Raw genomic sequence first — 56,418 nt, 5'->3', positions numbered from 1 at the left:
CTTGTGTTTGAGCACGAAGAACTGGCGGATGAGGGCGCCGGCCAGCATCATCAGCACCAGCACGACCCAGTTGTTCTTCGCGTCGTAGACGAAGCTGTAGTGGTTCGACAGCATGGCGAACACCACCGGCAAGGTGAAGTAGGTGTTGTGCACGCTGCGCTGTTTGCCGCGCTTGCCGTCCATCGGGTCGGGTGTCTGCCCGGCACGCATCGCCGCGACGACGCGGCGCTGGCCGGGGATGATCCAGAAGAACACATTGGCGCTCATCATCGTCGCCATCATGGCGCCGGTGATAAGAAAGGCGACGCGACCGGCAAACAGATGGCAGGCCGCCCAGGCGGCGATCACCATATACACCGCAACCAGGATGCCGACGGTGCGGTCACCGTTCCTGCCTTGACCGAACAGGCGGCAGATCCCGTCGTAGACCAGCCAGCCGACCACCAGAAAGCCCAGCAGCGCCGCCCCGGCCCAGACCGGCTGCGACCAGGCGTACACATGCGGATCGACGATGAAAATCCCGGCGTGATAGAGGTAGAGCACCGACAGCAGGGCGAAGCCCGACAGCCAGGTGGTGTAGCTCTCCCAGTAGAACCAATGCAAATGCTGCGGCAGATCCTTGGGCGCCACCCTGTATTTCTGCGGGTTGTAGAAGCCGCCGCCGTGCACCGCCCACAACTCGCCGTCCACGCCCTTGGCCTTGAGGTCCGGGGCTTGGGGCGGCTCCAGGCTGTTGTCCAGCCAGACGAAGTAAAAGGACGAGCCGATCCAGGCGATGGCCGCGATCACGTGCAGCCAGCGCAACAGCAGATCGGCCCAGTTCATCGCGTAGGGCGTGAGCGTGGCGAGCAAGTCGTTCATCATGGTTCCTTCCAACAATCACATGAAAACGACTTTCGCCACGGCAGGCTCTGCAAAAGTCTTCAAGCTCGCGTGCCGTGGGTGTCAGCGGCGGTCATGCTCTGCTGCGAGCTGAGTTCAGGTCGGTGCAATGATTGCTGCGCCGGCCTGGGTGTCTTGGCTTGTTCCCGATCTCTGCNCACCTGGCCGAGTTCGAGGTTCACCCATTCGAGCTGCGGCTGCCAGCGCAACCACTCCGTCTCGGGCATGCAGGCCAGCAGCCCATTTGTTTTCGGTGGCATGGAGAGGGCGGGCATGGGCTGGACTCCTCCATGGCGATGTGTGCAGGGGCAGCCGGTGGCCGTTTCGATTCTTCAAGTTTAGGTGGCGAAATCCAGCAACTCTGTGCGATAGCGCACAGAGTTGCACGAGAAAACAACATTGAGCATGAAGGCCGTTCCAGCCCGGCGGGCGGCGGCTTCACGCCAGCCGCCCGAGCCGCTTCAGAAGTGATATTCCACCCGCACCATGGGCGTGGAGGCCTTGGCGCCTGGGGTGGTGCCGGAGGGGTTGCCGAACTTGTTGCGCCAGTACTGGTACTGCAGGCCGGCCCACAGCTTGTTGGGCGCGCCAGACAGCGCCCGTCCCACGTCGTACATCACCTCGGTGGACAGCAGGGTCTCCGGCACGGTGCCAAAGCCCTTGGCGCCGATGTGGTCGACATAGCCGCTCCACTTCCATTGGCCGCCCGCCAGGGGAATGCCCCAGTCGGCCGCCAGCACATAGGTGGTGTTGAAGGTCACGTCACCGCCTTGCGGGTAGGGGGTGAAGCCGTTGTGGTTGCTCTCCTTGTACAGCTCCAGCCCCACCTCGGCGAATCCCGGCACGTTCAGGCCCACCATGGGGCCGAGGCGCAGCTTACGCACCCGCGGGCCGAAGGTGGTGTTCTTGGCGGAGTAGTCCACCCCCATGGCCAGCTTCACGTCGTTGATCGGGCCCCACTGGATGGTGTTGCCGCTGATCTGGTCGTACGACCAGGTGCGGCGGTACACGGCGTACAGCTCCTGCGCCCCGGCGGCGGCGCAGGAGGGGGAGTTGGCGCCGGCGGCGCAGGCCTCGGGGTCGCCGGCGTCGGACATGAGCACGTCGAGGTTGAAGAAGTTGGTGCCCCAGCCGTCGCCCCCGGCATAGGAGAAGCCGACGATGCGCTTGGCGATGCTTTGCCTATAGCCCGGCTCGGCAAACTGGGTGCCGTAGGCAAAGTGCACCCAGGCGTCGCTCCAGGTGGCGGCTTGCGCGGCAGGGATGCTGCCAGGCCACCGCCGATCCATATGGCGGCCGCCAGTACGGCCTTGCCCTTGTTGCTGCAATTTTTCAACTTCGATCTCCTGCTGTTCAAGTTCAAGGCATCGCGGACGACAGTAGCCGCCCGCACCTCCCTTGGCGCCCCCCCAAGGATTCCCGCTCCACCCGCCTAACTGCCACGGTAGGTTGCATAACTCCAGGGTGTGACGAGCAGGGGCACGTGATAGTGGCCGGCTGCATCGGCAGCACCGAATTCGATGGGAACGTCCTCCAGAAAAGCGGGGAACGCCGTTGCGAGGCCTTGCGCCTCGAAGTAAGGGCCGACATGAAACACCAGCCGATAACGCCCGGCCGCGAAGGCGGCATCCTGCAGCAGCGGGGCATCGCAGCGCCCGTCGGCGTTGGTGATCGCCGTGCTCAGTTGAACCCAGGCGCCGGAACGTTCGGCCAGAACGGTGATGTGCACGCCGGCGGCCGGTTTGCCACGGGCGGTGTCGAGGATGTGCGTGGTCAGCTTACCCATATTTTTGCATACACTTTAAAAGTTTTATGTATGCTATTTCAAGCGGAAGCGAAATACAATGGAAATCAGGCATTCTCGTTTTCCCGAATCCATCGACAATCCGGGCCAGGCGAAGCGGGGGCGTCTGACAATACCGAGAAAGACCGAGAGCGCTCCACGGCAGGCGTGGTTTCAGACACCCGCCCAGGAGGGCGAACCTTTCCAACGCACCGCGCCTCAAGCATGGAGGAAGCAAAATGAATGCCAAAGCTCCGACCCCGAACCGCGCCCGGCAAGCGTCCGAGCCCAAGCCGTCAAACGCGGCACCTGCCGCCCCCGAGCAGGACTCGACCCAGACCATCGCTGCCGCCATCACTTCCGCCATCATCGAGCACCGCCTGGCACCGGGGGCCAAGCTCACCGAACAGAAAATCGCCGCCATTTACGGCGTCTCGCGCACCATCGTGCGACAGGCCCTGTTCCAGTTGGCACGCGATCACCTCGTCACCCTGGAGCCGGCACGCGGGGCCTTTGTGTCGCAGCCCTCCGTCGAGGAAGCGCAGCAGGTGTTCGCCGTGCGGCGCATGCTGGAACAGCATCTGGTGGAGGAGTTTTGCGACAAGGCCACCCCGGCTGATTTCCGCGCCATGCGTGCTCACCTCAAGCAGGAACAGGCGGTGGTCGGGCGGGTGGACGTGACCGGCCGCACCCGGCTGCTGGGCGACTTTCATGTGCTGATGGCCGAGCGCATCGGCAACATCGTGCTGGCGCAGATTTTGTCGGAGCTGATTTCGCGCTGCGCCCTCATCACCTTGATGTACCAGTCGTCGCGCGCCGCGCAGCATTCCTCCGACGAGCATGTCGCCATCCTCAGGGCGCTCGAATCGCGCGACGTGAAACTGGCCAAGACCTTGATGGAAGCGCACCTGCGCGAAACCGAAAACAGCCTGCTCTACCACCCGCGCACTTCCAGCGCCGACCTCACGCTGGCGCTCGCCGCCTACGCCGCCTGAACGCAACGCAACACGACACCGCCCATCGCAACACCATGCAAGGCCGCGCCAAAAAGGGCTGCGCCGCACATCATGTCTGTTCTCACGACCCACTACCCCCGCGACCTCATCGGCTACGGCCGCAACCCACCCCACGCGCAATGGCTGGGGCAAGCCCGCATCGCGGTGCAGTTCGTGCTCAATATCGAAGAAGGCGGCGAGAACTGCGTGCTGCATGGCGACGCGGGCAGCGAACAGTTCCTCTCCGAGATGTCCAACCCGCCGAGCTTCGCGGCACGCCACCTCAGCATGGAGAGCATTTACGAATACGGCTCGCGCGCTGGGGTCTGGCGCCTGCTGCGCGAGTTCGAGCGCCGCGATCTGCCACTCACGGTGTTCGGCGTCGGCATGGCGCTGCAGCGCACGCCCGACATCGCCCGCGCCTGCGTTGAACTGGGCCATGAAATCGCCTGTCACGGCTGGCGCTGGATTCACTATCAAACCGTGGACGAAGCCACCGAACGCGAACACATGCGCTTGGGGCTGCAGGCCATCGAGGCCGTGTGCGGCGTGCGCCCGCTGGGCTGGTACACCGGGCGCGACAGCCCCAACACCCGCCGCCTGGTGGCCGATGACGGCGGCTTCCGTTACGACAGCGACTACTACGGCGACGACCTGCCCTTCTGGCTGCAAGTGCGCAAGACCGACGGCACGCTGGCGCCGCATCTGGTGGTGCCGTACACCCTGGACAGCAACGACATGCGCTTCGGCCTGCCGCAAGGCTTTGCGCAGGCGGACGACTTCTACTGCTACCTGCGCGACAGCTTCGACGTGCTCTACGCCGAAGGCGAGACCGCGCCGAAGATGTTGAGCGTGGGCATGCATGCGCGCATGCTCGGGCGGCCCGGGCGCATGCGCGCGCTGCAACGCTTTCTCGACCACATCGCGCGGCACGACCGGGTGTGGGTGGCGCGGCGCATCGACATCGCGCGACATTGGGCGCAGACGCATCCCTTCAACCCCGCCACCGCTTTTGTCTGGGAATGACCATGTTGCAACTCGCCACCCTCAACGCCGCATCGCCAGCCGAGTTCACCGCCCTGCTCGACGGCGTGTATGAGCACTCCCCCTGGATCGCCACACGCGCGTGGAGTCTGCGGCCCTTCGCCACACTCGCGGCGCTCAAGCACGCCCTGGTGCAGACCGTGCGCGACGCTGGCAACGAGGAACAACTCGGCCTGATGCGCGCCCACCCGGAACTGGCGGGCAAGGCGGCCGTGGCGGGAACGCTCACGGCGGAATCCGCCAGCGAGCAAAGCCGCGCCGGGCTGGCGCACTGCACGCCCGAGGAGTTTGCGCGCCTCACCCAACTCAACGCCACCTACACCGAGCGCTTCGGCTGGCCCTTCATCCTGGCCGTGCGCGGCCCGCGCGGAGTGGGCCTGAGCCGCGCGCAGATTCTCGCCACCATGCAACGCCGTGTGGACCATCCGGCGGACGTCGAGTTCGCGGAAAACCTGCGGCAGATCCACCGCATCGCCGAACTGCGCCTGAACGACAAATTCGGTTTCGAACCCGAACTCGGCAACACGGTCTGGGACTGGTGCGAGCAACTCGCCGCGCACAGCGAACCCGCCTGGGCGGAGAAAGGCGAGCTCACCACGACCTATCTGACCGATGCGCATCGCGCCTGCGCCGCCGACATCGCAGCGTGGATGCGCGACTGCGGCTTCGACAGCGTGGAGATCGACGCCGTGGGCAATGTGGTCGGCGTCTATCACGGCCCCGACCCGCATGCCCCGCGTCTGCTCACCGGCTCGCATTACGACACCGTGCGCAACGCCGGCAAGTACGATGGCCGCATCGGCGCCTTCATCCCCATGGCCTGCGTGCGCGCACTGCACCGCGCCGGCAAGCGACTTCCCTTCGGCCTCGAAGTCGTCGCCTTCGCCGAAGAAGAGGGCCAGCGCTACAAGGCCACCTTCCTCGGCTCGGGCGCGCTGGTGGGCGGCTTCAATCCGCAATGGCTGGAGCAGCGCGACAAGGACGGCATCTCCATGCGCGAGGCCATGCGCCATGCCGGCCTGCCTGCCGAGCTGTCCGCCATCGCCGCGCTGCGCCGCGACCCGGCGCAGTACCTCGGCTTCGTCGAAGTGCATATCGAACAAGGCCCGGTGCTGAACGCGCTCGACCTGCCGCTGGGCATCGTCACCTCCATCAACGCCAGCATCCGATTTGTCGGCGAGATCATCGGCATGGCCAGCCACGCGGGCACCACGCCGATGGCCACGCGCCGCGACGCCGCCTGTGCCGCCGCTGAACTCGCGCTGTTCCTCGAGCGCCGGGCCGCTGCCGACGGTGATTCCGTGGGAACGATGGGACTGCTCGAAGTGCCCGGCGGCTCGATCAACGTGGTGCCGGGACGCTGCCGTTTCAGCCTCGACCTGCGCGCCCCCACCAATGCGCAGCGCGACCGGCTGCGCGACGACGTGCTGACTGAGCTCGCCGCCGTCTGCCAGCGCCGCGGCCTGCGCTACACGGTGGAAGAAACCATGCGCGAGGCCGCCGCCCCCGGCGCCCCCGACTGGCAACGGCGCTGGGAAGCCGCGGTTGCCGCGCTCGGCCTGCCGCTGCACCGCCTGCCCAGCGGGGCCGGGCACGACGCCATGAAGCTGCACACCGCCCTGCCCCAGGCCATGCTGTTCGTGCGCGGCGAAAACGCCGGTATCAGCCACAACCCGCTGGAGTCCAGCACCGCCGACGATCTCGACCTCGCCTGCGCCGCGTTCAACCATCTGCTCGATCAACTCGCCACATCATGACCGACACCGTACATGCCACTGTTGCGGCCAACTATGCCGCGCTCGACCGCTGGATCGACGCGCACTTCGACACCCAGGTGCGCTTCCTGCAAGAGCTGGTGCGCGTGCCCACCGACACCCCGCCCGGCAACAATGCCCCGCACGCCGAACGCACCGCCGAGCTGCTGGCCGGCTTCGGCATGGAAGCGGAAAAAATCGCCATTCCCGCCGACATCGTGCAGGCCCACGGACTGCAGTCCATCATCAACCTCATCGTGCGCCGCCGCTACGCGCAAGGTGGCCCGACCATCGCCCTCAACGCCCACGGCGACGTGGTGCCGCCGGGAGAAGGCTGGAGCCACGACCCCTACGGCGGCGAGGTCGTGGACGGCAAGCTCTACGGCCGCGCGAGCGCCGTGAGCAAGTGCGATTTCTCCACCTACACCTTCGCCGTGCGCGCGCTCGAAGCCCTGGGCGCCCCCCTCCAGGGTGGCGTGGAACTGCACTTCACCTATGACGAAGAATTCGGCGGCGAACTCGGCCCCGGCTGGCTGCTCGACAAGGGCTTGACGCAACCCGACCTGGAAATTGCCGCGGGCTTCAGCTACCAGGTCGTCACCGCGCACAACGGCTGCCTGCAGCTCGAAGTCACGGTGCATGGCGTCATGGCGCACGCGGCCATTCCCCATACCGGCGTCGACGCCCTGCAGGGAGCCGTGGCCATCCTGGGCGCGCTGTACCGCGAGAACACGCGCTATCAGCGCATCCGCTCCAAGGTGCCGGGGATCGATCACCCCTATCTGAACGTCGGCTGGATCGAGGGCGGCACCAACACCAATGTCGTGCCGGGCAAGGTCAGGTTCAAACTCGATCGCCGCATGATTCCGGAAGAAGATCCGGCCGAGGTCGAAGCCACGCTGCGTCGGGTGATCGAAGATACAGCGGCCACCTTCCCCGGCATCACGCTGGACATCCGTCGCATGCTGCTGGCCCGTGCGCTCACGCCCCTGCCCGGCAACAAGCCGCTGGTGCTGGCGCTGCAGCGCCATGCGCAAGAGGTGTTCAACGCGCCGATCCCCGTCACGGGCTCGCCGCTCTACACCGATGTGCGGCTCTACAGCGAACGCGGCATCCCGGCGGTGATTTACGGCGCCGGGCCGCGAACGGTGCGCGAGTCCAACGCCAAGCGTGCCGACGAACACATAGTGCTCGATGACCTGCGCCGCGCCACCAAGGTGGTGGCACGCACCCTGCTGGACCTGCTGGCGGTCCAGCAGGCGCGAGGTTGAACGCGGAGTTGGACGTTCTGCTCGACGCGGGCGCAAGACTTGCGCAAGCTCAACGCAGTTCGCCGCGGATGTAGAGCGGGCCTTTGAGGCTGGCCACATAGGCGGCGATGTCGTGCAACTGCTGCGCGTCGTACTGCGCCACGATGCCACCCATGATGGGGTTGTTGCGGCCATACAGCGGGGTCTGGTGCTTGGCCTGGTATTGCTGCAGCGCGTGGAACAGGTAAGACGCGTACTGGCCAGCAATGATGGGGTAGTTGGGGGCGATGGGCTTGTCGAGACCGGCGCCATGGCAGGCGATGCAACCGCCCTTGTTGACCAGCTCTTCGCCCTTCTTGAGGTCCGCCGCGTGCGCGGCGCCGACAAATGCCAGGGCCGTGGCGGCCAGGGACAGTTTTGCGAACATGCGGTTCATCTGGGCGTTCCTCACTTGACGCTCACGCCCTTGGGCAGGGCGTAATAGGCGGCGATGTCGGCCATTTCCTTGTCGGTCAGGGAACTGGCGATGGCTTTCATGGTCGGATTGCGGCGCGCACCGCTGCGGTAATCCTGCAGGGCCTGCACGATGTAGCCCGCGCTTTGGCCATTCAGCATGGGCACGTAGTACACCTCGGGAAAGTTGGCTTTGTAGCCGCCACCCACGTTGTGGCAGCCTTCGCACATGAAGATCTTGCTTTTGCCGGCAGCAGCAGCAGCACCCGTGACGGTTTGGGCTTGTGCGCCAGCAGCAAGCAAGAGCGAAACCGCAAATATCAGCTTTTTCATCGCAGGCTTGGAGGTCATTGAAGGGAAAGGAACAGTCAAGGTGGACGATTATAGGGAGCCAGGCCTCCTCATTCGGCCCTGGAGCGTTGCCGAATTGACGATCTGCACGCAATTTGATCGCGCTCAGTGTGGCATGGTGAACAAACGGATGAAACTGCAACGAAACGCGACCCACCTCCACCAAGCCTGCACAAAACTCCTGCGCCGCCGCGGTGTCACATCGTTGTGAGAAATTCCTCACACTTCGATGCGTTGCTGCAAGAATGCGGTGCCATCACAAACCAGAATTCTCACCGCACACAGGAGCAAGCATGGGTTCATCGCTGTATTTGCTGGCCTTGGCCGCGCTGCAAGGCGTGACCGAGCTCTTTCCCATTTCCAGCCTGGGTCACAGCATCCTGGTTCCCGCGCTGCTGCATTGGCCCATCGACCGCGAAGCCGACTGGTTCCTGCCTTTCGTCGTGGTGCTGCACCTGGGCACGGCCACTGCGCTGCTGCTGTATTTCTGGCGCGACTGGGTCGATCTCATCGGCGGCTGGCTCCGCGCCGGTGGCCGCGCCAGCAACCCGCAGGCCCGCACCTTGTGGCTGCTGGTGGTGGGCACGATTCCCGCGGGCCTGCTGGGCCTGCTGCTGGCACACAAGATCAAGGCGCTGTTTGGCGGCTTCACTTTTGCCGCCGTGGCGCTGATGCTCAACGGCGTGCTGTTGATCGCGGGCGACTTCGTCAAGAAGCGCCGCGCGACCCAGGAGCTGTCCACCTTAAGCTTCCCGCGTGCGCTGCTGGTGGGCGCCGCCCAGGCGCTGGCGCTGATTCCGGGTTTCTCGCGCTCCGGCGCGACCTTGGTGACGGGCCTGGGCACAGGGTTGAACTACGAGGCCTCGGCCCGTTTCTCCTTCCTGCTGGCCACGCCCATCATCGCCGCTGCCGGTCTGCTGGAAGTTCCCAAGCTGCTGCATGCGAGCATGCCCCAGGGCTTGCTGGGCGTCATCCTCATGGCCGGTGTGCTGTCGGGCATCTGCGCCTGGCTGTCCACCTGGTTTTTGATGCGCTGGTTCCACGGCCATGAGGTCAAGGCGCTGCGTCCTTTCGGCATCTATTGCCTGGCCTTTGGGGCGTTGGCGCTGCTCATTGGCTGAGGCGGCCACGCCGTTCCATCGTGCCGTCCGGCCAAGCCAGGCCCTAGCCCTGGCGTAACAAGCCGCGCAGGACCGGCAGTTGACGGCGGCTGATGGGCAAGGTTTCCGTCAGGCCGCGCATCCTCACCACCCAGTCGGCGTTGTCGTCGGCCGCGCCCGCTGCCGGCGCGACCACACGGTCCAGCCCGGCGATGGCCTCCACCGCGACCAGGACGCTGCGGTGGGTGCGCACGAAGCGCGCGGCGTGGCGCTGCTCCAGCTCGCCGAGCGGCGTGTCGATGAGGTGATGCCGCGCGGCGGTACGCACCAGGGTGTATTTGTTGTCGGAGCGAAAGTACAGCACCTCGGCCAGGGGCACGCGCAGCACGGCACCGCGCTCGACCACGGCCAGGCTGGGCGTTTCATCCACGGCGTGAGCCGGGTCGGCGTTCGGCATGCCGCCGCGCAACAAAGGCCGCACGCGCTCCAGGGCCTGGGCCAGGCGCTCGCGCCGCACCGGTTTGGTCAGGTAGTCCACCGCCGCATGGTCGAACGCGGCGAGCGCGTGCTCGTCGTGCGCGGTGACGAACACCACGGCCGGCAGCGCCGCCGCGCGTGGGCGGCGGCGCACCAGATCGGCGGCCAAGTCCAGACCGCTGGCGCCGGGCATCTGGATGTCGAGCAGCAGCAACTGGTAGCTGCCGTGCTGCATCAGTTGCCGCGCGCAGGCGACGTCGGCCGCCTCGTCCACCCGGCAGCCGGCGCACTCGGGCAGTTCGTCCAGCAGACGGCGCAGGCGGGTGCGCGCGAGGGGTTCGTCGTCGACGATGAGAATGTTCATAGCGGCAGGCGAATGCGCACGCGGTAGCGCGGTGGATCGAGCCCGTCGACCCGGCCGTGGCGCAGCTCGGCGGTGATGTCGTAGAGCAGGCGCAGGCGCTGGGTGATGTTGGACAGCGCCACGCGCGTGCCATTGCCGGATCGGCCTTCGCGCGGCACATAGTCGTTGACCACGCCGATTTCCAGCATGCCCGCGCGCGGCGTCGCCCACACGTCGATGAGGCAGGGCCCGGCGCAGGATTCAACCCCGTGGCGCACCGCGTTTTCCACCAGCGGCTGCAGGGTCAGCGCCGGTATGCGCAAGCCTTCCAGCCCGGGCTCGACGGCCCAGCGCACCTGCATGCGGTCACCAAAGCGCACCGCCTCGATGCCGAGATAGCGCCGCGCCAGATCCACCTCTTCCGCGACCGTGCTCAACGTTCCGGGGCGGCTGACAGTGGCGCGAAACAGCTCGGCCAAGTCGTCCAGCACCTGCTCGGCCTGTTGCGGCCGCTCGCGCACGAGCGCGCTGGCGGCATTGAGCGCATTGAACAGGAAGTGCGGCCGGATGCGTGCCTGCAACTCGTCCAGCCGCGCCTGCACCGTGGCGGGCGTGAGCGCCTGGGCGCGCAAGCCGAGGTAATGCAGGAACACGGCCGCCAGCGCGGCTCCGACCAAAGCACTGCGCCAATCGGGCAAGCCACCGCCCTCGCCCAGCGTGAGCACGGAACCCACCAGGGCCTGCGCCATCCAGCCCGAAGCCGCGCCGGCCACGACGCCCACGGCCAAGCGCCAGAGGGTTCCCAGGCGGCGCCAACTGCGGCGCGACAGGCACATGAAACTGAGCCAGATGGCCGCTGCCGGCTCGGCCACCGCCACGCCTTGCAGCAATGGCCCCCACCATTGCTCGGGCCGGGGGCCAGCAGCCAGCGCCAGCAGAATGACCACGGCATTCACCAGGATGTAGGCGCGAATGGCGGTGCCGGCATTGCAGGCATCGGGCAGCAGTGGCGCCGGCATGGGCTGGGGCATCGGGTTGGAACCACCTGCGCTCTCAAGGAAATGCCGGGCCGCTCCCAAGTTTTCTTGACCCCCACGGGGGGTGGGGCGGTGTGCCGTCCCTGGGGCGCTCAATACAATCCCCAGTCGTTCGTCTTTGTCGCCATGCCATCCCCCATGAGTTCATCCCTCGACCGCAAGCAGCAGGCCTGGTCGGCCCTCTTTTCCGAGCCGGTCGACGCGCTGGTGCAACGTTACACGGCTTCGGTCGGATTTGACCAGCGTCTGGCACGTTTTGACATCCAGGCGTCCCTCGCCCACGCCCGCATGTTGGCTGCGCAACACATCATCGGCGCGCAAGACCTGGCGGACATCGAGCGCGGCATGGCCGAGATCGACGCTGACATCGCCGCCGGCCGCTTCGACTGGAAGCTGGAACTGGAGGACGTGCATCTGAACATCGAGGCGCGCCTGACGCAACTCGTGGGTGACGCTGGCAAACGCCTGCACACCGGCCGCAGTCGCAACGACCAGGTGGCAACCGACATCCGGCTGTGGCTGCGCGACGCCATCGACCGCATCCAGACTGCGCTCAAGCGTCTGCGCACCAGCCTGGTGGATGTCGCCGAGACGCATGCAGACACCCTCATGCCCGGCTTCACCCATTTGCAAGTGGCCCAACCCGTGACCTTCGGCCACCACTTGCTGGCCTATGTCGAGATGTTCGGACGCGACGCCGAACGCCTGGTCGATTGCCGCCGCCGCGTCAACCGCCTGCCGCTGGGCGCCGCCGCGCTGGCCGGCACCAGCTATCCGTTGGACCGGGCGATGGTGGCGGGCGAACTCGGCTTCGAAGGCATCGCGCAGAACTCGCTCGACGCCGTGAGCGACCGCGACTTCGCCATCGAGTTCTGCGCCGCCGCAGCGCTGGTGATGGTGCATGTCTCGCGCCTGAGCGAAGAGCTGGTGCTGTGGATGTCGCCGGCCTTCGGTTTCATCGATCTGCCCGACCGTTACTGCACCGGTTCGAGCATCATGCCGCAGAAAAAAAATCCCGACGTGCCCGAGCTCGCACGCGGCAAAACCGGTCGCGTGGTCGGCCACCTCACCGCGCTGCTGGTCTTGATGAAGGGCCAGCCCCTGGCTTACAACAAGGACAACCAGGAAGACAAGGAACCGTTGTTCGACACCGCCGACACCCTGCACGACACCCTCACGGTGTTTGCCGACATGGTGCACGGCATCCGTGTGAATGCCGCGGCCATGCAAGGCGCCGCGCTCAAGGGCTACGCCACGGCCACCGATCTTGCGGACTATCTGGTGAAGAAGGGTCTGGCTTTTCGCGATGCCCACGAGGTGGTGGCGCATGCCGTGCGCGCCTGCATCCAAGCCGGACGCGACCTCGGCGCGATGAGCCTGGCCGAACTGCAAGCACTGCACCCCGCCGTGCAGGCCGACGTTGCCGAAGTGCTGACGCTGCAAGGCTCGGTGCAATCGCGCGACATCACCGGTGCCACATCGCCTCGCCAGGTGCGGGCGCAGATTGCACGGCTGCGAGCGGAATTGACGGCGTGAATTGGGCCGCCTGAGCAGCGCCGTCGCCAACTGCCGCAGCGCGTGCTGCAGGCTCAGGTCTTGGGCAGCGTCACGCCCTGCTGCCCCTGGTATTTGCCGCCACGGTCCTTGTAGCTGGTCTCGCACACTTCGTCGCTCTCGAAGAACAGCACCTGGGCGCAACCCTCGCCAGCGTAGATCTTGGCCGGCAGCGGCGTGGTGTTGGAGAACTCCAGGGTCACATAGCCCTCCCATTCAGGCTCGAAGGGCGTGACGTTGACGATGATGCCGCAGCGCGCATAGGTGCTCTTGCCCAGGCAGATGGTGAGCACGTTGCGCGGGATGCGGAAGTACTCCAGCGTGCGCGCCAGGGCGAAACTGTTCGGCGGGATGATGCAGACCTCGGCCTCGATGTCGACGAAGCTGCGTTCATCGAAATTCTTCGGGTCCACCACCGTGCTGTGCACATTGGTGAAAACCTTGAACTCGGGCGCGCAGCGGATGTCGTAGCCGTAGCTGCTGGTGCCGTAGCTGACGATGCGCTGGCCGGCCGCGTTCTCGCGCACCTGGCCGGGCTCGAACGGCTCGATCATGCCGTGCTCCTGCGCCATGCGGCGGATCCAGCGGTCGGATTTGATGCTCATGCTTTGGGCCTTTGCCTTCCAGTAGGAGAAAAACATTGCACGCGGCGGCTGCCTAGCTCGCATCCGCAGCCCTCATTGGAACAGGTGTTCCGCGCGACGCACATCACAGCCTGGCGGATGGATCAATCGGACACACGCTGCGCTTGCGCCTGCTCCAGCAGAGGTCTCAGAAAGGCCAGCGCCTGAGCTGCCGGCATCCGCACGGCCACCTGTTTACGGCGCGACTTTTCGCCGCGCTCGATCCACACGTCCCGGCGCGCCACATGCAGGGCATCGGCCAGCCAAGCGCACAGTGCGGCATTGCCGCGACCGTCCAATGCAGGAGCGGCGATGCGTATGCGCAAAGCACCATCGTGCAGGCCAACCAAAGCGGTTGTTTTGGCCCCCGGTTGCGCTGCGACCAGCAAGGTCGCCCCATGTCGGCCCTCGCGCAACCAAGCCCAGTGGATCGCGTCCATCCATAAAAAAACCTGGGCACAAGGCCCAGGTTTTCATGCTTGCTGAAAGCTCAGGGCTTGTCACCGGTAGGGAATGGCCACGCAGCTTGGGGGCTGAGCGCGGTTTTCGCCGCAGGCGCAGGTTCCTTCTTCGCCGGAGCGGCCTTCTTCGCCGGAGCGGCCTTCTTCGCCGGAGCGGCCTTCTTCGCCGGAGCGGCCTTCTTCGCCGGAGCGGCCTTCTTCGCCGGAGCGGCCTTCTTCGCCGGAGCGGCCTTCTTCGCCGGAGCGGCCTTCTTCGCCGGAGCGGCCTTCTTCGCCGGAGCGGCCTTCTTCGCCGGAGCGGCCTTCTTCGCCGGAGCGGCCTTCTTCGCCGGAGCGGCCTTCTTCGCCGGAGCGGCCTTCTTCGCCGGAGCGGCCTTCTTCGCCGGAGCGGCCTTCTTCGCCGGAGCGGCCTTCTTCGCCGGAGCGGCCTTCTTCGCCGGAGCGGCCTTCTTCGCCGGAGCGGCCTTCTTCGCCGGAGCGGCCTTCTTCGCCGGAGCGGCCTTCTTCGCCGGAGCGGCCTTCTTCGCCGGAGCGGCCTTCTTCGCCGGAGCGGCCTTCTTCGCCGGAGCGGCCTTCTTCGCCGGAGCGGCCTTCTTCGCCGGAGCGGCCTTCTTCGCCGGAGCGGCCTTCTTCGCCGGAGCGGCCTTCTTCGCCGGAGCGGCCTTCTTCGCCGGAGCGGCCTTCTTCGCCGGAGCGGCCTTCTTCGCCGGAGCGGCCTTCTTCGCCGGAGCGGCCTTCTTCGCCGGAGCGGCCTTCTTCGCCGGAGCGGCCTTCTTCGCCGGAGCGGCCTTCTTCGCCGGAGCGGCCTTCTTCGCCGGAGCGGCCTTCTTCGCCGGAGCGGCCTTCTTCGCCGGAACGGCCTTCTTCGCCGGAACGGCCTTCTTCGCCGGAACGGCCTTCTTCGCCGGAGCAGCCTTCTTCGCAGCAGGTTTCTTCATTGCAGTTGCCATAACAATTCTCCTTGATCAAGTGTTATTGAAATTGAACCTCATCCACGACATCCAAAGCTCCTCAAGGCCCCGCCTCCCGGCGGTTTCCGATACGGGACATTTGAAAATGCGCAAATGGGCAAAACCCCCAGGATGCCAGCGCTGGCATCCTGGGGGCCATTCACAAAGCGTCGCATGACGTTGAGCGGCGCCTCGATGAATCTCGGAAAACCTCTGAAATGGTGCGCGAAAGACGTTATTTCAGGGTTGCATGGGACAGCAAAACCGATTTTCAAGTGAAATCGGTTTTGAAAAACAAGGAGTTTTGCGAGGAAAGGGGGCGCCTGTAACAAGGCTGCGTCCATCTCAAACCGGCTGATGGCAGGCATCACCTGAAAACGAGGTGCCAGTCGCTGTGACACAGCCAGGGCTCTACCGCGCTTCAAGTGCGCATCCCGGGTGAGGCCTGGTGATGGTCGCCACTGTTTCTGGCTTCATGGTGTCATTATTCCCAGGACAGTGCTCCACCCGACTGATACTCGATCACGCGGGTTTCAAAGAAATTACGTTCCTTTTTCAGATCGATCATTTCGCTCATCCAGGGGAATGGATTTTCCTCGTTCGGGAACATCGGCTCCAAGCCAATTTGCTGTGCACGACGATTGGCGATGAATCGCAAATAACCTTTGAACATGGAAGCATTCAAACCCAGAACACCACGCGGCATCGTGTCTTCGGCATAGGCATACTCAAGCTCGACGGCCTGGTGGAAGAGCGCCATGATTTCGTCCTTGAAAGCGCGCGTCCAGAGATGGGGATTCTCGAGCTTGATCTGATTGACCACATCGATGCCAAAATTGCAATGCATCGACTCATCCCGCAAGATGTACTGATACTGCTCAGCAGCACCCGTCATTTTGTTCTGACGGCCCATGGACAGAATCTGGGCAAATCCGACATAGAAAAACAGCCCTTCCATCAGACAGGCAAAAACGATGATGGAGCGCAGCAGCTCCTGGTCGTTGCGCTCGGAGCCGCCGAAAGCCGAGGTACGGAACTCGGGATTGGTGAGGGTGTCGATGAAAGGAATGAGAAATTCATCCTTGTTGCGAATGGACGCAATTTCATGATAGGCATTGAAAATTTCGCCTTCCTCAAGCCCCAGGGATTCAACGATGTACTGATAGGCGTGGGTGTGGATGGCCTCTTCGAAGCCTTGGCGCAGCAGGAATTGCCGGCATTCCGGGTTGGTGATGTGCCGGTAAGTGCCAAGCACGATATTGTTGGCTGCCAGGGAATCCGCCGTGACGAAAAAACCGAGATTGCGCTTGACGATGCGGCGCTCATCTTCGGTCAGGCCATTCGGGTCTTTCCAGAGGGCGATGTCGCGGGACATATTGATCTCTTGCGGCATCCAGTGGTTGGCGCAAGAAGCCAGGTATTTGTCCCATGCCCATTTGTATTTGAAAGGGACGAGTTGATTGACGTCGGCTCGGCAATTGATGATGCTTTTGTCTTCGGCCTGAACGCGACCCGTGGATGCCGCGCGCTGGGTATAGACAACCGGAGCAGCAGGAATAGCGCCTTGGCTGCGGCTTGACGCGACTGCTGGGATGGAAATTGGACCCGAAACTGAACCGCCCTCGGAACGACTAATGGAGCCCAAAACCCCATGCATGGGTGCGGCTTGCGGCTCAGATGAAAAGGAGAGGGGCCCGTGCAATGACGGGGCGCTGGGGTTCGCAGTATTTTCTTCCCAACTCAGCATGGCTTTTCCTTCGTGTAATTATCGTGTGTTTATGGAGCACATTCAATATGGTGTGCCCCATTCTTTTGCAGATAAAGCGTTTGTTACGGCATTCCTGATGCGCAAAACCAACGGCCGGCAACATGAGTTGCGAGGTGGCGTCGACCCGTGAGCTTCGTTCATGCTCGCCGACTGGTCGCGGCTGCGCCGATCGGTGGGATTATTGGCAGGCCTCGCAAGCTGGATCGTCAATGGCGCAGAACTTGATGTCGCTGCCAGCAGTCGGCGGTACCGGCACTTGTGCAGCGGCCGGCGCATGGCTTTGCGTCGTTGTTGCCGCTTGGGGCACGGCGTTGAGTTTGCTGGATTTGACGGTGGATTTTTCTGCGTGGGTGGCGCTCATGGTGCGCAGGTAATACGTGGTTTTCAGCCCACGCAGCCAGGCGAGTTTGTAGGTATCGTCGAGCTTCTTACCCGAGGCGCCAGCCATATAGATATTGAGCGATTGCGCCTGGTCGATCCACTTGCTGCGCCGGGCAGCGGCCTCGATGACCCATTGGGTATCGATCTCGAAGGCGGTGGCGTAGAGTGCCTTGAGATCGGCCGGAATGCGGTCGATGGGTTGCACGCTGCCGTCGAAATACTTGAGGTCGGCCACCATCACCTGGTCCCACAGGCCACGCGCCTTGAGGTCGCGCACCAGATATTGGTTGACCACGGTGAACTCGCCCGACAGATTGGATTTGACGTAGAGATTCTGGAAGGTGGGTTCGATGCAGGCGTCCACGCCGATGATGTTGGAGATGGTGGCAGTGGGCGCGATGGCGACACAGTTGGAATTGCGCATGCCGTGGGTGCGAACGCGCTCACGCAGCGCGTCCCAGTCGAGACTGGTGGACGCGTCGATCTCGACATAGCCGCCGCGCTGCCCGGCCAGCAGTTTGAGCGTGTCGTGCGGCAGGATGCCCCGATCCCAGAGCGATCCGGGGTAGCTGCTGTAGCGCCCGCGTTCCTGCGCCAGTTCGGTGGACGCCCAGTAAGCCTGGTAGCACACGGCTTCCATCGAGCGGTCGGCAAACTCCACGGCCTCTTGCGAACCGTAGGGAATGCGCGCCTGATGCAGGCAGTCCTGAAAACCCATGATGCCCAAGCCCACGGGCCGGTGCTTGAGGTTGGAGTTGCGCGCCTTGGCCACGGCGTAGTAGTTGATGTCGATGACGTTGTCGAGCATGCGCATGGCCACCGACACGGTGCGCTTGAGCTTGTCGTGATCGAGCGCGTAGCTGCCATCGGCCTGCTGCTTCAAATGGGCAACGAGGTTGACGGAGCCCAGATTGCACACGGCGATTTCGCTGGGGCCGGTATTGAGGGTGATTTCGGTGCAGAGATTGCTCGAATGCACCACGCCGACATGCTGCTGCGGGCTGCGCACATTGCAGGCGTCCTTGAACGTGATCCAGGGATGGCCGGTTTCGAACAGCATGGTCAGCATCTTGCGCCACAGCTGCGCCGCGGGGATGGTGCGGTACAGCTTGAGCTCGCCATGGGCGGCCTTCTCTTCATAATGCACATAAGCCTGTTCGAACGCGAGGCCGAACTTGTCGTGCAAATCGGGCACATCGGCGGGGGAGAACAGCGTCCAGTTGCCGCCTTCCATCACGCGCTTCATGAACAGGTCGGGCACCCAGTTGGCGGTGTTCATGTCGTGGGTGCGGCGGCGGTCGTCGCCGGTGTTCTTGCGCAACTCCAGGAACTCTTCGATGTCGAGGTGCCAGGTTTCCAGGTAAGCGCAGACCGCGCCCTTGCGCTTGCCGCCCTGGTTCACGGCCACCGCGGTGTCGTTCACCACCTTGAGAAAGGGCACGACGCCCTGGCTCTTGCCGTTGGTCCCCTTGATATGGCTGCCCAGGGCGCGCACCTGGGTCCAGTCGTTGCCCAGGCCGCCGGCAAACTTGCTCAGCAGCGCGTTTTCCTTGATGGCTTCGTAGATGCCGTCGAGATCGTCGGCCACGGTGGTGAGGTAGCAACTGGAGAGCTGCGAGCGCCGCGTGCCCGCATTGAACAGCGTGGGCGTACTGGACATGAAGTCGAAGCTGGACAGCACTTCGTAGAACTGGATGGCACGGGCTTCGCGCTCGACTTCATTGAGCGCCAGGCCCATGGCCACGCGCATGAAGAAGGCTTGCGGCAGTTCGATGCGGCGGCCGTCCTTGTTGTGGCGGGTGTCGGCACGGTTGGCCAGGAAGTAGCGGTCATACAGCGTCTGCAGACCAAGGTAATCGAACTGCAGATCGCGCTCAGGCTTGAGCGCCGCACCCAGGCGGGCGAGGTCATATTGACCCAGCCGCTCGTCGAGCAACTCCAGGGAGATGCCTTCCTTGATGAATTGCGGGAAATATTCGGGATAGCGTGCCGTCATCTGCTCATGCACCACTTCTTCGCCGAGCACGTCTCTGCGGATGGTGTGCAGCAGCAGGCGCGCGGTGGCCTTGGCATAGCCGGGATCGCTCTCGATCAGGGTGCGCGCGGCGAGGATGGCGGCCTTGTAGACCTCGATCAGCGGTACGCCGTCATACAGGTTGCGCTCGGTCTCGCTCAGAATGGGCTCGGCTTTGACGTCGGCGCCGAGATTGGCACAGGCCGAGCGCACCAGCGCGCCCAGCGCGGCTTGGTCGAGCGGGCGGCGCACGCCGTCGTCGGTGACATGCAGGACCTGCGCCGCCGGTGCGGCGGCTTCCAGCTTCTGCTTGGCCCGCTCCTGGGCACGGCGCTCACGGTAGAGCACATAGGCACGCGCGACCTCGTGATGACCCGCGCGCATCAGCGCGAGTTCGGCGTGGTCCTGAATGTCTTCGATGTGGAAGGTGCCGCCGCTTGGCCTGCTGCGCAGCAGGCCGCGCACCACCGCCTGGGTCAGTTCCTCGACCTGCTGGCGCATGCTCGCCGACACGGCGCTCTGCCCACCTTGCACGGCCAGAAAAGCCTTGGTCATGGCGACGTGAATCTTGGCCGGCTCGAACGCAACCACTGCGCCATTGCGGCGGATGATCTTGTAGTCGGCATAGGCTTGCTGCTCGGGAGCTTCGGTGCCGCCCGTCTGCCGAAGCATGGTGGCAAGTGAGTCGGCGGCAATGGGGTTGGATGTCAAATTCACGCGGGTTCTCCTGGGCAGTGTTCGGACGCTCGCCCTTGCAGTCGTGGTCGCGGATGGTGCCGCGGCAGCAATGCAGCAAGGTTGAAGCGATGTGCGGTGGCGGTGTGCTGATGGGTCGTGGTTGGTTGGCAAGCGAGTGCTATCTGGAACCGTCCAAGCTGCACATCTGACTGGCTCGCCTGGCGCAAAATCAACTCTGCCGATCAGCACACGCCATCCTTGATGGCACTATATCTAGCGTTGAGGTGGATAGCAAGACCCCACAGCTAGTGTCATACGAGTGCACAGCCAGGCCACAGGCAAAACACAGGGTTTACACAGTTTGTCCACAAGCCGAGGCCAGGTCTCGGGGCGGCCCGAGAGCCTCGTCAGGCTTCGAGCGCCGGGAAACTCGACGCTGCCAATGCGCTGGCGCGGCGCAGGGCCGACCAGTCGAAGCAAGGTCCAGGGTCGGTCTTGCGGCCGGGCGCGATGTCGCTGTGTCCGGCAAGCGCCCGGATCGGATAGGCCTGCAGCAATGCCCCGGCCAGGGCGGCGAGGCTGTCGTATTGAGCAAGCTCGAAAGGCAGGGTGTCGGTGCCCTCGAGTTCGATGCCGATGCTGAAATCGTTGCAGCGGCTGCGCCCCTGAAAACTGGATGCTCCCGCATGCCAGGCACGCTGATCGCACGAGACGTATTGCAGCAAGCTGCCATCGCGTCGGATGAAAAAGTGGGATGACACGCGCAGGCCTTGCAACATGGCAAATTCTGGCTGGGCCTGGGTGTCCAGGATGCCGAGAAACAGGGCATCGACGCAGGCGGTGCCAAACTGCCCGGCTGGCAGGGAGATGTTGTGCAGGACCAGCAGGTCGACACGCATGCCCTCGGGCCTTGCGTCGTAATGGGGCGATGGCCGGCGCCCGGCGTAGCGGTACCAGCCCTGCTGGAACAGGGGATCAGCGCACGCCATCGTAGGGATCAGGGTCGGCGTGATCGTCGCGAACCTGCAGGCGCTCCATGCGGTAGCGAATTTGCCGCAGATTCAGGCCCAGCAGTTGTGCCGCCGCGGTGCGATTGAAGCGCGTGCGGCGCAAGGCTTCGAGCAACAGGTTGCGCTCAATCTGGTCGAGATAGGCCGACAGGTCCAGTGGCCATGCGGGTGCTTGCCAGGCTGCCTGTCCCATCTGGGGAGAGGCAGCATCCAGGCGCGCCGTCGACGGCGGTACGCGCCCTAAGCCGGACTCGCCGGGACGCAGCGCGTTCATGCCCGACAGCGTCGACACGGGTGCGGCCGTCAAGTGCGCGCCATCGGCCGGGGCGTCCAGATCTTCCGCGCCGATGAGGTCGGTGGCGGCCAGCGCCGTGGCGCGATGCAGCAGGTTTTCCAACTCACGCACGTTGCCGGCAAAGACATACAGGCGCAATTGCTGCAGTGCCTGTGGGCTTAAACGCAGGCCGGGACGTTCGTGCTCCCGGCGAATGCGCGCCAGCAGGGCTTCCGCCAGCAGCGGCAGGTCGTCCAGCCGTGCGCGCAAGGGCGGCAGCGTGACGCCGATGACATTGAGCCGGTAGTACAAGTCCTGCCGAAACGTGCCTTCGGCGACGCAGCGCTGCAGGTCGCGGTGGGTCGCGCTGACCAGGCGCACGTCCACCGGCGTTTCCGCGGTTTCGCCCAGGGCGCGAATCTTGCGCTCTTGCACCGCGCGCAGCAGCTTGGCCTGCATCGACAGCGGCAACTCGCCGATCTCGTCCAGGAACAGCGTACCGCCGGCGGCGGCTGAGAAAAAACCATCGTGCGACGCCATCGCCCCCGTGAAAGCGCCCTTGCGGTAGCCGAAGAATTCCGCTTCGAGCATGTGCTCGGGGATGGCGCTGCAATTCACCGGCACGAAGGGGCCGGCAGCGCGATTGCTGAGTTCGTGCACGGCGCGCGCGGCCAGCTCCTTGCCGGTGCCGGACTCGCCGTGGATCAGCACCGGCGCCATGCCGCGCGCACTGCGCCGCAAGGTGTCCTTCACCGCCAGCATCGGTGCCGACTCGCCCACCATGGCTTGCAACGCGGTGCGCTGCGGGTCTTGGCCTTGTGCGCCGGCCGACTGGCCCTGAGCCAGGGCGGAGCGCACCACCTGGCGCAATTGCCGCAAGTCCACGGGTTTGGTGAGGTAGTCGAACGCGCCCATCTTGAGCGCCTGCACCGCGACGGCGGCATTGCCGTAAGCCGTGGCCATGATGATGCGTTCACCGCGCCGCTGCGCCGTCGACCATGCCAGGATGTCGAGTCCCTCGCCATCGGGCAGGCGCATGTCGACGATCGCCACGTCGAAGCGCTGCTGCTCCATGCGGCTGCGCGCCTCCTCGACGCTGGCGACCTCGTCCACCTGCCAGCCCTCGCGCACCAGCGTCAGGGTGTAGAGCTCGCGCAGATCGGGTTCGTCGTCGACCACCAGGATGCGGATGGGTGCTGCGGGTTCAGGCATGGTGCATGGCACTCGTGGTCAGGATATCGCTTCGTTCGGCGCCGGGCGCGCGGTCGAAGGCCATGCCGCTGGGGCTGGGCGCATCAGACTTGTATCACCCCGAGCGGCTGGCCCGGGGTCGTTGCCGCGCTGATGACGAATTCGCCGAACGCCTTGGGCTCGTGTTCGCGCCGGACCCGGTACTCCAACCGCGCCCCGTAGCGCGAGCACAGCTCCTGGGAAATATACAGACCCAAACCCGTGCCCCGGCTATCGGTGGTGAAAAAGGGTTCGAACAATTGCGCGCGCAGGGCTGGGGCGACCACTGGACCGTCGTTGGCCACGCTGAGTTCGTGCACCTTCTGCGCGCCGCGCAGGCGAATGCGGATGGCGCCCTTGCGGTGGCTGGCAAAGCGGCGTGCGTTGCCGAGCAGATTGACGAGCACGCGACGCAAGTGCAGCGGATCGAAATCCAGCGTTGCGGCTTCGTCGTCGGCCAGCAGCGCGACGCGTCCCGGGGTGTCGTGGTCGAACTCGGCCACCAGTTCGAGCAGCATGCGCATGGGCTGCAGCTTGATGCCCTCGCGCGCGGTGGAGCGCCCGAGGTCAAGAACGTCGTCGACGATGCGATTGAGCCGGTCGACGTTCTGCGCAATCAAGGCCGACATGCGCTCGCGCTGCGCCGGACTCAAGTCAGGCTCGGCGGCGAGCTGGTTGGCCTGGGCGATGGCACCCAGCGGGTTGCGAATTTCATGGGCGACCCCGGCCACCAGCCGCCCCAGCGCCGCCAATTTATCTTGCTGAAGCTGATGGCTGATCTCACGCAAATCCTGCATGAACACCACATAACCGGGTCCGCCGGGCAGTTGGCGCAAAGCCTGCACGCGGGCCTGCAGGCGCAGTCCGTCGGCGCCCTCGAAGGTCACAGGCGCTTGTGCCAGGCCCGAAGCAGTGTGCTGATGCACGGCATCCGCCAGGACACGGGCGCCGGGATAAGTGCTCAGGCCGATATGCGCGGCGTTGGGCAGCTGCAGATCATCCAGACCGAGCATGCGCACAGCCGTCGGGTTGGCTGTTTCCACCCGCAAGTCGGCGTCGAGCACCAGCACGCCATCGGGTTGCTCCAGCAGCACATGGTGGTTGATGGCGAGTTGCCGGCTGGCGCGAATATCGCTCAGGCGCGCGCGCTGCTCCTGCCGCACCAGACGTTGCGAAAGTTGCCAGGCCAGCACGCCCATGGCGAAATAAGCCGCGCCGACAAAACCCGCACCCAGAAACTGCGGGTCGGCCATGCCCCCACTGCCGGTCAGCATCCACATGGCCTGGGACAGCAGAATCAGCGACGCCGCCGCCGCCGTGGCCAGCGTGAAGCGCAGGGTGCCGTAAACCCCGGCGGCCAGCACCGGCAAGGTGTAGCTCAGGACGAATTCGCGCGAGGGTTGGCCGGCGAGGAACTGCAACACGGCGTAGACAGCCAAATCGGCAAGCACCGCAGCCAGCACCTGCCAGGCAAAACCGCGGGCCGTGGTCAGACTGAAAATCAGCTGGATGACGACCAGGACCACATAGCCCAGAGCGATCCAGACACCCAGGTCACCCTGCAACTGCGGGCTGCGCCCTCGATCCCATGCCACGAGCGCGAACCATCCCAGCAGGATCACACCCATGAGCAATCTTGCCCCGCCCAGCACGCGAAACGCGCGCAAGCGCTCGTGGCTCGGCACGGCACCCGAGATCAGGCGATGGAGCAGCGAGGCCGGCTGTGAGACATTCCGGGCAGCTTGCGAAAAGGCGAAGCCGCTATCGGCTTCGGCACCATGCCGGCGTGATTCAGCCCAGGCGGGCATGATCGGAACAGCAGTAGGGCTTGTCGCCCTTCCACACACAACGGCTTTGCGGCACATGCACGCCGCAGTGCCGACAGGCATGCATGGGTTCGGGCGCGGGCAGTTTGGTGGGCTTGCGCACCCCGGGAACCGAGCGCTGTTGCTGGCCCTTCTTGAACAGCATCAGCCCGACGATGACCACCACGAAGAGGACGAGATATTTCATCGGTGCAGGATGACCTGGAGGACGAAGCGCGAGCCGACATAACTCAGCAAGAGCAATGCCGAACCCGAAAACAACCAGCGAAGGGCCTGGCGCCCGCGCCAACCCAGCACGCCACGGCCCAGCAGCAACACGGCGAAAAGCAGCCAGGACGCAACCGCGAAAACAGTCTGGTGATCGAACTCGAAGGCGTGGCCGAACAGCTTTTCGCTGAAGCTCACGGCGAACACCAGCGAGGTCGTGAGCAGCACAAAACCCAAGGCTGCGAGGCGATAGGTCAGCTTTTCCAGCGTCAGCAGGGGCAATGCCGGACCAAGGCCGGCCAATGTGGGTTTGCGCCGGTGCAGCGCACGCTCGGCGGACCACAGCATGACACCGTGCAAAACCGCGGCGCCGAACAAGCCGTAGGCAGCAATGCCCAACGCCCAATGCAGGGAGAAGGCCATGCCCGCCCCGGGAGGCGCAAGGCGGTCGCCCGGGAAGAACCAGGTGAGCAACAGGGAGGCGGCGGCTAGCAGGCAAATCCAGGCTCGCAAGCCCTGCAGCGGGTAGTACAGGCTTTCCACCCAATACACCGCGGCAACCAGCCAAAACGTGAGGGACAAGGCCGGTGCAAAGCCAAAATCGGGATCATGCAAACCCTTGAGCACGAGCACGAAAGTGCTGGCATGCACAAGCCAGGCGAGCAGCATGGCGATGGTGGCCGCGTCGCGGTACATGGGCATGTCGGGCGCGACAACCCCGGCCATCTGCGGCCCGCGCGGGCGAGCCAGGAAGAAAGCCAGAAGGTAGAGGACGAAGGCGGCGGCGTTGACTAAAATCCACATGTTTTGAGTTTAACCGAGGGGCTTGCCCAGCTGGCCCGCAATAGTCATGTCGCAAACAGGCATGTCGCCAGCCCTGCTGGACGGGTCGAGACAGCCACAGCGGTCGGGCCACGCCGCTGTCGCGCGCCGGAGTACCCTGGCGCATGCGATGCCGCCCCTCCAGATTGGCGCGGCTCCGCCCCCTCACACCCCGATATCCAGCCCCTTCGAACACCGCCCCATGCTCAATAACCTGACCCAGCGACTCTCCCGTGTCGTCAAGACCATTCGGGGTGAAGCGCGCATCACCGAATCGAATATCGCCGAGATGCTGCGCGAGGTGCGCCTGGCCTTGCTGGAAGCCGACGTCGCCTTGCCGGTGGTGCGCGAATTCACCACGCGCGTGAAAGAAAAAGCCTTGGGCCAGGAAGTGGTGGGCTCGCTCTCCCCCGGCCAGGCGCTGGTGGGCGTGGTGCACAAAGAGTTGGCGGCCCTCATGGGGCCGGGGGCCGTGGGCCTGAACCTCGCGGTGCAGCCACCGGCGGTGGTGCTCATGGCCGGCCTGCAGGGCGCGGGCAAAACCACCACCACGGCCAAGCTGGCGAAGTGGTTGATCGAGCGCCAGAAAAAGAAAGTGCTGACGGTGTCGTGCGACGTCTACCGACCCGCGGCCATCGCCCAGCTGCAAACCGTGACGCAACAAGCGGGGGCCGAGTTCCTGCCGTCGTCACCGGACGAAAAACCCATCGATATCGCCCGCCGTGCGGTGGACTACGCCCGCGCCCACCACATCGACGTGCTGCTGGTGGATACCGCCGGGCGCCTGGCGGTGGATGCGGAGATGATGCGCGAAATCGCCGAGTTGCACGCGGCGCTCAAACCCATCGAAACCCTGTTCGTGGTCGACGCCATGCAGGGCCAGGACGCGCTGGCTACGGCGCGCGCCTTTCACGACGCGCTGCCGCTCACCGGCATCGTGCTGACCAAGCTGGACGGCGACGCCCGCGGCGGCGCGGCGCTGTCGGTGCATCACGTGACGGGCGCCCCGGTGAAGTTCGCCGGCGTGTCGGAGAAGATCGACGGGCTGGAGGCTTTCGACCCATCCCGCATGGCCGACCGCATTCTGGGTATGGGCGACGTGCTGGCGCTGGTGGAGGAGGCGCAGCGCAGCGTCGACATCCAGGCGGCGCAGCAACTGGCGCAGAAGGTGAAATCGGGCGAGCAGTTCGACCTGAACGACTTCCTGATGCAGTTGCAGCAGATGAACAAGATGGGCGGCCTGCAAGGCCTGATGGACAAGCTGCCGGCGGAGATGCAGGCGCGCGCGGGTCAGGCCGACATGGATAAAGCCACCCGCGACGTGCGCCGCATGCAGGGCATCATTTCGTCGATGACCCCGCACGAGCGCCGCAAACCGGACGTCATCAAGGCTTCGCGCAAACGCCGCATCGCCACCGGGGCGGGTGTGCAGGTGCAGGAAGTCAACCGCATGCTCAGCCAGTTCGAGCAGATGCGCGACATGATGAAAAAAATGAAGGGCGGCAAGATGTTCAAGATGATGCAGCGCATGGGCGGCGCTGGCTTGATGCGGCGCTGAGTTCCGTGCCCCGCTCGCGGGGTGTGCGCTGCGAGCGGGTCGAGGATGATCGGCCGGGCTCAACGCAGCGGTTGTTCGGTTTTGGCATCAGCCTTGGCGTCGGTCTTGGCAAACGACTCGGTCGCCTGGTCCATCAGCCAGGCTTTGCGCGCCGCCAGCACGGCGTCAGGATACGCCGCGTTGCCACGCGAACCGTTGTAGCGTCCCAGCGCCATGAACAAATCGCCATGCTCGAGATTGAGATAGTGGCGCAGGATGACGCAGCCGTAGCGCAGATTGATCTGCATATTGAGCAAGGTCTCGGCGTTGCCGTTGCCGATCTGCCGCGTCCAGAACGGCATGACCTGCATCAGCCCCAAGGCACCGGTGGATGAAATGGCGTATTTCTTGAATCCGCTTTCCACCTGAATCAAACCCAGCACCAGTGCCGGCTCCAGGCCCGCACGATGCGCCTCGTACCACACGGTTTGCAGGAAGGCCTCGCGCACCACGAAATTGGGCATGCGCGCACGCAGGCGTGACGACTCGGTGGCGAGCCACATGAGATAGCCGATGAGGTGCTGCGGGCTGCGGAAATGCTGCTTGGGCGGCGCTGCGTCGGCGATCTGCGCAGCCAAGGCCACGCGCACGGCGTCCGACAGCTGTTCTTCCTTCTGGTCCCCGGCCCAGGCGCGGTTCAGGCCCATGGCGAAGATGAGGAACAAGGCTGCGCAGACCGCCAGGACGCGCAAGCCGTGACGAACGCGGCTCATGAGCGCCCCCAGAAGTCCGCAAGCCCCCCCCCGAGGGGAGACAAGAAAACTCGGGAGCGGCCCTTCGTTTCCTTGAGATCTGACGTGCCGGACCGCAAAGCCGCAACGCATGGCGCTCAGACCGCTGACCGCTGCTGCAGATGCGCCAACACGCCATCCAGGCTGATGGCGGTGGCTGCCGTGTCGCGGCGGTGCTGGTACTCCAGCGTGCCTGCAGCCAGACCCCGCTCGGACACCACCAGGCGGTGCGGCACGCCGATCAGTTCCCAGTCGGCGAACATCGCGCCGGGGCGCCCGCCACGGTCGTCGAGCACCACGTCCACACCGGCTTCCTGCAACTGCGCATAGAGCCTGTCAGCCGCCTCGCGCACGGTGGCATTGCGGTCGTAGGCAATGGGGCAGACAACCGCGGTGAAAGGAGCGATGGCCTCCGGCCAGACCATGCCGCGCGCATCGTGGTTCTGCTCGATGCAGGCTCCGAGAATGCGGGTGATGCCGATGCCGTAGCAGCCCATCTCCAGCGCTTGCGATTTGCCGTTCTCATCGAGAAAGGATGCGCCCATGGCGGCGGAATACTTGGTGCCGAGGTAAAAGACATGACCGACCTCGATGCCGCGGCAGATGGCAAGCCGGCCTTTGCCGTCGGGGCTGGCATCGCCCTCGACCACATTGCGAATGTCGGCCACCTGGGGCTCGGGCAGGTCGCGTCCCCAATTGACGCCGGTGAAATGGAAATCTTCGGCATTGGCGCCAAGGACGAAATCGTGCATGGCCGCCACGGTGCGGTCGACCACCACGCGCATGGGTTTGGCGGTACCGATGGGCCCGATGTAGCCCGGCTTGCAGCCGAAATACTCGACGATCTCGGCCTCTGTCGCCATGCGCGCATCGCCCAGCCCCTGCAGCTTGCCGACCTTGATGTCGTTCACCGCATGGTCGCCACGCACCAGCAACAGCACGACATGGGTGGAGGTGATGACGCCTTTGTCATTGCGAGCATCCACGGCCATGACCACCGACTTGACCGTGCGCGCCAGCGGCATGCCCAGCAACGCGGCGACATCTTCGCATTTGGCCGCGCCAGGCGTGGGCGTCTTGCGCAGGTCTTCGCCCGGCGCGGCGCGCCGTGCCACTGCAGGCAGGGCTTCGGCCAGTTCCACATTCGCGGCGTAGTCGGAATCAGGGCAGTAGGCGATGGCGTCCTCACCGGTCTCGGCGATGACATGGAACTCGTGGCTCATCGAGCCGCCGATGGCACCCGAGTCGGCGGCCACGGCGCGGAACTCGAAACCGAAGCGTTGAAAGATGCGCTGATAGGCGGCGTACATGGCCTGATAGCTGACCTGTGCGCCGGCGTAGTCGCGATCGAAGGAATAGGCGTCCTTCATGGTGAATTCACGCGCGCGCATGACGCCGAAACGCGGCCGGCGCTCGTCGCGGAATTTGGTCTGGATGTGATAAAAATTGAGCGGCAGCTGCCGCCACGAGCGAATTTCGCTGCGCGCCAGATCGGTCACCACCTCCTCCGAGGTGGGTTGCACGACAAAGTCGCGCTGGTGCCTGTCCTTGATGCGCAGCAGCTCCGGCCCGTACTTCTCCCAGCGTCCGGTTTCCTGCCAAAGTTCGGCCGGCTGCACCACCGGCATGAGCAACTCGATGGCACCGGCGCGGTTCATTTCCTCGCGCACGATGGCCTCCACCTTGCGGATGCTGCGCAGTCCCAGGGGCATGTAGCTGTAGAGCCCGGCAGCGAGCTTCTTGATCATCCCGGCGCGCAACATCAAGGCCTGGCTGGCAACTTCGGCATCGGCCGGGGCCTCTTTCTGGGTGGAGATGAAAAAACGGGAAACACGCATGGAGAGTCGGGCCTTGAGTTTTGCAGGTGGGGCAGCTTAGGCGCCCAGGGGCGGCCGTGCCAAACCTCGCACGGTTTGTGGGCTGGCTGCACGGGGATTCGCGCGGAAAAGGCGGTGCCTATAATCGGAACAGGATTCTAAAAGATGAAGGATATCGGCCATGTTGGACCGCGAAGGCTATCGTCCCAACGTCGGCATCATCCTGCTGAACACCAAAAATCAGGTGTTCTGGGGCAAGCGGGTCAGTGCGCATTCCTGGCAGTTCCCGCAAGGTGGCATCAACGCTGGCGAAAACCCCGAGCAGGCGATGTACCGCGAACTGTTCGAGGAAGTGGGCTTGAAGCCCTGTCATGTGCATGTCCTCGGTCGCACGCGCAACTGGCTGCGCTACGACGTACCGCAGCAATTTCTGCGCCGCGACAGCCACGGCATTTACAAAGGCCAGAAGCAAATCTGGTTCCTGCTCAAGTTGACGGGGCGTGATTGCGATGTCTGCCTGCGCGCCACCACCCACCCTGAATTCGACGCCTGGCGCTGGAACGAGTACTGGATTCCGCTCGACAGCGTGATCGAGTTCAAGCGCGAGGTTTACCAGCAGGCCCTGTCCGAACTCGCGCACCTTTTGCCCAGAGTGGAGCCGCGTACCCGTTACCTGCGCGCCAACCTGCGTCACGGCCGCGCCCCGCACGGCACACTCCACCCCGACCCCCAGACCGAATGATTGCTGCGATTGCTTGGAAACCCCAATTCCGTCACACTCTGCATGCGCTGTCTTGCGGCCTGTTGCTCGGTCTCGCCGCCGGCCCAGCCTCGGCGCAAAGCGCGAACGGCTCACAGGGTCTGCTGGAGCCGTCCAAACCTCAGGCAACGGTCGCCCCAGTGGAGTTTCCCATGGCTCCGCAAGACAACGGCCTGCAAAAGGTCGCCGTCACCGGCGGGTCGACGCTTGAGTTTTTCGTTGACCTCCCCAGCATCAGCCTCGCTGGCGATGCGCTGGTGCGCTACACCCTGGTCGCCCGCAGTCCGCAAGGCCCCAGCAACATCAGCTACGAAGGCCTGGATTGCGCCCAAGATAGCTGGCATATCTACGGCGTCTGGAGTGCGAGCGCCAAGCGTTGGGTACCCAATCCGTCGAGCGACTGGCGCAGTGTCAATGCTGGCGGGTTCACCCGCATCCATGCCGTGCTCGATACCGACTATCTCTGCAAGGGGCGGTTGGCCGCGGGCTCAAGTGCCGAGATGGTCGCAAGGCTCAAGCAGGGCATCCGCACCGTGCAACCCACCCCCTGAGCGGCGCCGGATCAGGGCACAAGTTGGGTCAGCACCATGTTGTCGCGGTGAATGAGTTCGGGCTCTTCGATGAAACCGAGTATGGCTTCAATCTGTGCAGTCGGCGCGCGCCGGATGAGCCGGGCTTCCGCTGAAGCGTAATTGCTCAGACCACGTGCAATTTCCTGGCCCTGCGGGTCGAGCACGGCAATCACGTCACCGCGCTCGAATTCGCCACTCACATCAACCACGCCCACGGGCAACAGACTGGCACCGCCTTCGCGCAACCGCCGGGCGGCCCCGGCATCCACACCCACACGTCCGCCGATCTGCAGATGATCGACCATCCATTGCTTGCGCGCGGCCAGTTTGCCCGAGCCCGCGGACAACTGGCTGCCGATGGACTCACCGGCGGCCAGGCGCAACAGCACATCCGGCTCACGCCCGCTGGCAATCACGGTATGCGCACCGCTTTGCGCGGCCCTGCGCGCCGCCAGCACCTTGGTCAGCATGCCACCCTTGCCGATGGCGCTACCGGCGCCGCCGGCCATCGCCACGAGTGCGGGGTCATCGGCCTGGACATGGGTCATCAAAGCGGCATTCGAGTCCTTGCGTGGATCGGCTGAATACAGCCCGCTCTGGTCGGTGAGGATGATGAAGGCGTCGGCCTCCACCAGATTGGTCACCAGCGCGCCCAGCGTGTCGTTATCGCCGACCTTGATCTCGTCGGTGACCACCGTGTCGTTCTCGTTGATGACGGGGACCACGCCATGCGCCAACAAGGTCAGCAGCGCGCTGCGGGCGTTCAGATAACGACGGCGGTTGGCCAGGTCGGCATGCGTCAACAGAATCTGCGCGCAGTGCCGCCCGCGCGCGCTGAAAGCCGACTCGTAGGCCTGCGCAAGACCCATCTGGCCGACGGCAGCGGCGGCCTGCAACTCGGGAATTTCGTTGGGCCGTTTGTTCCAGCCCAGGCGCTTCATGCCTTCGGCAATGGCACCGCTGGACACCAGGATGACTTCCTTCCCCAGCCCATGCAGGGCAGTGATCTGTTCCACCCAGCGCGCCACCGCAGCGTGGTCGATGCCGCGTCCCTCGTCCGTCACGAGGCTGGAGCCGACCTTGACCACCAACCGGCGGGCGGCGGCAATCACCGAAGGTTTGCGTCCGTCCTCAAGCGTCATTTTGGGTAAAGCGTGGATCATGCATGGGCTCGGGCGTGGCTGGGCCTTGCTTGCGAACGGCCTCGAAGATCTCGCGCAACAGGGGCTCGAGCCCCTCCCGCGCCAACGCCGAAATGACGAAAACCGGACCTTTGTGTCGCAGGCGGCGCACGATGTCGGCCACGCGTGCCTTGCGCTCCTCCTGCGGCACGATGTCGATCTTGTTGAGCACCAGCCAGCGCGGCTTGGCGGCAAGCTCGGAGTCATACTTTTTCAGCTCGGCAACGACGCTGCGCGCATCGCGCACCGGATCGGCTTCGGGGTCGAAAGGCGCGACATCCACCAAGTGCAGCAATAAGCGCGTGCGCTGCAGGTGGCGCAAAAACTGGTGCCCGAGACCAGCCCCTTCGGCTGCGCCTTCGATCAGCCCTGGAATGTCGGCCACGACAAAACTCTGCCCCTCGCCCACGCGCACCACGCCCAATTGGGGATGCAGCGTCGTGAAGGGATAGTCGGCAATCTTCGGCCGGGCGTTGGACACGGCCGCGATGAACGTGCTCTTGCCTGCGTTGGGCATGCCCAACATGCCCACATCCGCCAGCACCTTGAGTTCGAGATGCAATTTGCGCTGCTCGCCCAGATGCCCTGGTGTGCTTTGGCGCGGAGCCCGGTTGGTGCTGGACTTGAAACGCAAATTTCCAAGTCCACCCTGGCCACCTTGCGCCAAGACGATGCGCTGGCCCGATTCGGTCAGGTCAGCCACCACGTCGCCGCTCTCGGCGTCGCGAATCAGCGTACCCACCGGAACGCGCAGCAGCATGTCTTCACCGGCAGCGCCGAACTGATCGGCCCCACGCCCGTGCTCACCATTGCGTGCGCGGTACAGGCGCTGATAGCGGAAATCGATCAGGGTGTTGAGGTTGGAGTCGGCCTCCACATAAATGTGGCCGCCCCTGCCCCCATCTCCCCCATCCGGGCCGCCGAATGGAATGAATTTCTCGCGACGAAAAGACATGCAGCCGTTGCCGCCCTTGCCAGCGGACACTTCGATCTGGGCTTCATCAATGAATTTCACGTGCTCGCTCACTCTCAAAAAACACGGTGCTGCAGCTTGGGGGCATTGGTGCAAGTGCAGTCCACCTCATACCAAACTCCGACTCGGAAGTTCAGCCTGCTGCACACAGTGCGTTCAAAGCACAAGCCCCGACTTGCCTGCCCCGGCAGGATGCCAGTGGCTGCAAGCCGGGGCTTGGGTCAAACTTGGATACAGCCAATCACCGTGCCGCGGGACTCCGGCACTTGCCGACTTCAGGCCTCGGCCGATTTCAGCGGAGTGATATTGACGAACTGGCGGTTGTGCTCGCCCTTGCGGCCGAATTGAACCTGACCATCAACCAACGCGAACAGGGTGTGATCCTTGCCCATGCCGACGTTGACGCCCGCGTGAAAACGCGTACCACGCTGACGCACGATGATGGAGCCAGCCGGAATGGCCTCACCGCCGAATGCCTTGACGCCCAGCCGTTTGGCTTCTGAATCGCGTCCGTTGCGGGTTGAGCCGCCGCCTTTTTTCTGTGCCATGTTTGGTTCTCCTTACGCCGCGATGCTTTCGATCTGCAGCTCGGTGTAATTCTGCCGATGCCCTTGATGCTTTTGGTAGTGCTTGCGGCGGCGCATCTTGAAAATACGCACCTTCTCGCCACGCCCATGCGACAAAACTTTGGCTGTCACCGCCGCACCCGCCACAAGGGGAGTGCCGATCCGGGTGTCCTCGCCGCTGAATACGGCAAGCACCTGATCGATCACGATGTCTTGGCCAATGTCTGCGGGTAACTGTTCTACCTTGATCTTTTCGCCGGCGCAAACCTTGTATTGCTTGCCGCCGGTTTTTATGACCGCATACATATGACTACTCCTGAAAATTGAACGTACAGCCTTCCATTCGATGAAAGGCTGGTCACAATTCATCCAGCGCGCAATTTGACTTGCAAATTGCAAAAACCGATGAACCGTGCATCATAACAGAGCCTTGCGCTGCCGCGGCCCCAGGCCGATGCCCAAGCCCTGGCGCCAGGGACGAGATGGGCAGCCCTATAAAATTGCCCAAGGCCCTGCACCACAGCTTTCGCGCCACGCGCGCGGACCCAACCTTGAACCCGCACACTTCGTGACTTCTTCGCATTCGATTCAATCGATCCTCGCTCCCATTGCACAGGACATGCGTGAAGTCGACGCAAGCATCCGGCAAAACCTGACCTCCGAAGTGCAGCTGATCAATGCCATCAGCGGCCACATCATTTCCGCTGGCGGCAAGCGCCTGCGTCCCGCCCTGCTCCTGCTGATGGCCAAGGCGCATGGCTACAACGGGCCACACCATCACACCTTGGCCGCAGTGGTCGAGCTGATCCATACGGCGACCCTGCTGCACGACGACGTCGTCGATGAGTCGGACTTGCGGCGTGGGCGCAAAACCTCCAATGCGCGATTCGGCAATGCCGCGAGCGTCCTGGCTGGCGACTTTCTCTATTCGCGCGCCTTCCAGATGATGGTCACGGCCGGCAATCTGCGCATCCTGCAAATTCTGGCGGATGCGACGAATGTGATCGCCGAAGGCGAGGTGCTACAGCTCCTGAACATGCACGACCCCGAGGTCGGCGTGGAGCGCTATCTCCAGGTCATCGGCTACAAGACTGCGACCCTGTTCGATGCGGCGGCACGCATAGGCGCCGTGCTGGCCGGCGTGGACACGAAGCACGAGGATGCCTCCGCGGCTTGTGGCCGCGCCATCGGCACGGCATTCCAGCTCATCGATGATGCGCTGGACTACAACGGCGAGGCGGAGGAGATGGGCAAAAACGTCGGCGACGATCTGCGCGAGGGCAAGCCCACGCTGCCGCTGATCGTTGCCATGCAGCGCGGGACACAAACCGAGCGCGAACTCATTCAAAACGCCATTCGCCATGGCGAAACCCAGAATATGCCGCGCATTTTGCAGATCGTTCGGGACTGCGGTGCGCTGGACACCGTGCATGAAACAGCCCAGGCTGAATTGAGCAGTGCGCGCGCCCTGCTCGAAGGCCTGGAGCCGAGTCCCGAGCGCGAAGCTCTGATAGACTTGTGCGCTTACTCTTTGGATCGCAACGCATGAGTTTTGTTTGCAGCGATCCATTGCGTTTTTCCCATCGGGGTGTAGCTTAGCCTGGTAGAGCGCTACGTTCGGGACGTAGAGGCCGGAGGTTCGAATCCTCTCACCCCGACCAGAATTCCCGAAACTGACGGTCGCCATATGCGGCCGTTTTTGTTTTTGCCTTGCGGTTGGGAGCACCCGGGAAGCACCAGCCAAGGTAGGCTTCAACGCAAAAAACTTGCGAATCTGCGACAGAATTCCCCTCACGGGGCGTTACCCGCACGAGGCCTGATTTACAAAGTGGCGGGCAACCAGCATCATGCACTAGCCATACTCCGCCACCATGTCGACAGTTCTCGCAGCATCCCCGACGCAAAGCAAATCGTCCACCCAGCTATCCGGGCTTGGACATGCATTGGTGCAATCGGATCAGTTGCAGCGCGCTGTAGCCGAGCAAATCCAGAAGCGCGCAGTCGAATCGCGAACGAGCTTCATCGCAACCCTGCTGTCCAGCGGCTCCATGAGCGCAGCAGACCTTGCGCACTGGGTCAGCAAGACGTTTGCGCTACCCATGCTCGACCTCGACGCGCTAGACCCTGCCCGGGTGCCGCCTGGCGTGCTCGATCCCAAAATCATCCAGGCCTACAAAGTTCTTCCGCTGATCAAGCGCGGCAACAAACTGGTGGTGGCAACGGCCGATCCCGCCGACCATGAGGCTGAAGACAAGATCAAATTTCAGACCCAGGCCGCGGTCGACCTGGTTGTGGTCGAGTACGACAAATTATTGCGCTGGATCGAGCAGAGCACCCAATCCGCCAGCACCCAGATCAATGCCCTGGTCGGTGAGGATTTTGACCTCGGCGATCTTGACGATGGCTCCAGGGACGCCAGCGCCGAAAAAGACGCGGCCGCGGGCGCAGACATTGACGATGCCCCGGTGGTGCGCTTTCTGCAAAAAATGCTGGTGGATGCGATCAATATGCGAGCGTCCGACCTGCACTTCGAGCCCTTCGAGAACTTTTATCGAATCCGCTTCCGCGTCGATGGCGAGTTGCGTGAAATTGCCCAGCCGCCTGTCGCCATCAAAGAAAAACTGGCCTCGCGCATCAAGGTGATTTCGCGTCTGGACATCGCTGAACGCCGCGTACCGCAGGACGGGCGCATGAAACTGCGCTTTGGCCCCGATAAGTCCATCGACTTCCGCATCAGCACCTTGCCGACCATCCACGGCGAAAAAATCGTCATCCGGATCCTGGACTCGTCCCTTGCCAAGATGGGCATTGAATCCCTGGGCTATGAGCCGGATGAAAAAGAGCGCGTGATGCGCGCCATCAAACGTCCCTATGGCATGGTGCTGGTCACCGGCCCCACGGGCAGCGGCAAAACGGTGTCGCTCTATTCCTACCTGAACCTGCTCAACCAGCCGGGCGTCAATATCTCCACGGCTGAAGATCCGGCGGAAATCAATCTTCCCGGCGTCAACCAGGTCAACGTGAACGAGAAGGCCGGCCTGAATTTCGCCACGGCCTTGCGGGCCTTCCTGCGTCAGGATCCCGACATCATCATGGTCGGCGAAATTCGCGATCTGGAAACGGCGGACATCTCCATCAAGGCCGCGCAGACCGGGCACATGGTGTTCTCGACCCTGCACACCAACGACGCCCCGACAACGCTCACACGTTTGATGAATATGGGTGTGCCGGCATTCAACATCGCCTCCAGCGTGATTCTCATCACCGCTCAGCGTCTGGCACGCAAGCTTTGCCCCCAGTGCAAGTCGCCGATGGACATCCCGTCGGCAGCCTTGCTCGAGGCCGGGTTCAAAGATGCCGACCTGGACGGCTCCTGGAAGCCCTACAAGCCCGGCAAGTGCAGCGCCTGCAGCGGCAGCGGCTACAAAGGGCGACTGGGCATCTACCAGGCCATGCCCATCAGTGAAGAAATCCAACGCATCATCCTGAATCACGGCACGGCGCTCGACATTGCTGACCAGGCCAAGCGCGATGGTGTACGCACCCTGCGCGAGTCGGGACTCATCAAGGTCAAGCAGGGACTCACCTCGCTCGAAGAGGTGTTGGCCGTGACCAACGAATGAACAACAGGCTGCAACCGGAGGACCCATGGCAACAGCCGTAATGCGCACCCCCAAGGATTTTCTCTTCGTCTGGGAGGGAAAGGATCGCCAGGGCAAACTGCAGCGCGGCGAAATACGCGCGAGCAGCGAGAACATCGTCAAAGCGTCGCTGCGACGTCAGGGCATCTTGGCCACCAAGGTCAAGAAGCGCAGGGTCGGAGGCGGCAAGGCCATCAAGTCCAAGGATCTGACCACGTTCACACGGCAGATGGCCACCATGTTGCGGGCCGGGGTGCCGCTGCTGCAGTCGTTCGACATCGTCGGGCGCAGCCACCCCAATCCATCGATGGCGAGGCTGATCTCTGAAATTCGCAACGACGTCGAAACCGGCACGAGCTTGTCGGCCGCGTTTCGTAAATTTCCCAAATACTTCGATCATCTCTATTGCAATCTGGTCGAAGCCGGCGAAGAGGCCGGCATGCTCGAGTTGATCCTCGATCGCCTTGCCACCTACCAGGAAAAGACCCTCGCCATACGCAGCAAGATCAAGTCCGCGCTCACCTACCCGATCGCGGTGATGATCGTGGCCATGATCGTGGTCACCATCATCATGCTGTTCGTCGTGCCGACCTTCCAGGACGTCTTCAGTCAGTTTGGCGCCAGCCTTCCAACGCCCACGCTGGTGGTCATCGCCATATCCAATTTTTTCGTCCATTACTGGTACATCCTGTTCGGCACGCTGTTCATCGGCGGCTATTTCCTGCTGCAGTCCTGGAAGCGCTCGGACAAGGTGAAGGAGTTTGTCGATCGCATGATGCTGCGGCTCCCCGTCTTCGGCGATCTGGTGCTCAAGGGCACGCTCGCCCGCTGGACCCGGACCCTGGCGACCATGTTCGGCGCCGGCGTTCCCCTGGTCGAAGCACTGGACTCCGTGGGCGGCGCTTCAGGCAATATCGTCTACCAGCGCGCCACCGAGAAAATCCAACAGGACGTGTCCACCGGCACCAGCCTGACCTTGTCGATGCAAACCACCGGGGTGTTTCCGCCTCTGGTGCTGCAGATGGCATCCATTGGCGAAGAGTCCGGCTCGCTCGACCAAATGCTGTCCAAGGCCGCCGATATCTACGAGGCCGAAGTCGATGAGTTGGTGAAGGCGCTGTCGAGCCTGCTGGAGCCCATCATCATCGTGGTGCTCGGCGTGCTCATCGGCGGCTTGGTCATCGCCATGTACTTGCCCATTTTCAATCTCGGCAAGGTCGTCGGTTGATCATGCCCGCTGCATGGGCCGCGCTCCCCGCCGGTTTCTGGGTGATGGCGGCCGCGCTGGTGGGCTTGGCCGTGGGCAGTTTTCTCAATGTCGTCATCTACCGCCTGCCGGTGATGCTCGAGCGCGCCTGGCAGCACGACGCCCACGCCACGCTGCACCCCGACGCCGAACTGCCCAGCAGCGAAGCCTTCAACCTGATGCATCCGCGCTCGCGCTGCGGGCAATGCGGCCATGCCATTCGCTGGTGGGAGAACATTCCACTGCTGAGTTGGCTGCTGCTGCGCGGCAAGTGCTCGTCTTGTGGCACGCGCATCTCGGTGCGCTATCCGCTGGTCGAACTGCTGACCGCCGTGCTCACGGCGGCCGTGATCGTGCTGCAGGGGCTCACACCCTGGTCACTCGGACTGGTGCTGCTGCTGTGGGGGCTCATTGCCCTGGCTTTCATCGACTACGACACCACCCTGCTGCCCGACGGCATCACCCTGCCGCTGCTGTGGCTGGGCCTGTTGCTGCATGCCGTGCTCGACCCTGGCTTTTTGCCGCAGGCGGTCTGGGGGGCGGCCCTTGGTTACGCCAGCCTGTGGAGCATCTACCAGGCGTTCAAACTGCTCACCGGCAAGGAAGGCATGGGCTATGGCGACTTCAAACTGTTCGCCGCGCTGGGAGCCTGGTTCGGTGCCATGGCGCTCTTGCCCATCATCCTATTGTCGGCCATTGCCGGTGCCGTCATCGGCATCGCACTGCAATTCAGCGGGCTGGCCGAGCGCGGCAAACCCATACCCTTCGGCCCTTTCCTGGCGGCCGCGGGCCTGATCATGTTGCTGCTCGGGCCGCAGCGGCTGATCGCCTGGGTGCTGCCCGGCGGCGCTTGATCTGCCACGACGCGTGACCGGAAACACTGCCACCACGACGCGGCGATTGGCCGCGAAACTCACCATCGGACTCACGGGTGGCATTGGCTCGGGCAAGTCGGCCGTGGCCCATCTGCTGGCCGCATGGGGGGCGAGCGTGCTTGACGCCGATGTCATCGCCCACGAACTCACTGCACCGGGCGGCGCTGCCATCGCGCCCATTGGCGAGGCCTTCGGCGCCGCGATGATCACCGCCGACGGCGGGCTCGACCGCGCACGCATGCGCGCCGCCGTATTCGCCGACCCGGGCCGGCGCCACCAGCTCGAAGCCATCCTTCATCCGCGCATCGGTCGGGTCCTGCGGGAGCGCGCGGCCCTGGCGCAGGGTGCCTACCTCGTGCTCGTCGTACCCCTCCTGGTCGAGGGTCTGGAGCGCTGGCGAGGCGTGGTGGACCGCATCGCCGTGGTCGACTGCGCCGAAGATTTGCAAATCGAACGCGTCATGCGCAGATCGAACCTGGATGCGTCACAGGTGCGTGCCATCATGGCCACGCAAGCCACGCGCGAAGCGCGCCGTGCTGCTGCCGACGATCTGATCGACAACAGCACCGACCTCGCCGCACTCCAAGCCCGTACCCGCGACTTGCATGGGCAGTACCTGCAAATCGCCCGCCGCATTTGAATTCCCACCGCACATGCATGACAATGCGACGCTGTGAGGATGCAGGCCAAGGAAGGCCGACCGTCCGCCTGCTGCAGTACCCACCCGACCCGGCCCGTGATCCTCTACGAATACCCCCTGAGCGAGCGCGTTCGCACCATGCTGCGACTCGAATACCTGTTTCGCCGGGTCCATTTCCTGCTGCAGCGCGCCCACCCCTTTGACCATCATTTCGCCCTGCTCTCGCTGTTCGAGATCATGGACGTGGCCACGCGCCAGGATCTCAAGTCCGAACTGCTCAAGGACCTGGAGCGGCAACGGCAACAGTTTCTCAGCTTCCGCGGCAACCCAGCAGTTTCCGAGCAGACGCTCGACGAGGTTCTCGCCGAACTCGACGCGGCCTTCCAGTGCCTGAGCCAGCAACTCGGCAAACCCGGCCAGCCCCTGCTCGACAACGAATGGCTGATGGCCATCCGCAGCCGCGCCAGCATTCCGGGCGGAACCTGCGAGTTCGATCTGCCAGCCTATTACGCCTGGCAGCACCTGCCCGAAGACCAGCGTCGGCTGGACATGGCGCGCTGGATGGAATGCTTCGGCCCCCTGGCCATGGGCGTGGAATTGCTGCTGCGCCTGCTGCGCGACTCCGGTACGCCGCACAAGGCCCTGGCCCCTGGGGGCGTGTACCAGCAAAACCTCGGCGGCCGCAGCTTCCAGCTCATGCGCCTGCGCGTCGATGGTGCTTTGGGGGTCGTCCCCGAAACCACGGGCCACCGGCTGATGGTCTCGGTGCGCTACATGCGGCCAGACGTTGACTGGAAGCTCAGGCCCGTGACCACGGATGTGGCTTTTGAGATTGCCCTTTGCCCATGACCGCCTCGACCACCGCACCCGCCGTGCGCACCGTGCGTTGCCCTGCCTGCGGCGGCCCCAGCCGCTACGCGGCCGACAATCCGTGGCGGCCGTTTTGCAGTGAGCGCTGCAAGAACCTGGATTTCGGTGCCTGGGCCAGCGAAAACTACCGGGTGGCCACCCAGCCCTCGGTGGATGACGAAGACGGCGGCGAAAGCAGCGGGCCGGCATCGAGTTCCGGCGACAAGCCCATCAGCCACTGAAGCCTCGCAGCTGCAGCACGCGCCCGGCATGTGCGGCTTGGCCGCGCCCCATTGCAAAACAAGCGGCTAACGGCCCCGATCAGGTCAAGTGCGTCGGCCCCTGATGGGTCGGTCCTTCGTGACTGCGCTCCTGCGCCAACCATTGCAACACGGGGATGGTGCCCGGCAACACCGGCGCGACCGTCACGGGCAGTTGCTGCCACGCGATGTCCTGGCCTTCGCAGGGGCGCATCTGGCCTTGCCAATGCGTCACCTTGCAGAACTGCAACTCCACCCGCGCATGCGGATAGTCCACGACGCATGAACGCCAGAAGCTGGCATGCGGCGCGTGGATATCGAGTTCCTCGTGCAACTCGCGCTCCAGCGCCTGCAGCAAGGTTTCACCCGGCTCGATCTTGCCCCCCGGAAATTCCCAATAGCCCGCGTAGGGCTTGCCGACCGGGCGGCTGGCGAGCAGGAAACTGCCGTCGGCCCGCAGCAGCACGCCCACGGCCACCGGCACCAGCGGACGCTCGACCTCACCGGCAGGCACGGAGGCCGCAGCCGCGCCGGTTTCGGGCTTGACCGTGGCAGGCATGACCTCAGCGCAGCTTGCGGCCAGCGAAGTCGCGCGCGAACTGCAGCGCCACGCGGCCTGAGCGCGAGCCGCGCTCCAGCGCCCAGACCAGGGCCTCGGCATGCGCCGCCTGTGCCTCTTCGGGCGTGATGCCGAAGGCCTGCAGCCAATGGTCGATGATGCGCAGGTAATGGTCCTGGTCGAAGGGGTAGAAACTCACCCACAGACCGAAACGCTCGGACAGCGAAATCTTTTCTTCCACCACCTCGCCTGGATGCACTTCGCCGCTTTCGGTGTGCTGGTAGCTGAGGTTCTCGTGCATGTACTCGGGCAGCAGATGGCGGCGGTTGGACGTGGCGTAGATCAGCACGTTGTCGGCGTTGGCCGAGATCGAGCCGTCGAGCACGGATTTGAGCGCCTTGTAGCCGGCCTCGCCCTCGTCGAACGACAGATCGTCCGAGAACACGATGAAGCGCTCGGGCCGCGACTCCAGCAAGTCCATCAGATCGGGCAGGTCGATGAGATCGGCCTTGTCCACTTCGATCAGGCGCAACCCCTTGGCCGCATATTTGTTCAGGCAGGCTTTCACCAGCGAGGACTTGCCGGTGCCGCGCGCACCCGTGAGCAGCACGTTGTTGGCCGGCTTGCCGGCGACGAACTGGCGGGTGTTGCGCTCGATGCGGCGCTTCTGCTCGTCGATGCCTTGCAGGTCGGAGAGCTGGATGGGCGCCAGCGTGCGCACGGGCTGCAGCATGGCGTGCTGGCCGCGCTTGCGCCAGCGAAACGCCACGGCCGCGCGCCAGTCGGGCTCGGGCGCGGTCGGCGCGAGGGTTTGCTCCAGGCGGCTGAGCACGCGCTCGGCATGGTCGAGCAGGGCCGCGAGGCGGTCCATGGGGTCGGCGCCGGGCTTGGTATCGAGTTGGACGGCGGGCTTGGCCATGGCGCGCTTCAGCTCCGGTAATCGGCGTTGATGCTGACGTAGTCGTGCGAGAGATCGCAAGTCCACACCGTGGCGGCGGCGTCCCCACGGCCCAGCACGATGCGCACGGCAATCTCGGGCTTGGCCATGACGCGCTTGCCTTCGGCTTCCTGGTAGCCGGGGTGACGGCCGCCGCGCGTGGCCACATGCACGGCGTCGAGGTAGAGATCGACGCCGGACACATCGAGGTCGTCGATGCCGGCGTAGCCAACCGCCGCAAGGATGCGGCCGAGGTTGGGGTCGCTGGCGAAGAAAGCGGTTTTCACCAGGGGCGAATGCGCCACGGCGTAGGCCACCAAGCGCGCCTCCTCGCGGCTGCGGGCACGCTCGACATGAATGCTGATGAATTTGGTCGCACCCTCGCCGTCGCGCACGATGGCCTGGGCGATGTGCAGCGCGACCTGCGTGAGCGCCGCGCGCAAGGCCTGCGCCTGCGGGCTGGCCGCATCGGTGATGGCTGGCAACGCGGCACGGCCGGTGGCGGCGATGACCAGGGCGTCGTTGGTCGAGGTATCGCCATCGACCGTGATGCAGTTGAACGAAGCGTCGGCCACCTCGCGGGCCAGTTGCGCCAGCAGCGCCGGCGCCACTGCCGCGTCGGTGGCAATGAAGCCGAGCATCGTCGCCATATTGGGGCGGATCATGCCCGCGCCCTTGGCGATGCCGCTGACGGTGACGCGCACGCCGTCGATGCTGATTTGCGTGCTGGCCGCCTTGGGCACGGTGTCGGTGGTCATGATGGCGGCCGCGGCATCGGCCCAGGCGTCGGCGCGAGCATCGGCGAGGGCAGCAGGCAGGCCGGCGACGAGGCGGTCAAGCGGCAAGGGCTCCAGGATCACGCCGGTGGAAAATGGCAGCACCTCGCGCGCTTTCACGCCGAGGAGCGCCGCCACCGCGTCGCAGCTTTCGCGTGCCGCCTGCAAGCCGGCTTCGCCGGTGCCGGCATTGGCGCATCCGGTGTTGATCACCAGGGCGCGCATCGGCGCGGACTGTGCCACGCCCAGATGTTCGCGGCACACCTGCACCGGTGCAGCGCAAAAACGGTTGCGTGTGAACACACCCGCCACCTGCGTGCCGGGATCGAACTGGAACAGCGTGAGATCGGTACGCCCGGCCTTGCGAATGCCGGCCTGGGCCACGCCGATGCGCACGCCGGGCACGGCATGCAGGGTTGCGGGGTTGGGAGGGGTCAGGTTCACAGCCATGGCGTGGGCTCCATCAAGGCCAGGATGATCGGGTGGGAAGACTGCTGCCGGCTCGACCGTGACGCCAAGGCGCGCGTCAACGGCGGCGGGTCTGGCAGGACTGACGCCCGCCTGGCCCGAAGCCGCTCAGCTCAGCTTGCCGTGGCAATGCTTGTACTTCTTGCCACTGCCACAGGGGCAGGGGTCGTTGCGGCCAACTTTCGGCATGGCGTTGACGATGGGCTGCATCGAGACGGCGCCTGCCGCAGCCGCGGCCACGGCGAGTTCCCCGGCCTCGAGCCCGCCATCGGCCGCCACGGCGCCCGCGGCTTCGGGATGTTGGAACACCAGGTTGTGCAGGCTTTGGGCACGCTGCTCGATCTGCTCGGCAGCCGCTTCGGCCTGCTCCTGGGTTTGCACCTGCACGGTCATGAGGGTGCGGGTGACATCGTTCTTCACCGCGTCGAGCATCTGCCCGAACAGTTCGAAAGCCTCGCGCTTGTACTCCTGCTTGGGCTGCTTTTGCGCGTAGCCGCGCAGGTGGATGCCTTGACGCAAATAGTCCAGCGCCGAGAGGTGTTCACGCCAGTGCTGGTCAAGCGACTGCAACAGCACCATGCGCTCGAAGCTGGCGAAGTTGGCGCCCCCCACCGCCTCGACCTTCGCCTTGTATTGCGCGTGCACGGTCTCCAGCACATGCTCCAGCACGTCTTCGTCGGTCACGGTCTGGTCGGCCTCGACCCACGCCTTCAGCTCCAGGTCGATCTGCCAGTCGTCGCGCAGGGCGCGCTCCAGGCCGGCGATATCCCACTGTTCTTCCATGCTCTGCGCCGGCACGAAAGTGTGCACCATGTCGGTCACGCTGCCTTCGCGCAGGTCGGCGATCTGGGCGCTGACGTCCTGGTTGTCGAGGATGGCGTTGCGCTGCTCGTACATGATCTTGCGCTGCTCGTTGGCAACATCGTCGTATTCGAGCAGTTGCTTGCGCACGTCGAAGTTGCGCGCCTCCACCTTGCGCTGCGCCGACTCGATCGAACGCGTCACCATGCCCGCCTCGATCGCCTCGCCCTCGGGCATCTTCAGGCGCTCCATGATGGCGCGCACGCGGTCGCCGGCGAAGATGCGCATCAGCGAATCGTCCAGCGACAAGTAAAAGCGCGACGAGCCGGGATCCCCCTGGCGACCCGAACGCCCGCGCAGCTGGTTGTCCACCCGGCGCGACTCGCTGCGCTCGGTGCCGACGATGTGCAAACCACCCTGGGCGATGGTGTGATCGTGCAGCGACTGCCACTCGCTGCGCAGCGTTTCCACCCGCTGGCGCTTGTCCTCATCGGACAGATTGGGGTCGGCCTCGATGATCTCGCACTGCTTCTCGACGTTGCCGCCGAGCACGATGTCGGTGCCGCGGCCCGCCATATTGGTGGCGATGGTGATGACCTTGGGCCGCCCCGCCTGGGCCACGATCTCGGCCTCGCGTGCGTGCTGCTTGGCGTTGAGCACCGCGTGCGGCAGCTTTTCCTTGTTCAGCAGCAGCGAGAGGTTTTCGCTCGCCTCGATGGAGGCGGTGCCCACCAGCACCGGCTGGCCACGCTCGAAACAATCCTTGATGTCAGCCACCACCGCCAGGTCACGCTCCCGGGCGGTCTTGTAGACCTTGTCCTGGTGGTCCTTGCGCTGGCTGGGGCGGTTGGTCGGAATGACCACGGTTTCCAGCTTGTAGATTTCCTGGAACTCGTAGGCCTCGGTGTCGGCCGTTCCGGTCATGCCGGCGAGCTTGCCGTACATGCGGAAATAGTTCTGGAACGTGATCGACGCCAGCGTCTGGTTCTCGTTCTGGATTTGCACGCCTTCCTTGGCTTCCACCGCCTGGTGCAGGCCGTCGGACCAGCGCCGCCCGGTCATGATGCGGCCGGTGAATTCGTCGACGATGATCACCTCGCCGTTCTGCACCACGTAATGCTGGTCGCGGTGGTACAGGTTGTGGGCACGCAGCGCCGCGTACAAGTGATGCATCAGCGCGATATTGGCCGGATCGTACAGCGTGCTGCCTTCGGGGATGAGCCCCATCTCGCCAAGGATGCGCTCCGCCTTCTCGTGCCCGGACTCGGTGAGGTAGACCTGATGGCTTTTCTCGTCCACCGTGAAGTCGCCGGGCTTTTCCACGCCCTTGCCGGTGAGCGGGTCTTCCTCGCCGATCTGGCGGTCGAGCAGGGGCACGACCTTGTCGAGCTTGAGATACAGCTCGGTGTTGTCATCCGCCTGGCCGGAGATGATGAGCGGGGTGCGCGCCTCGTCGATCAGGATGGAATCCACCTCGTCGATCAACGCATAGTTCAGCCCGCGCTGCACCCGCTCGGCGGGCTCGAACACCATGTTGTCGCGCAGGTAATCGAAGCCGTATTCGTTGTTCGTGCCATAGGTCACGTCGCAACCGTAGGCGGCCTGCTTGTCCTCGCGCGGCATATTCGGCAGGTTGATGCCGACGGTCAGGCCGAGTAAGTTGTACAGACGGCTCATCCACTGCGCGTCGCGCTGGGCCAGGTAGTCGTTCACCGTGACCACATGCACGCCCTTGCCGGCGAGCGCATTCAAATACACCGGCAGCGTACCCACCAGGGTCTTGCCCTCGCCGGTGCGCATCTCGGCAATCTTGCCGTCGTGCAGCGCCATGCCGCCCACCAGCTGTACGTCGAAGTGGCGCATTTTCAGCGCGCGCTTGCCGCCCTCGCGCACCACCGCAAAAGCCTCGGGGAGCAGCTCGTCGAGCGAACGGCCGTTGGCAACCTGTTGTTTGAACTCGGCGGTCTTGGCACGCAGTTCCTCATCGCTGAGTTTTTCGAACTGGGGTTCCAGCGCGTTGATGCGCTGGGCCACACGCCGGTATTGGCGCAGCAGACGCTCGTTGCGGCTGCCGAAGAGACGGGTCAGGAAGGATGCGGGCATGGGTCGGTCTGGATGCGGCACGCCAGGCAAGCCGGATCAAGCGCGGCCCTGGGCGGGGGATGGACAACAAGCCCCGAATGCCATCACAAGGGAAACTTCCATTCTATCCAGCGCCCCTCGCGCGCGGAGTGGCCTGCCCTTGCCGGACAATGCGGTCTTCGCCCTCATGCGCGCCCAGGCGGCGCTTTCCTGGCGCCACCCCCGATGACCGCAGGCCCGACCCAGTTCCGCAAGCCACGGCGTCGCCACGCCGCGAGCCCGGCTGCCGCCGCCATGGCCATGCTGCCACAGTGGATGCAGCGCACGCCCACGCTGATGACCCTGAAGGAGCAGGCGCTCGCATCCCAGCAGATGTGGGCGACGCTGCAAGGCTCTTTGCCGCCGGAACTGGCAGCGGCCGTGCGTCCTGGCCGTTGGGCCGAAGGTGTCTGGAACCTCACGGCCTCGTCCCCGGCCGTGGCCGCCAAGCTCAAGCTTTACGGGCCGCTGCTGTTGCGGCAGTTGCAGCAGGCGCAATGGCCGCTCAAGCGCATCATGGTGCGGGTGCAGGAGCCGGGTTCGCCGCCGGTGGGCAGTCCGGTACGCGCCGAGGCCGCGACGCCATCGCGGGCGCCGGCCTCGGTGCGCGCCCGGCTGCGGGCCTTGCAGGCCTTGCGCGAAAAGCCGTAGCTGCTTGTGCTCGCGTTGTTGTCCTCGGCACAAGGGCCGAGGCGATGGGCTCAGGCTGCGGCCTTGAGTGTGCTGCGGTAACCGGGCGGTGCGGTGCTGGCGTCGTCGAAGCTGACGATCTCGTAGGACGTGGGATCGTCGAGCACCGCGCGCAACAGCGCGTTGTTGACGGCGTGGCCGCTGCGGTAGGCGCTGTAGGCGCCAATGATGGGATGGCCGATGACGTAGAGATCGCCGATGGCGTCGAGCATCTTGTGCTTGACGAACTCGGCGTCGAAACGAAGGCCTTCCTGGTTGAGGATGCGCGACTCGTTCATGACGATGGCGTTTTCCATGCTGCCGCCCTGGGCCAGGCCGCGCTCGTGCAGCGCGTCCACATCGCGCATGAAGCCGAAGGTGCGGGCGCGGGCGATGTCGCGCACATAAGCCTGCATGTCGAAGTCGAAGCTGTAGTCCTGCGCGGTCTGGTCGATCGCGGGATGGTCGAACTCGATGGCGAAATTCAACCGAAAGCCGTCGTGCGGCTCCAGTCGCGCCCACTTCTCGCCGTCGCGGTCTTGCGTGCGCACCTCCACCGGCCGGCGCATGCGGATGAAGCGCTTGGGCGCGGGCTGCTCTTGCAGCCCGGCGGACTGCAGCAGGTAGACAAAGCTGGAGGCCGAACCATCGAGGATGGGGATTTCCTCGGCGTCCACGTCCACGATCAGGTTGTCCAGCCCCAGGCCGGCGCAGGCCGAGAGCAGATGCTCGACGGTGTGAATCTTGGCGTCGCCCGAACCCAGCGTGGTGGCCATGCGGGTGTCGACCACGGCCAAGGGGTGCAGGGGAATGGAGACGGGTTGCGGCAGATCGGTGCGGCGGAACACGATCCCGGTGTCGGGCGGCGCCGGATGCAGCGTGAGTTCGACCCGCTCGCTGCTGTGCAGGCCGACGCCCACGGCGCGATTGGCCGAACGGATGGTGCGTTGCGACAACATGGTTTGCCGTTTTCCCAATCGAAAAACTGTCATTGATAACAAGGGACTATTTTAAGGGCCCTGAGACAGGTCTGCAGAACGCCTTGCGCGCGCATGGGAACGCAGGGACGGCTGAGGCGCCCGATCCACAACGCGCCAGGCAAAGCCTGCGCGCCGGGCGGAGCAGGAACAGACGGAACGGGGTCATCCGGCCGTTCCTGCCAGCGGCCGCTTCAGGCGGGCTGAAGAAGCGGCCTTGGCCGGCTTGCAATCGACGTGGTTCTGGCAGTTGCCGGGTTTCAGTCTGCCTGCTTGCGCAGGAAGGCCGGAATCTCCAGCTCTTCCATGCCACTTTGCATCAGCGCATTGACATGGGCCGAAGGCGCGTTGCCGCGCGGATTACGCCAGATGGCCGGAATCTGCGAAGTGTCGATGCCCGCACCCGAAGCGTGGCCCATGCCCAAGGGGCCGGAATCGGTGCCGGTGCGCAGCACGGTCAGGCTGGGCGCTGCCTTGACGGCGACGCGGGCTTTCGACAGCCCGGTGGCCAGCACGGTCACGCGCAGCGAGTCGCCCATGGTGGGGTCGTTCACCGTGCCGAAGATGATGTGCGCGTCGGGCGCGGCATAGGCACGGATGGCGTTCATCGCCTCGCGCGTCTCGCTCAGTTTCAGCGAGTCGTCGGCGGTGATGTTCACCAGCACACCCTTGGCACCGGACAGGTCCACGCCGTCGAGCAGCGGGCAGACCACGGCCTGCTCGGCAGCCAGGCGGGCGCGGTCGGCGCCGCTGGACACGGCCGTGCCCATCATCGCCTTGCCGGGCTCGCCCATCACCGTCTTCACGTCCTCGAAGTCGGCGTTGATCATGCCGGGAACGTTGATGATTTCGGCGATGCCGCCGGTGGCGTTCTTCAGCACGTCGTTGGCCTTGGCGAAGGCTTCCTTCTGCGAAATGTCGTCGCCGTAAACCTCCAGCAGCTTCTCGTTGAGCACGACGATCAGCGAATCAACGTTCTTCTCCAGTTCCTCCAGGCCGATGTCGGCATTCGACAGGCGCTTGGTGCCCTCGAACTCGAACGGTTTCGTCACCACCGCCACGGTGAGAATGCCCATCTCGCGGGCGATGCGCGCCACCACCGGCGCGGCGCCCGTGCCGGTGCCGCCGCCCATGCCGGCGGTGATGAACAGCATGTGCGCGCCGGCCAGCGCGTCGCGAATTTCGGCTTGCGCCTGCTCGGCCGCGTCACGCCCCACCTGCGGTTTGCCGCCCGCGCCCAGGCCGGTCTTGCCCAGCTGGATGAAGCGGTGCGAGCTGGACGTTTTCAGCGCTTGCGCATCGGTGTTGGCGCAGATGAATTCCACGCCTTTCACGCCGCTGGCAATCATGTGCTCGACGGCGTTGCCGCCGCCCCCGCCCATGCCAATCACCTTGATGTTGGTCCCACTGTTGAAGCCGTTGTCCGCGGCGTCCTCGATCATTTCAAAAGCCATGATGCACCTCCGTCGATAAAAGTTGAAAAACCCTGCACTGCTGCACTACCCCTCACACATGCCTGCGGTCCAGTGGCCGCAGACCCCGTAAAAACTGTCATGCCCTGCTTCAAAAATTCCCTGCGAACCAGTCGCGCACCCGCGCCACCAGAGACCTCGCGCCGCTGGTTTTCTGGGCGATGCGCGCGCCGCGCTGACGCTGTGTCTGCGCCTCGACCAGCAGGCCCATGGCGGTGGCGTTGCGCGGGCTGCGCACCATGTCCGACAAGGGCCCGGTGTATTGCGGCAGACCCAGGCGCACGGGCTTGAGAAAAATGTCTTCGCCAAGTTCGACCATGCCCGGCATGAGCGACGCGCCGCCGGTGATGACCACGCCGGACGACAGCACCTCCTCGTAGCCCGAGTCGCGCACCACCTGCTGCACCAGGGCGAAAATTTCCTCCACCCGTGGCTCGATCACACCGGCCAGCGCCTGGCGCGACAACATGCGCGGGCCACGGTCGCCCAGGCCCGGCACTTCCAGCCGCTCGTCCACCCCGGCGAGCAGCTGCTTGGCCACGCCGTGCTCGATCTTGATGTCTTCGGCGTCCTTGGTCGGGGTGCGCAGCGCCATGGCGATGTCACTGGTGATGAGTTCGCCGGCGATGGGGATGATGGCGGTGTGGCGAATCGAGCCGCCGGTGTAGATCGCCACATCGGTCACGCCCGCACCCACGTCCACCAGCACCACGCCGAGTTCCTTCTCGTCCTCGGTCAGCACCGCGTGGCTGGACGCGAGCGGGTGCAGCACCACGGCATCGACTTCCAGACCGCAGCGGCGCACGCACTTGATGACGTTCTCGGCCGCGGTCTGCGCCCCGGTGACGATATGCACCTTGGTCTCCAGCCGGATGCCGCTCATGCCCACCGGCTCTTTGACTTCCTGGCCGTCGATGATGAATTCCTGCGGCTCGACCAGCAGCAGGCGCTGGTCGGTGGGGATGTTCACCGCCTTGGCGGTCTCGATCACGCGCGAGACATCGTTCTGCGACACCTCGCGGTCCTTGATCGCCACCATGCCCTCGGAGTTCTGGCCGCGAATATGGCTGCCGGTGATGCCGGTGATGACGCGGGTGATGCGGCAATCGGCCATCAGCTCGGCCTCTTTCAGCGCCGCCTGGATCGACTGCACCGTGGCCTCGATGTCCACCACCACGCCGCGCCGCATGCCGGCCGTGGCCGCCTGGCCCATGCCCACCACCTTCAGCGTGGCGGCAGCGTTCTCACCCTGCGGCAGGATTTCGGCCACCATCGCCAGCACCTTGGAGGTGCCGATGTCCAGCCCCACCACCAGATCTTTGTAGTCTTTGGCCATTCCCTATGCTCCCGAAGGTTTGCCTTGTCGTTTCATCGTTTTCGAATCCGTCTTCGCACCCGGCAGGTCGACCCCGACCAGACGCACGGCAAAACCGTTGCTGTAGCGCAGATCGGCACTCGCCATGCTGCGGCCATAGCGCTTCTGCACCCCGGGCGCCAGCGCCAGAAAGCGTTGCAGGCGCTGGTTGAAAGCCCGGACGTCATGGTCGCTGCCCAGGTCCAGCCTGGGCCCGCCCTGAATCTGCGCCCGCCAGTTGCCCTCGGCACCCAGCTCCAGCGCCGTCACCTTCCACCGCAACGGGGCGAAAGCCTGCGTCAACCGCATGTACATCTGCGTCACCCGCGCCTCGCTGGCGGCCGGGCCGGAGAAGTGAGGCAAGGCCATGTCCTGCACCTCGCCGAGATTGGCCTCGAACAATTGCCCGCTGGTGTTCACCAGGCCCACCGGAGCACTGCCATCGCTCCAGATGGCCAGCGGCTGCTGCGCCTCCAGCGTGACCAGCAGCGACAGCGGCCACACCCGCTGCACCACGGCCTTGTTGACCCAGGGAATCTGGTCGAACGCCTGCTGCGCGGCGGGCAGGTTCACCGTGAACCAATTGCCCTGCAGCCGTGGCAGCGCCTCGCCGCGCAAGGCGGTGGCGCTGACATGCTGCAATTGGCCTTGCACCTGCACGCTGCGGATGGCCCACCAGGGCCGCTGCATCAGCCAGTTGCCGGCCACCACCAGAGCGCCGATGGCGAACAGCCAGACCAGCGCCCGGCTGGTGAAGTTCATCAGCCGGATGTCGAGCGGAACCTCGTCGGCGGTCTTGGCACGCGGCGCGGCGCGCCAGGCGCCGAAGGCGCCGTCACGCTCCATCTGGCGGTGGCGGGCCATGCTCACGGTGACGCCCCTTCGCGCTGCGCGCTGCGGCCAGCGTCCAGCCGTGCATCGGCCAGGATGCGCAGGCATAGGTCCTCGTAGCTCAGGCCGGCGGCGCGTGCGGCCATGGGCACCAGGGAATGGCCGGTCATGCCCGGGCTGGTGTTCATCTCCAGCAGGAAAGGCTTGCGGTCGGTGGCGCGAATCATGATGTCGGCGCGGCCCCAGCCGCGGCAGCCCAGGGCGCGGTAGCTGTGCAGCGCCAGTTGCGCGATGGCTGCTTCTTCGCCTGCGGGCAGATCGCAGGGGCAGATGTAGCGGGTTTCGTCGCTGTAGTACTTGTGCTCGAAGTCGTAGTTGCCGCCGGGGGCGACGATGTGGATCAGCGGCAGCGCGACGGCCGCATCGCCCTCGCCCAGCACGCCGCAAGTGACCTCGTCGCCTTCGATGAACTGCTCGGCCAGCACCGCGGCGTCGAAGCGCGCGGCCTCCGCAAAGGCGGCGCCCACTTCGCGCGGGTGGTCGGCACGCTTGAGGCCGAGGGTCGAACCCTCATGCGAGGCCTTGAACATCAGCGGCAAGCCGAGTTCGCGTGCAGCGGCATGCGCCTGCGCGGCACTGGCCACCATGCGCCACGCCGGGGTGGACAGCCCGTCGCATTGCCACAGGCGCTTGGTCATGTGCTTGTCGATGGCCAGCGCCGAAGCCAGCACGCCAGGACCGGTGTAGGGAATGCCGAGCAACTCCAGCGCGCCTTGCACCGTGCCGTCTTCGCCGTGGCGGCCATGCAGGGCGATGAACACGCGCGACGCCCTCAACGTGCGCAACTCGCACAAGGCTTGCTCGGCAAGATCGAAGGCGAAAGCGTCCACCCCGCGCGACTGCAGCGCCGCGAGTACGCCCTTGCCCGACATGAGCGAGACTTCGCGCTCGCTGGAACTGCCGCCCATGAGCACGGCGACGCGGCCCAAGGCCTCGGGTTCCGCGGTGGAGGGCTGCAGCCGGTTCATGTCGACACCTCCATCGTCCGCGCCAGATCGACCACCTGCTGCGGCACCGCGCCGATGGAGCCTGCGCCCATGCACACCACCACGTCGCCAGCGTGCGCGCTATCCAGAATGGCTTGCGGCATGGCCTTGATGTCGTCGACGAACAGCGGCTCGGTCTTGCCCGCCACGCGCAGTGCACGCGCGAGGCTGCGGCCATCGGCGGCAACGATGGGCGGCTCGCCGGCGGCATAGACCTCGGCCAGCAGCACGGCGTCGGCCTGGCCGAGCACGGCGACGAAGTCCTCGAACACATCGCGGGTGCGGGTGTAGCGGTGCGGCTGGAACGCCAGCACGATGCGCCGCCCCGGATAGGCCCCGCGCGCGGCTTCGAGCGTGGCGGCCATTTCCACCGGATGGTGGCCGTAGTCGTCGATCAGCGTGAAGCTGCCGCCGGCGGGCAAGACGATCTCGCCATAGCGCTGGAAGCGCCGGCCGACGCCGTGGAACTCGGCCAGCGCCTTGACCACGGCAGCGTCGTCCACGCCGAGTTCGGCGGCCACGGCGATGGCCGCCAGCGCGTTGCGCACGTTGTGCAGCCCGGGCAGATTGAGCTTGACGGCCAGCGGCGGCAGCACCACGCCGTTGCGCCGCAAGGCGGTGAAGTGCATGCAGCCGCCATCGGCACGCAGGTCCACGGCGCGCACCTGGGCGTCTTCATTCAGGCCGTAGGGCGTGACCGGTTTGGAGACGAAAGGCAGGATGGCGCGCACGCCGGGGTCGTCCACGCACAGGATGGCGGCGCCGTAGAACGGCAGGCGGGCGATGAACTCGACGAAAGCCTGGCGCAGCCGCGCCATGTCGTGGCCGTAGGTGTCCATGTGGTCGGCGTCGATATTCGTCACCACGGCCATCACCGGCAGCAGGTTGAGGAAGGACGCGTCGGACTCGTCGGCCTCGACCACGATGTACTCGCCCTGCCCCAGCTTGGCATTCGCCCCGGCGCGGTTGAGCTTGCCGCCGATGACGAAGGTGGGATCGAGCCCGCCCTCGGCCAGCACGCTGGCGACCAGGCTGGTGGTGGTGGTCTTGCCGTGCGTGCCGGCGATGGCGACGCCGCGCTTGAGGCGCATCAGCTCAGCCAGCATCACGGCGCGTGGCACCACCGGAATACGGCGGGCGCGGGCGGCGCGCACTTCGGGGTTGTCGGGGCCGACGGCGGTGGACACCACCACGGCGTCGGCCCCGGCGATATGGGCGGCATCATGGCCGATGGCGACGCGAGCCCCCAGCGAGCGCAGACGCAGCACCGCGGCGCTTTCGCTGAGATCGGTACCACTCACGCCATAACCGAGGTTGAGCAAGACTTCAGCGATGCCGCTCATGCCGGCACCGCCGATACCGACGAAGTGAATGTGGCGGATGGCATGTTTCATGTCGGGTTCTCCAGCGCCTCGCATGCCGCGACGATGCGCTGCACGGCATCGCGCTTGGCGAGCTTGTGCGCCTGCTGCGCCATCGCCGACAGGCGTGGGCGGTCGAGGCTGCGCAGTTCGGTGGCGAGGCGCTCGAGTGTGAGTTCGGTTTGCTGGATCAGCAGGGCCGCGCCCGGCTCGGCCAGGAAGCGGGCGTTGGCGGTCTGGTGATCGTCCACCGCGTGAGGGAAAGGCACGAACAGCGCGGCAACTCCAGCACAGGCGATTTCGCTCACGGTGGATGCGCCGGCGCGGCAGATGACCAGGTCGGCATCGGCGTAGGCCGCCGCCATGTCGTCGATGAATTCGCGGCAGTCGGCCTGCAACCCAAGCCGCGCATAGCGCTGCTGTAGGCTCTGCAGATGTCCGCGGCCGCTCTGGTGCAGCACCTGCGGGCGCTCGGCCGCGCCGAGCAAGGCCAGTGCCTGGGGCACGCGCTCGTTCAGCGCTGCCGCCCCCAGGCTGCCACCGACCACCAGGATGCGCAGTGGACCGCTGCGGGCGGCGTAGCGTTGCGCCGGCGCGGGCAGGTCGCGGATGGATTGCCGCACCGGATTGCCGATCCAGTCGCCCGTGGGCAGGGTGTGCGGGAAAGCGGTGAGCACGCTGTCGGCCAGACGCGCCAGCAGGCGGTTGCTCATGCCGGCCACGGCGTTCTGCTCATGCAGCACCAGCTTGGCTCCGGCCCAGTCGCTCATCAAGCCACCGGGCACGGTGATGTAACCGCCCATGCCGAGCACCACGCCGGGGCGCACACGGCGCAGCGCGTGCAGCGCTTGCCAGAAGGCGCGCAGCAACTTCAGCGGCAGCAGCAATTGGGTCAGCAGCCCCTTGCCACGCACACCGCCGAAGTTCACCCACAGCATGGGATAGCCCTGAGGCGGCACCAGCCGCGCTTCCATGCTGGCGGGCGCCCCCATCCAGTGCACCTGCCAGCCGGCGGCGCGCAAACCCTCGCCCACGGCCAGCCCGGGAAAGATATGGCCACCGGTGCCTCCGGCCATGATGACGGCGGTGCGCGGCGCACTCATATCTGCCCTCCTCGCATGAGCAGCCGTGTGGCGCAGCCTGACGGCTGCCCGTTTTGGCTCCGGCATGACTTGCGCTGCGCGCCAGTTGGCCTGCACCGAAACCGCGTGCTCATGCTCATATCTGACCCCCTCGCATGAGCACGCGGTTTTCAAAATCCACGCGCAGCAAGATGGCCAGGGCCAGCAACGACATCAGCGTGGCCGAGCCGCCGTAACTGAGCAGGGGCAGGGTGAGGCCCTTGGTGGGCAGCAGGCCGAGGTTGACGCCGATATTGATGAAGGCCTGACCGCCGATGAGCACGCCCACGCCCTGCGCCACCAGCGAAGAAAACATGCGGTCGGAGGCCAGTGCCTGGCGGCCGATGTCGAAGGCACGCTTGGTGATCCAGGCGAACACCAGGGTCACGGCCAGCACGCCGACGAAGCCCAGTTCCTCGCCGATGATGGCGAGCAGAAAGTCGGTCTGCGGCTCGGGCAGGTAGTGCAGCTTTTCCACGCTGCCACCCAGGCCGACGCCGAAGACATGGCCACGCCCCATGGCGATGAGCGCGTGCGCCAACTGGTAGGCGCTGCCCAGGGAGTTGTCTTCGGCCCAGGGGTTGAGGTAGGCGAAGATGCGGTCGCGCCGCCAGGGCGAGAGCACGATCATGAGCACGAAGGCGCCGATCAGCACCACCGTGCCCGCGGCGAACAACTTGCCGTTCACCCCTCCCAGGTAGAGGATGACCATGGCGACCGAGGCGATGACGAGGAAAGCACCCATGTCCGGCTCGGCCAGCAGCAGCAGGCCGATGACGGCCAGCGCGGCCGCCATCGGCAGGAAGGCTTTGCTGAACTTCTGCCTCACCTCTTGCTTGCGCACCATGAAATTGGCGGCATAGAGAATGGTCGCGAGCTTGACCAGTTCGGATGGCTGGAAATTGAACACGCCGAGCGGAATCCAGCGCCTCGAGCCATTCACGCCCTTG

52 protein-coding genes and 1 tRNA gene (2 of these 53 only partly in view) are annotated in these 56,418 nt (G+C 65.0%); 18 read left to right on the top strand and 35 right to left on the bottom strand.

What is annotated here, in order from left to right; all coding sequences use genetic code 11:
• The 3 genes from THIX_RS05160 to uraH form a co-directional block, all read right to left on the bottom strand.
• Positions 1 to 864: the 5' portion of a urate hydroxylase PuuD gene (locus tag THIX_RS05160; protein WP_112485348.1), read on the bottom strand. Its footprint begins 342 nt before the window's first position; 864 of the gene's 1,206 nt are visible here — the first part of the coding sequence; it begins with the start codon at positions 862 to 864; its stop codon lies beyond the left edge, outside the window.
• A gap of 479 nt (positions 865 to 1,343) precedes the next feature.
• Positions 1,344 to 2,171 carry an outer envelope protein gene (locus tag THIX_RS05150; protein ID WP_112485346.1) on the bottom strand — a complete coding sequence of 276 codons (828 nt, stop codon included), beginning with the start codon at positions 2,169 to 2,171 and terminating at the stop codon, positions 1,344 to 1,346.
• Positions 2,172 to 2,314: 143 nt separating this feature from the next.
• Entirely contained in the window at positions 2,315 to 2,668 is a 354-nt protein-coding gene (gene uraH, locus THIX_RS05145; protein WP_112485345.1) for a hydroxyisourate hydrolase, read from the bottom strand.
• A 236-nt stretch (positions 2,669 to 2,904) separates the two neighbouring features.
• Between uraH and THIX_RS05140 the strand changes: the two genes are divergently transcribed.
• From THIX_RS05140 to THIX_RS05125, 4 genes are all read left to right on the top strand, one after another.
• Positions 2,905 to 3,660 (top strand): GntR family transcriptional regulator, encoded by a 756-nt coding sequence (locus tag THIX_RS05140; RefSeq protein ID WP_233224408.1) that lies wholly within the window; start codon positions 2,905 to 2,907, stop codon positions 3,658 to 3,660.
• Positions 3,661 to 3,732: 72 nt separating this feature from the next.
• On the top strand, positions 3,733 to 4,686 hold the full coding sequence (gene puuE / locus THIX_RS05135; RefSeq protein ID WP_112485344.1) for an allantoinase PuuE: 954 nt from the start codon (positions 3,733 to 3,735) through the stop codon (positions 4,684 to 4,686).
• A 2-nt stretch (positions 4,687 to 4,688) separates the two neighbouring features.
• Complete coding sequence (gene uraD / locus THIX_RS05130) at positions 4,689 to 6,461, top strand: 2-oxo-4-hydroxy-4-carboxy-5-ureidoimidazoline decarboxylase (protein ID WP_112488186.1); 1,773 nt, start codon at positions 4,689 to 4,691, stop codon at positions 6,459 to 6,461.
• Positions 6,458 to 7,729 carry a M20/M25/M40 family metallo-hydrolase gene (locus THIX_RS05125; RefSeq protein WP_112485343.1) on the top strand — a complete coding sequence of 424 codons (1,272 nt, stop codon included), beginning with the start codon at positions 6,458 to 6,460 and terminating at the stop codon, positions 7,727 to 7,729. Before uraD ends, THIX_RS05125 begins: the two co-directional genes overlap by 4 nt.
• Positions 7,730 to 7,778: 49 nt before the next feature.
• Here THIX_RS05125 and THIX_RS05120 read toward each other — a convergent pair whose 3' ends face one another.
• Together THIX_RS05120 and THIX_RS05115 are read right to left on the bottom strand one after the other, a co-directional pair.
• A complete protein-coding gene (locus THIX_RS05120; protein ID WP_112485342.1) occupies positions 7,779 to 8,144 on the bottom strand; it encodes a c-type cytochrome in 366 nt (121 codons plus the stop codon).
• An 11-nt stretch (positions 8,145 to 8,155) separates the two neighbouring features.
• On the bottom strand, positions 8,156 to 8,512 hold the full coding sequence (locus THIX_RS05115) for a c-type cytochrome (RefSeq protein ID WP_233224407.1): 357 nt from the start codon (positions 8,510 to 8,512) through the stop codon (positions 8,156 to 8,158).
• A gap of 293 nt (positions 8,513 to 8,805) precedes the next feature.
• Here THIX_RS05115 and THIX_RS05110 point away from each other — a divergent pair, with 293 nt between their 5' ends.
• A complete protein-coding gene (locus THIX_RS05110; RefSeq protein WP_112485340.1) occupies positions 8,806 to 9,633 on the top strand; it encodes an undecaprenyl-diphosphate phosphatase in 828 nt (275 codons plus the stop codon).
• A 43-nt stretch (positions 9,634 to 9,676) separates the two neighbouring features.
• Here THIX_RS05110 and THIX_RS05105 read toward each other — a convergent pair whose 3' ends face one another.
• Entirely contained in the window at positions 9,677 to 10,453 is a 777-nt protein-coding gene (locus THIX_RS05105) for a LytTR family DNA-binding domain-containing protein (protein ID WP_112485339.1), read from the bottom strand.
• Entirely contained in the window at positions 10,450 to 11,451 is a 1,002-nt protein-coding gene (locus tag THIX_RS05100) for a sensor histidine kinase (RefSeq protein WP_233224406.1), read from the bottom strand. Before THIX_RS05100 ends, THIX_RS05105 begins: the two co-directional genes overlap by 4 nt.
• Positions 11,452 to 11,607: 156 nt before the next feature.
• Between THIX_RS05100 and argH the strand changes: the two genes are divergently transcribed.
• Positions 11,608 to 13,005 (top strand): argininosuccinate lyase, encoded by a 1,398-nt coding sequence (argH, locus tag THIX_RS05095; protein WP_112485337.1) that lies wholly within the window; start codon positions 11,608 to 11,610, stop codon positions 13,003 to 13,005.
• Between the two features lie 53 nt (positions 13,006 to 13,058).
• On the opposite strand, the gene dcd is transcribed toward argH, so the two are convergent.
• The 10 genes from dcd to THIX_RS05045 form a co-directional block, all read right to left on the bottom strand.
• Positions 13,059 to 13,628 (bottom strand): dCTP deaminase, encoded by a 570-nt coding sequence (gene dcd / locus THIX_RS05090; RefSeq protein ID WP_112488185.1) that lies wholly within the window; start codon positions 13,626 to 13,628, stop codon positions 13,059 to 13,061.
• A 122-nt stretch (positions 13,629 to 13,750) separates the two neighbouring features.
• Positions 13,751 to 14,086, bottom strand: a complete 336-nt coding sequence (locus THIX_RS05085; RefSeq protein ID WP_112485336.1) for a DUF167 domain-containing protein — start codon at positions 14,084 to 14,086, stop codon at positions 13,751 to 13,753.
• Positions 14,087 to 14,136: 50 nt separating this feature from the next.
• The gene (locus THIX_RS22880; RefSeq protein WP_233224405.1) at positions 14,137 to 15,057 is read right to left on the bottom strand and encodes a histone H1; all 921 of its coding nucleotides are present in this window, start codon (positions 15,055 to 15,057) and stop codon (positions 14,137 to 14,139) included.
• A gap of 484 nt (positions 15,058 to 15,541) precedes the next feature.
• Positions 15,542 to 16,804, bottom strand: a complete 1,263-nt coding sequence (locus THIX_RS05075; RefSeq protein ID WP_112485335.1) for a ribonucleotide-diphosphate reductase subunit beta — start codon at positions 16,802 to 16,804, stop codon at positions 15,542 to 15,544.
• A gap of 199 nt (positions 16,805 to 17,003) precedes the next feature.
• Complete coding sequence (locus THIX_RS05070; RefSeq protein ID WP_112485334.1) at positions 17,004 to 19,892, bottom strand: ribonucleoside-diphosphate reductase subunit alpha; 2,889 nt, start codon at positions 19,890 to 19,892, stop codon at positions 17,004 to 17,006.
• Positions 19,893 to 20,305: 413 nt separating this feature from the next.
• Positions 20,306 to 20,896, bottom strand: a complete 591-nt coding sequence (ampD, locus tag THIX_RS05065; protein WP_371412991.1) for a 1,6-anhydro-N-acetylmuramyl-L-alanine amidase AmpD — start codon at positions 20,894 to 20,896, stop codon at positions 20,306 to 20,308.
• Positions 20,874 to 22,394 (bottom strand): sigma-54 dependent transcriptional regulator, encoded by a 1,521-nt coding sequence (locus tag THIX_RS05060; RefSeq protein WP_112485332.1) that lies wholly within the window; start codon positions 22,392 to 22,394, stop codon positions 20,874 to 20,876. Before THIX_RS05060 ends, ampD begins: the two co-directional genes overlap by 23 nt.
• An 83-nt stretch (positions 22,395 to 22,477) precedes the next feature.
• Complete coding sequence (locus THIX_RS05055; protein WP_158540804.1) at positions 22,478 to 24,220, bottom strand: PAS domain-containing sensor histidine kinase; 1,743 nt, start codon at positions 24,218 to 24,220, stop codon at positions 22,478 to 22,480.
• Positions 24,204 to 24,425 (bottom strand): PP0621 family protein, encoded by a 222-nt coding sequence (locus THIX_RS05050; RefSeq protein ID WP_112485330.1) that lies wholly within the window; start codon positions 24,423 to 24,425, stop codon positions 24,204 to 24,206. Before THIX_RS05050 ends, THIX_RS05055 begins: the two co-directional genes overlap by 17 nt.
• A complete protein-coding gene (locus THIX_RS05045; RefSeq protein ID WP_112485329.1) occupies positions 24,422 to 25,249 on the bottom strand; it encodes an inner membrane protein YpjD in 828 nt (275 codons plus the stop codon). Before THIX_RS05045 ends, THIX_RS05050 begins: the two co-directional genes overlap by 4 nt.
• 220 nt (positions 25,250 to 25,469) lie before the next feature.
• Here THIX_RS05045 and ffh point away from each other — a divergent pair, with 220 nt between their 5' ends.
• Positions 25,470 to 26,825, top strand: a complete 1,356-nt coding sequence (gene ffh / locus THIX_RS05040; protein ID WP_112485328.1) for a signal recognition particle protein — start codon at positions 25,470 to 25,472, stop codon at positions 26,823 to 26,825.
• Between the two features lie 59 nt (positions 26,826 to 26,884).
• Here ffh and THIX_RS05035 read toward each other — a convergent pair whose 3' ends face one another.
• Entirely contained in the window at positions 26,885 to 27,577 is a 693-nt protein-coding gene (locus tag THIX_RS05035) for a transglycosylase SLT domain-containing protein (RefSeq protein ID WP_112485327.1), read from the bottom strand.
• A gap of 116 nt (positions 27,578 to 27,693) precedes the next feature.
• Positions 27,694 to 29,433 (bottom strand): proline--tRNA ligase, encoded by a 1,740-nt coding sequence (locus THIX_RS05030; RefSeq protein ID WP_112485326.1) that lies wholly within the window; start codon positions 29,431 to 29,433, stop codon positions 27,694 to 27,696.
• Between the two features lie 160 nt (positions 29,434 to 29,593).
• Between THIX_RS05030 and THIX_RS05025 the strand changes: the two genes are divergently transcribed.
• The gene (locus tag THIX_RS05025) at positions 29,594 to 30,154 is read left to right on the top strand and encodes an RNA pyrophosphohydrolase (protein ID WP_112485325.1); all 561 of its coding nucleotides are present in this window, start codon (positions 29,594 to 29,596) and stop codon (positions 30,152 to 30,154) included.
• A complete protein-coding gene (locus THIX_RS05020; protein WP_112485324.1) occupies positions 30,151 to 30,723 on the top strand; it encodes a CNP1-like family protein in 573 nt (190 codons plus the stop codon). The genes THIX_RS05025 and THIX_RS05020 overlap by 4 nt, the downstream gene beginning before the upstream one ends.
• 11 nt (positions 30,724 to 30,734) lie before the next feature.
• On the opposite strand, the gene proB is transcribed toward THIX_RS05020, so the two are convergent.
• From proB to rplU, 4 genes are all read right to left on the bottom strand, one after another.
• Positions 30,735 to 31,886, bottom strand: a complete 1,152-nt coding sequence (gene proB / locus THIX_RS05015) for a glutamate 5-kinase (protein WP_112485323.1) — start codon at positions 31,884 to 31,886, stop codon at positions 30,735 to 30,737.
• Positions 31,876 to 32,940 carry an Obg family GTPase CgtA gene (cgtA, locus tag THIX_RS05010; protein WP_112485322.1) on the bottom strand — a complete coding sequence of 355 codons (1,065 nt, stop codon included), beginning with the start codon at positions 32,938 to 32,940 and terminating at the stop codon, positions 31,876 to 31,878. Before cgtA ends, proB begins: the two co-directional genes overlap by 11 nt.
• A gap of 233 nt (positions 32,941 to 33,173) precedes the next feature.
• On the bottom strand, positions 33,174 to 33,446 hold the full coding sequence (gene rpmA / locus THIX_RS05005; RefSeq protein ID WP_112485321.1) for a 50S ribosomal protein L27: 273 nt from the start codon (positions 33,444 to 33,446) through the stop codon (positions 33,174 to 33,176).
• A gap of 12 nt (positions 33,447 to 33,458) precedes the next feature.
• On the bottom strand, positions 33,459 to 33,770 hold the full coding sequence (rplU, locus tag THIX_RS05000) for a 50S ribosomal protein L21 (RefSeq protein WP_112485320.1): 312 nt from the start codon (positions 33,768 to 33,770) through the stop codon (positions 33,459 to 33,461).
• A 313-nt stretch (positions 33,771 to 34,083) separates the two neighbouring features.
• Here rplU and THIX_RS04995 point away from each other — a divergent pair, with 313 nt between their 5' ends.
• The 8 genes from THIX_RS04995 (at position 34,084) to THIX_RS04960 (ending at position 40,957) form a co-directional block, all read left to right on the top strand.
• Entirely contained in the window at positions 34,084 to 35,013 is a 930-nt protein-coding gene (locus tag THIX_RS04995) for a polyprenyl synthetase family protein (protein ID WP_112485319.1), read from the top strand.
• Positions 35,014 to 35,048: 35 nt separating this feature from the next.
• Positions 35,049 to 35,125: transfer RNA gene (locus tag THIX_RS04990), tRNA-Pro, on the top strand.
• Positions 35,126 to 35,335: 210 nt separating this feature from the next.
• A complete protein-coding gene (gene pilB, locus THIX_RS04985) occupies positions 35,336 to 37,087 on the top strand; it encodes a type IV-A pilus assembly ATPase PilB (RefSeq protein ID WP_112485318.1) in 1,752 nt (583 codons plus the stop codon).
• 25 nt (positions 37,088 to 37,112) lie between these two features.
• A complete protein-coding gene (locus THIX_RS04980; protein WP_112485317.1) occupies positions 37,113 to 38,333 on the top strand; it encodes a type II secretion system F family protein in 1,221 nt (406 codons plus the stop codon).
• A 2-nt stretch (positions 38,334 to 38,335) separates the two neighbouring features.
• Positions 38,336 to 39,205, top strand: a complete 870-nt coding sequence (locus tag THIX_RS04975) for an A24 family peptidase (RefSeq protein ID WP_112485316.1) — start codon at positions 38,336 to 38,338, stop codon at positions 39,203 to 39,205.
• Between the two features lie 13 nt (positions 39,206 to 39,218).
• Positions 39,219 to 39,866, top strand: coding sequence for a dephospho-CoA kinase (coaE, locus tag THIX_RS04970; protein ID WP_233224404.1), 648 nt, complete (start codon positions 39,219 to 39,221; stop codon positions 39,864 to 39,866).
• Between the two features lie 96 nt (positions 39,867 to 39,962).
• Positions 39,963 to 40,715, top strand: a complete 753-nt coding sequence (gene zapD, locus THIX_RS04965) for a cell division protein ZapD (protein WP_112488183.1) — start codon at positions 39,963 to 39,965, stop codon at positions 40,713 to 40,715.
• Positions 40,712 to 40,957, top strand: a complete 246-nt coding sequence (locus tag THIX_RS04960; protein ID WP_112485315.1) for a DNA gyrase inhibitor YacG — start codon at positions 40,712 to 40,714, stop codon at positions 40,955 to 40,957. Before zapD ends, THIX_RS04960 begins: the two co-directional genes overlap by 4 nt.
• 79 nt (positions 40,958 to 41,036) lie before the next feature.
• Here the strand turns inward: THIX_RS04960 and THIX_RS04955 are convergent, their stop codons facing one another.
• The 4 genes from THIX_RS04955 to secA form a co-directional block, all read right to left on the bottom strand.
• The gene (locus THIX_RS04955) at positions 41,037 to 41,534 is read right to left on the bottom strand and encodes an NUDIX domain-containing protein (protein WP_112485314.1); all 498 of its coding nucleotides are present in this window, start codon (positions 41,532 to 41,534) and stop codon (positions 41,037 to 41,039) included.
• Between the two features lie 4 nt (positions 41,535 to 41,538).
• Entirely contained in the window at positions 41,539 to 42,405 is an 867-nt protein-coding gene (locus THIX_RS04950; protein WP_112488182.1) for an ATP-binding protein, read from the bottom strand.
• Between the two features lie 56 nt (positions 42,406 to 42,461).
• Positions 42,462 to 43,697 carry a bifunctional glutamate N-acetyltransferase/amino-acid acetyltransferase ArgJ gene (argJ, locus tag THIX_RS04945; protein WP_112485313.1) on the bottom strand — a complete coding sequence of 412 codons (1,236 nt, stop codon included), beginning with the start codon at positions 43,695 to 43,697 and terminating at the stop codon, positions 42,462 to 42,464.
• A gap of 126 nt (positions 43,698 to 43,823) precedes the next feature.
• Positions 43,824 to 46,619, bottom strand: a complete 2,796-nt coding sequence (gene secA, locus THIX_RS04940; RefSeq protein ID WP_112485312.1) for a preprotein translocase subunit SecA — start codon at positions 46,617 to 46,619, stop codon at positions 43,824 to 43,826.
• Positions 46,620 to 46,823: 204 nt separating this feature from the next.
• Here secA and THIX_RS04935 point away from each other — a divergent pair, with 204 nt between their 5' ends.
• Complete coding sequence (locus tag THIX_RS04935) at positions 46,824 to 47,288, top strand: DciA family protein (RefSeq protein ID WP_158540802.1); 465 nt, start codon at positions 46,824 to 46,826, stop codon at positions 47,286 to 47,288.
• Positions 47,289 to 47,338: 50 nt separating this feature from the next.
• On the opposite strand, the gene lpxC is transcribed toward THIX_RS04935, so the two are convergent.
• From lpxC to ftsW, 8 genes are all read right to left on the bottom strand, one after another.
• Positions 47,339 to 48,265, bottom strand: coding sequence for a UDP-3-O-acyl-N-acetylglucosamine deacetylase (gene lpxC / locus THIX_RS04930; protein WP_112485310.1), 927 nt, complete (start codon positions 48,263 to 48,265; stop codon positions 47,339 to 47,341).
• Between the two features lie 278 nt (positions 48,266 to 48,543).
• Positions 48,544 to 49,737, bottom strand: a complete 1,194-nt coding sequence (gene ftsZ / locus THIX_RS04925) for a cell division protein FtsZ (RefSeq protein WP_112485309.1) — start codon at positions 49,735 to 49,737, stop codon at positions 48,544 to 48,546.
• A 109-nt stretch (positions 49,738 to 49,846) separates the two neighbouring features.
• Positions 49,847 to 51,091, bottom strand: coding sequence for a cell division protein FtsA (gene ftsA / locus THIX_RS04920; RefSeq protein ID WP_112485308.1), 1,245 nt, complete (start codon positions 51,089 to 51,091; stop codon positions 49,847 to 49,849).
• A gap of 3 nt (positions 51,092 to 51,094) precedes the next feature.
• On the bottom strand, positions 51,095 to 51,973 hold the full coding sequence (locus THIX_RS04915; RefSeq protein ID WP_233224713.1) for a cell division protein FtsQ/DivIB: 879 nt from the start codon (positions 51,971 to 51,973) through the stop codon (positions 51,095 to 51,097).
• 2 nt (positions 51,974 to 51,975) lie between these two features.
• Positions 51,976 to 52,968, bottom strand: a complete 993-nt coding sequence (locus THIX_RS04910) for a D-alanine--D-alanine ligase (RefSeq protein ID WP_112485307.1) — start codon at positions 52,966 to 52,968, stop codon at positions 51,976 to 51,978.
• Positions 52,965 to 54,380 (bottom strand): UDP-N-acetylmuramate--L-alanine ligase, encoded by a 1,416-nt coding sequence (gene murC / locus THIX_RS04905; RefSeq protein ID WP_112485306.1) that lies wholly within the window; start codon positions 54,378 to 54,380, stop codon positions 52,965 to 52,967. Before murC ends, THIX_RS04910 begins: the two co-directional genes overlap by 4 nt.
• Complete coding sequence (murG, locus tag THIX_RS04900; protein ID WP_112485305.1) at positions 54,377 to 55,450, bottom strand: undecaprenyldiphospho-muramoylpentapeptide beta-N-acetylglucosaminyltransferase; 1,074 nt, start codon at positions 55,448 to 55,450, stop codon at positions 54,377 to 54,379. The genes murC and murG overlap by 4 nt, the downstream gene beginning before the upstream one ends.
• A 115-nt stretch (positions 55,451 to 55,565) precedes the next feature.
• Positions 55,566 to 56,418, bottom strand: the 3' portion of a protein-coding gene (gene ftsW, locus THIX_RS04895; protein ID WP_112485304.1) for a putative lipid II flippase FtsW. Its footprint extends 386 nt past the window's final position; the window shows 853 of its 1,239 coding nt (coding positions 387–1,239); the start codon falls outside the window, past its right edge; its stop codon occupies positions 55,566 to 55,568.

Source organism: Thiomonas sp. X19 (assembly GCF_900089495.1).
Classification (GTDB): domain Bacteria; phylum Pseudomonadota; class Gammaproteobacteria; order Burkholderiales; family Burkholderiaceae_C; genus Thiomonas_A.
The sequence above is the reverse complement of the archived record's forward strand: the minus strand, read 5'-3'. Positions and strand labels throughout refer to the sequence as shown.

Bases quoted from the DNA above. Each gene is read 5' to 3' on its own strand.
- rpmA (WP_112485321.1), bottom strand. From the start codon at position 33,446: ATGGCACAGAAAAAAGGCGGCGGCTCAACCCGCAACGGACGCGATTCA.
- THIX_RS05150 (WP_112485346.1), bottom strand. From the start codon at position 2,171: ATGGATCGGCGGTGGCCTGGCAGCATCCCTGCCGCGCAAGCCGCCACC.
- THIX_RS05140 (WP_233224408.1), top strand. From the start codon at position 2,905: ATGAATGCCAAAGCTCCGACCCCGAACCGCGCCCGGCAAGCGTCCGAG.
- THIX_RS04955 (WP_112485314.1), bottom strand. From the start codon at position 41,534: ATGCCTGCCACGGTCAAGCCCGAAACCGGCGCGGCTGCGGCCTCCGTG.
- THIX_RS05115 (WP_233224407.1), bottom strand. From the start codon at position 8,512: ATGACCTCCAAGCCTGCGATGAAAAAGCTGATATTTGCGGTTTCGCTC.
- THIX_RS05060 (WP_112485332.1), bottom strand. From the start codon at position 22,394: ATGCCTGAACCCGCAGCACCCATCCGCATCCTGGTGGTCGACGACGAA.
- proB (WP_112485323.1), bottom strand. From the start codon at position 31,886: ATGACGCTTGAGGACGGACGCAAACCTTCGGTGATTGCCGCCGCCCGC.
- rplU (WP_112485320.1), bottom strand. From the start codon at position 33,770: ATGTATGCGGTCATAAAAACCGGCGGCAAGCAATACAAGGTTTGCGCC.
- THIX_RS04960 (WP_112485315.1), top strand. From the start codon at position 40,712: ATGACCGCCTCGACCACCGCACCCGCCGTGCGCACCGTGCGTTGCCCT.
- THIX_RS05020 (WP_112485324.1), top strand. From the start codon at position 30,151: ATGATTGCTGCGATTGCTTGGAAACCCCAATTCCGTCACACTCTGCAT.
- THIX_RS05045 (WP_112485329.1), bottom strand. From the start codon at position 25,249: ATGTGGATTTTAGTCAACGCCGCCGCCTTCGTCCTCTACCTTCTGGCT.
- murG (WP_112485305.1), bottom strand. From the start codon at position 55,450: ATGAGTGCGCCGCGCACCGCCGTCATCATGGCCGGAGGCACCGGTGGC.
- THIX_RS04915 (WP_233224713.1), bottom strand. From the start codon at position 51,973: ATGGCCCGCCACCGCCAGATGGAGCGTGACGGCGCCTTCGGCGCCTGG.
- THIX_RS05035 (WP_112485327.1), bottom strand. From the start codon at position 27,577: ATGAGCCGCGTTCGTCACGGCTTGCGCGTCCTGGCGGTCTGCGCAGCC.
- THIX_RS05100 (WP_233224406.1), bottom strand. From the start codon at position 11,451: ATGCCGGCGCCACTGCTGCCCGATGCCTGCAATGCCGGCACCGCCATT.
- THIX_RS05070 (WP_112485334.1), bottom strand. From the start codon at position 19,892: ATGCTTCGGCAGACGGGCGGCACCGAAGCTCCCGAGCAGCAAGCCTAT.
- THIX_RS05125 (WP_112485343.1), top strand. From the start codon at position 6,458: ATGACCGACACCGTACATGCCACTGTTGCGGCCAACTATGCCGCGCTC.
- THIX_RS04995 (WP_112485319.1), top strand. From the start codon at position 34,084: ATGCGTGAAGTCGACGCAAGCATCCGGCAAAACCTGACCTCCGAAGTG.
- puuE (WP_112485344.1), top strand. From the start codon at position 3,733: ATGTCTGTTCTCACGACCCACTACCCCCGCGACCTCATCGGCTACGGC.
- uraD (WP_112488186.1), top strand. From the start codon at position 4,689: ATGTTGCAACTCGCCACCCTCAACGCCGCATCGCCAGCCGAGTTCACC.
- THIX_RS04935 (WP_158540802.1), top strand. From the start codon at position 46,824: ATGACCGCAGGCCCGACCCAGTTCCGCAAGCCACGGCGTCGCCACGCC.
- THIX_RS05120 (WP_112485342.1), bottom strand. From the start codon at position 8,144: ATGAACCGCATGTTCGCAAAACTGTCCCTGGCCGCCACGGCCCTGGCA.
- THIX_RS05075 (WP_112485335.1), bottom strand. From the start codon at position 16,804: ATGCTGAGTTGGGAAGAAAATACTGCGAACCCCAGCGCCCCGTCATTG.
- ffh (WP_112485328.1), top strand. From the start codon at position 25,470: ATGCTCAATAACCTGACCCAGCGACTCTCCCGTGTCGTCAAGACCATT.
- lpxC (WP_112485310.1), bottom strand. From the start codon at position 48,265: ATGTTGTCGCAACGCACCATCCGTTCGGCCAATCGCGCCGTGGGCGTC.
- argH (WP_112485337.1), top strand. From the start codon at position 11,608: ATGAGTTCATCCCTCGACCGCAAGCAGCAGGCCTGGTCGGCCCTCTTT.
- THIX_RS05030 (WP_112485326.1), bottom strand. From the start codon at position 29,433: ATGCGTGTTTCCCGTTTTTTCATCTCCACCCAGAAAGAGGCCCCGGCC.
- ftsZ (WP_112485309.1), bottom strand. From the start codon at position 49,737: ATGGCTTTTGAAATGATCGAGGACGCCGCGGACAACGGCTTCAACAGT.
- murC (WP_112485306.1), bottom strand. From the start codon at position 54,380: ATGAAACATGCCATCCGCCACATTCACTTCGTCGGTATCGGCGGTGCC.
- THIX_RS04975 (WP_112485316.1), top strand. From the start codon at position 38,336: ATGCCCGCTGCATGGGCCGCGCTCCCCGCCGGTTTCTGGGTGATGGCG.
- THIX_RS04910 (WP_112485307.1), bottom strand. From the start codon at position 52,968: ATGAACCGGCTGCAGCCCTCCACCGCGGAACCCGAGGCCTTGGGCCGC.
- uraH (WP_112485345.1), bottom strand. From the start codon at position 2,668: ATGGGTAAGCTGACCACGCACATCCTCGACACCGCCCGTGGCAAACCG.
- THIX_RS04980 (WP_112485317.1), top strand. From the start codon at position 37,113: ATGGCAACAGCCGTAATGCGCACCCCCAAGGATTTTCTCTTCGTCTGG.
- THIX_RS05050 (WP_112485330.1), bottom strand. From the start codon at position 24,425: ATGAAATATCTCGTCCTCTTCGTGGTGGTCATCGTCGGGCTGATGCTG.
- argJ (WP_112485313.1), bottom strand. From the start codon at position 43,697: ATGGCTGTGAACCTGACCCCTCCCAACCCCGCAACCCTGCATGCCGTG.
- pilB (WP_112485318.1), top strand. From the start codon at position 35,336: ATGTCGACAGTTCTCGCAGCATCCCCGACGCAAAGCAAATCGTCCACC.
- THIX_RS05025 (WP_112485325.1), top strand. From the start codon at position 29,594: ATGTTGGACCGCGAAGGCTATCGTCCCAACGTCGGCATCATCCTGCTG.
- THIX_RS05085 (WP_112485336.1), bottom strand. From the start codon at position 14,086: ATGGACGCGATCCACTGGGCTTGGTTGCGCGAGGGCCGACATGGGGCG.
- THIX_RS22880 (WP_233224405.1), bottom strand. From the start codon at position 15,057: ATGGCAACTGCAATGAAGAAACCTGCTGCGAAGAAGGCTGCTCCGGCG.
- ftsA (WP_112485308.1), bottom strand. From the start codon at position 51,091: ATGGCCAAAGACTACAAAGATCTGGTGGTGGGGCTGGACATCGGCACC.
- THIX_RS04950 (WP_112488182.1), bottom strand. From the start codon at position 42,405: ATGGACCGCCTCGCGGCCCTGCTCGACCATGCCGAGCGCGTGCTCAGC.
- dcd (WP_112488185.1), bottom strand. From the start codon at position 13,628: ATGAGCATCAAATCCGACCGCTGGATCCGCCGCATGGCGCAGGAGCAC.
- secA (WP_112485312.1), bottom strand. From the start codon at position 46,619: ATGCCCGCATCCTTCCTGACCCGTCTCTTCGGCAGCCGCAACGAGCGT.
- THIX_RS05055 (WP_158540804.1), bottom strand. From the start codon at position 24,220: ATGCCCGCCTGGGCTGAATCACGCCGGCATGGTGCCGAAGCCGATAGC.
- THIX_RS05110 (WP_112485340.1), top strand. From the start codon at position 8,806: ATGGGTTCATCGCTGTATTTGCTGGCCTTGGCCGCGCTGCAAGGCGTG.
- THIX_RS05105 (WP_112485339.1), bottom strand. From the start codon at position 10,453: ATGAACATTCTCATCGTCGACGACGAACCCCTCGCGCGCACCCGCCTG.